Origin of the sequence: Xanthobacter luteus, assembly GCF_040049235.1 — a bacterium.
GTDB lineage: Bacteria > Pseudomonadota > Alphaproteobacteria > Rhizobiales > Xanthobacteraceae > Xanthobacter.
Genome location: NZ_JBDZDO010000002.1, coordinates 286,389 through 344,059, shown reverse-complemented (window position 1 = coordinate 344,059; position 57,671 = coordinate 286,389). Strand labels below are relative to the sequence as shown.

Annotated in this window: 44 protein-coding genes (2 of these 44 cut by a window edge); 21 read left to right on the top strand and 23 right to left on the bottom strand. The window is 69.4% G+C overall.

The annotated features are described in order from the left end of the window. On the bottom strand, nucleotides 1-476 hold the 5' portion of the coding sequence (locus ABLE88_RS10120; RefSeq protein ID WP_348831424.1) for a sulfatase-like hydrolase/transferase. 409 nt of this gene lie to the left of the window's left edge; only the first 476 of its 885 coding nucleotides appear in the window; it begins with the start codon at nucleotides 474-476; the stop codon falls past the left edge of the window. A gap of 638 nt (nucleotides 477-1,114) precedes the next feature. Between ABLE88_RS10120 and ABLE88_RS10115 the strand changes: the two genes are divergently transcribed. From ABLE88_RS10115 to ABLE88_RS10105, 3 genes are all read left to right on the top strand, one after another. Beyond that, a complete protein-coding gene (locus tag ABLE88_RS10115) occupies nucleotides 1,115-2,599 on the top strand; it encodes a replicative DNA helicase (protein WP_348831423.1) in 1,485 nt (494 codons plus the stop codon). After that, nucleotides 2,596-3,747, top strand: a complete 1,152-nt coding sequence (gene alr, locus ABLE88_RS10110; RefSeq protein WP_348831422.1) for an alanine racemase — start codon at nucleotides 2,596-2,598, stop codon at nucleotides 3,745-3,747. The genes ABLE88_RS10115 and alr overlap by 4 nt, the downstream gene beginning before the upstream one ends. Before the next feature lie 120 nt (nucleotides 3,748-3,867). Further along, nucleotides 3,868-4,200 carry a type II toxin-antitoxin system ParD family antitoxin gene (locus ABLE88_RS10105; protein WP_348831421.1) on the top strand — a complete coding sequence of 111 codons (333 nt, stop codon included), beginning with the start codon at nucleotides 3,868-3,870 and terminating at the stop codon, nucleotides 4,198-4,200. Between the two features lie 48 nt (nucleotides 4,201-4,248). Here the strand turns inward: ABLE88_RS10105 and ruvB are convergent, their stop codons facing one another. From ruvB to ABLE88_RS10090, 3 genes are all read right to left on the bottom strand, one after another. Beyond that, nucleotides 4,249-5,295, bottom strand: a complete 1,047-nt coding sequence (gene ruvB, locus ABLE88_RS10100) for a Holliday junction branch migration DNA helicase RuvB (protein ID WP_348831420.1) — start codon at nucleotides 5,293-5,295, stop codon at nucleotides 4,249-4,251. A gap of 234 nt (nucleotides 5,296-5,529) precedes the next feature. Continuing rightward, entirely contained in the window at nucleotides 5,530-7,716 is a 2,187-nt protein-coding gene (eutB, locus tag ABLE88_RS10095; protein ID WP_348831419.1) for an ethanolamine ammonia-lyase subunit EutB, read from the bottom strand. 31 nt (nucleotides 7,717-7,747) lie between these two features. Next, nucleotides 7,748-9,184, bottom strand: coding sequence for an ethanolamine ammonia-lyase reactivating factor EutA (locus ABLE88_RS10090; RefSeq protein ID WP_348831418.1), 1,437 nt, complete (start codon nucleotides 9,182-9,184; stop codon nucleotides 7,748-7,750). Between the two features lie 685 nt (nucleotides 9,185-9,869). Between ABLE88_RS10090 and ABLE88_RS10085 the strand changes: the two genes are divergently transcribed. Further along, on the top strand, nucleotides 9,870-10,313 hold the full coding sequence (locus ABLE88_RS10085) for a hypothetical protein (protein WP_348831417.1): 444 nt from the start codon (nucleotides 9,870-9,872) through the stop codon (nucleotides 10,311-10,313). 23 nt (nucleotides 10,314-10,336) lie between these two features. Here the strand turns inward: ABLE88_RS10085 and ABLE88_RS10080 are convergent, their stop codons facing one another. After that, entirely contained in the window at nucleotides 10,337-12,652 is a 2,316-nt protein-coding gene (locus ABLE88_RS10080) for a sensor histidine kinase (RefSeq protein ID WP_348831416.1), read from the bottom strand. 392 nt (nucleotides 12,653-13,044) lie between these two features. Here ABLE88_RS10080 and ABLE88_RS10075 point away from each other — a divergent pair, with 392 nt between their 5' ends. From ABLE88_RS10075 to ABLE88_RS10055, 5 genes are all read left to right on the top strand, one after another. Further along, on the top strand, nucleotides 13,045-14,196 hold the full coding sequence (locus ABLE88_RS10075; protein WP_348831415.1) for an alpha-hydroxy acid oxidase: 1,152 nt from the start codon (nucleotides 13,045-13,047) through the stop codon (nucleotides 14,194-14,196). Beyond that, a complete protein-coding gene (locus tag ABLE88_RS10070; RefSeq protein ID WP_348831414.1) occupies nucleotides 14,193-15,983 on the top strand; it encodes a thiamine pyrophosphate-binding protein in 1,791 nt (596 codons plus the stop codon). Before ABLE88_RS10075 ends, ABLE88_RS10070 begins: the two co-directional genes overlap by 4 nt. Nucleotides 15,984-16,041: 58 nt before the next feature. After that, nucleotides 16,042-17,487 (top strand): aldehyde dehydrogenase family protein, encoded by a 1,446-nt coding sequence (locus ABLE88_RS10065; protein ID WP_348831413.1) that lies wholly within the window; start codon nucleotides 16,042-16,044, stop codon nucleotides 17,485-17,487. Nucleotides 17,488-17,716: 229 nt separating this feature from the next. Continuing rightward, complete coding sequence (locus ABLE88_RS10060) at nucleotides 17,717-18,166, top strand: tripartite tricarboxylate transporter TctB family protein (protein WP_348831411.1); 450 nt, start codon at nucleotides 17,717-17,719, stop codon at nucleotides 18,164-18,166. 18 nt (nucleotides 18,167-18,184) lie between these two features. After that, nucleotides 18,185-19,684 (top strand): tripartite tricarboxylate transporter permease, encoded by a 1,500-nt coding sequence (locus tag ABLE88_RS10055; protein WP_348831409.1) that lies wholly within the window; start codon nucleotides 18,185-18,187, stop codon nucleotides 19,682-19,684. Between the two features lie 291 nt (nucleotides 19,685-19,975). On the opposite strand, the gene ABLE88_RS10050 is transcribed toward ABLE88_RS10055, so the two are convergent. Next, nucleotides 19,976-21,490, bottom strand: coding sequence for a 4-hydroxyphenylacetate 3-hydroxylase family protein (locus tag ABLE88_RS10050; RefSeq protein WP_348831408.1), 1,515 nt, complete (start codon nucleotides 21,488-21,490; stop codon nucleotides 19,976-19,978). A gap of 364 nt (nucleotides 21,491-21,854) precedes the next feature. Here ABLE88_RS10050 and ABLE88_RS10045 point away from each other — a divergent pair, with 364 nt between their 5' ends. Then, entirely contained in the window at nucleotides 21,855-22,481 is a 627-nt protein-coding gene (locus ABLE88_RS10045; protein ID WP_348831406.1) for a MarR family winged helix-turn-helix transcriptional regulator, read from the top strand. A gap of 190 nt (nucleotides 22,482-22,671) precedes the next feature. Here the strand turns inward: ABLE88_RS10045 and ABLE88_RS10040 are convergent, their stop codons facing one another. From ABLE88_RS10040 to ABLE88_RS10030, 3 genes are all read right to left on the bottom strand, one after another. Continuing rightward, nucleotides 22,672-23,532 (bottom strand): TorF family putative porin, encoded by an 861-nt coding sequence (locus tag ABLE88_RS10040; protein ID WP_348831405.1) that lies wholly within the window; start codon nucleotides 23,530-23,532, stop codon nucleotides 22,672-22,674. A 348-nt stretch (nucleotides 23,533-23,880) separates the two neighbouring features. Further along, nucleotides 23,881-24,660, bottom strand: coding sequence for a protease inhibitor Inh/omp19 family protein (locus ABLE88_RS10035; protein ID WP_348831404.1), 780 nt, complete (start codon nucleotides 24,658-24,660; stop codon nucleotides 23,881-23,883). Nucleotides 24,661-24,801: 141 nt separating this feature from the next. Then, a complete protein-coding gene (locus tag ABLE88_RS10030) occupies nucleotides 24,802-25,758 on the bottom strand; it encodes a 2-hydroxyacid dehydrogenase (RefSeq protein ID WP_348831403.1) in 957 nt (318 codons plus the stop codon). Between the two features lie 317 nt (nucleotides 25,759-26,075). On the opposite strand from ABLE88_RS10030, the gene ABLE88_RS10025 reads away from it, so the two are divergent. The 5 genes from ABLE88_RS10025 (at nucleotide 26,076) to ABLE88_RS10005 (ending at nucleotide 31,521) form a co-directional block, all read left to right on the top strand. Then, a complete protein-coding gene (locus ABLE88_RS10025) occupies nucleotides 26,076-27,167 on the top strand; it encodes an ABC transporter ATP-binding protein (RefSeq protein ID WP_348831402.1) in 1,092 nt (363 codons plus the stop codon). 76 nt (nucleotides 27,168-27,243) lie between these two features. Then, nucleotides 27,244-28,554: an ABC transporter substrate-binding protein gene (locus ABLE88_RS10020; RefSeq protein ID WP_348831401.1), complete on the top strand. Its 1,311-nt coding sequence runs from the start codon at nucleotides 27,244-27,246 to the stop codon at nucleotides 28,552-28,554. A 289-nt stretch (nucleotides 28,555-28,843) separates the two neighbouring features. Beyond that, nucleotides 28,844-29,794, top strand: a complete 951-nt coding sequence (locus ABLE88_RS10015) for a carbohydrate ABC transporter permease (RefSeq protein WP_348831400.1) — start codon at nucleotides 28,844-28,846, stop codon at nucleotides 29,792-29,794. A 109-nt stretch (nucleotides 29,795-29,903) separates the two neighbouring features. Next, on the top strand, nucleotides 29,904-30,794 hold the full coding sequence (locus ABLE88_RS10010) for a carbohydrate ABC transporter permease (protein ID WP_348831399.1): 891 nt from the start codon (nucleotides 29,904-29,906) through the stop codon (nucleotides 30,792-30,794). Between the two features lie 223 nt (nucleotides 30,795-31,017). Further along, the gene (locus ABLE88_RS10005) at nucleotides 31,018-31,521 is read left to right on the top strand and encodes a TIGR00645 family protein (RefSeq protein ID WP_348831398.1); all 504 of its coding nucleotides are present in this window, start codon (nucleotides 31,018-31,020) and stop codon (nucleotides 31,519-31,521) included. A 12-nt stretch (nucleotides 31,522-31,533) separates the two neighbouring features. Here ABLE88_RS10005 and ABLE88_RS10000 read toward each other — a convergent pair whose 3' ends face one another. Beyond that, nucleotides 31,534-32,394: an MBL fold metallo-hydrolase gene (locus ABLE88_RS10000; RefSeq protein WP_348831397.1), complete on the bottom strand. Its 861-nt coding sequence runs from the start codon at nucleotides 32,392-32,394 to the stop codon at nucleotides 31,534-31,536. A 274-nt stretch (nucleotides 32,395-32,668) separates the two neighbouring features. Here ABLE88_RS10000 and ABLE88_RS09995 point away from each other — a divergent pair, with 274 nt between their 5' ends. The 3 genes from ABLE88_RS09995 (at nucleotide 32,669) to ABLE88_RS09985 (ending at nucleotide 36,123) form a co-directional block, all read left to right on the top strand. Next, a complete protein-coding gene (locus ABLE88_RS09995; RefSeq protein WP_348831396.1) occupies nucleotides 32,669-32,806 on the top strand; it encodes a DUF3096 domain-containing protein in 138 nt (45 codons plus the stop codon). Between the two features lie 215 nt (nucleotides 32,807-33,021). Beyond that, on the top strand, nucleotides 33,022-35,679 hold the full coding sequence (ppdK, locus tag ABLE88_RS09990) for a pyruvate, phosphate dikinase (RefSeq protein WP_348831395.1): 2,658 nt from the start codon (nucleotides 33,022-33,024) through the stop codon (nucleotides 35,677-35,679). A 192-nt stretch (nucleotides 35,680-35,871) separates the two neighbouring features. Next, on the top strand, nucleotides 35,872-36,123 hold the full coding sequence (locus ABLE88_RS09985; protein ID WP_348831394.1) for a GlsB/YeaQ/YmgE family stress response membrane protein: 252 nt from the start codon (nucleotides 35,872-35,874) through the stop codon (nucleotides 36,121-36,123). A 24-nt stretch (nucleotides 36,124-36,147) separates the two neighbouring features. On the opposite strand, the gene ABLE88_RS09980 is transcribed toward ABLE88_RS09985, so the two are convergent. From ABLE88_RS09980 to ABLE88_RS09925, 12 genes are all read right to left on the bottom strand, one after another. Further along, nucleotides 36,148-36,921 (bottom strand): fumarylacetoacetate hydrolase family protein, encoded by a 774-nt coding sequence (locus ABLE88_RS09980; protein ID WP_348831392.1) that lies wholly within the window; start codon nucleotides 36,919-36,921, stop codon nucleotides 36,148-36,150. Between the two features lie 237 nt (nucleotides 36,922-37,158). Further along, nucleotides 37,159-38,043, bottom strand: a complete 885-nt coding sequence (gene sucD / locus ABLE88_RS09975) for a succinate--CoA ligase subunit alpha (protein WP_348831391.1) — start codon at nucleotides 38,041-38,043, stop codon at nucleotides 37,159-37,161. Further along, entirely contained in the window at nucleotides 38,043-39,245 is a 1,203-nt protein-coding gene (gene sucC / locus ABLE88_RS09970; RefSeq protein WP_348831390.1) for an ADP-forming succinate--CoA ligase subunit beta, read from the bottom strand. The genes sucD and sucC overlap by 1 nt, the downstream gene beginning before the upstream one ends. Nucleotides 39,246-39,706: 461 nt before the next feature. Beyond that, nucleotides 39,707-40,957 (bottom strand): formyl-CoA transferase, encoded by a 1,251-nt coding sequence (gene frc / locus ABLE88_RS09965; protein ID WP_348831389.1) that lies wholly within the window; start codon nucleotides 40,955-40,957, stop codon nucleotides 39,707-39,709. A 119-nt stretch (nucleotides 40,958-41,076) separates the two neighbouring features. Then, nucleotides 41,077-41,523, bottom strand: coding sequence for a PAS domain-containing protein (locus ABLE88_RS09960; RefSeq protein WP_348831388.1), 447 nt, complete (start codon nucleotides 41,521-41,523; stop codon nucleotides 41,077-41,079). Nucleotides 41,524-41,623: 100 nt separating this feature from the next. Beyond that, nucleotides 41,624-42,901, bottom strand: coding sequence for a formyl-CoA transferase (gene frc, locus ABLE88_RS09955; protein WP_348831386.1), 1,278 nt, complete (start codon nucleotides 42,899-42,901; stop codon nucleotides 41,624-41,626). A gap of 182 nt (nucleotides 42,902-43,083) precedes the next feature. After that, nucleotides 43,084-44,817 carry an oxalyl-CoA decarboxylase gene (gene oxc, locus ABLE88_RS09950; protein WP_348831384.1) on the bottom strand — a complete coding sequence of 578 codons (1,734 nt, stop codon included), beginning with the start codon at nucleotides 44,815-44,817 and terminating at the stop codon, nucleotides 43,084-43,086. A 162-nt stretch (nucleotides 44,818-44,979) separates the two neighbouring features. After that, nucleotides 44,980-45,615: a GntR family transcriptional regulator gene (locus tag ABLE88_RS09945; protein WP_348831652.1), complete on the bottom strand. Its 636-nt coding sequence runs from the start codon at nucleotides 45,613-45,615 to the stop codon at nucleotides 44,980-44,982. A 300-nt stretch (nucleotides 45,616-45,915) separates the two neighbouring features. Beyond that, the gene (locus ABLE88_RS09940; RefSeq protein ID WP_510182881.1) at nucleotides 45,916-47,382 is read right to left on the bottom strand and encodes a tripartite tricarboxylate transporter permease; all 1,467 of its coding nucleotides are present in this window, start codon (nucleotides 47,380-47,382) and stop codon (nucleotides 45,916-45,918) included. Nucleotides 47,383-47,613: 231 nt separating this feature from the next. Then, nucleotides 47,614-48,138, bottom strand: a complete 525-nt coding sequence (locus ABLE88_RS09935) for a tripartite tricarboxylate transporter TctB family protein (RefSeq protein ID WP_348831382.1) — start codon at nucleotides 48,136-48,138, stop codon at nucleotides 47,614-47,616. A 109-nt stretch (nucleotides 48,139-48,247) separates the two neighbouring features. Beyond that, complete coding sequence (locus tag ABLE88_RS09930; protein ID WP_510182880.1) at nucleotides 48,248-49,261, bottom strand: Bug family tripartite tricarboxylate transporter substrate binding protein; 1,014 nt, start codon at nucleotides 49,259-49,261, stop codon at nucleotides 48,248-48,250. 244 nt (nucleotides 49,262-49,505) lie between these two features. After that, the gene (locus tag ABLE88_RS09925; protein ID WP_348831381.1) at nucleotides 49,506-50,357 is read right to left on the bottom strand and encodes an IclR family transcriptional regulator; all 852 of its coding nucleotides are present in this window, start codon (nucleotides 50,355-50,357) and stop codon (nucleotides 49,506-49,508) included. 273 nt (nucleotides 50,358-50,630) lie between these two features. Here ABLE88_RS09925 and ABLE88_RS09920 point away from each other — a divergent pair, with 273 nt between their 5' ends. Both ABLE88_RS09920 and ABLE88_RS09915 read left to right on the top strand, forming a co-directional pair. Continuing rightward, nucleotides 50,631-51,662, top strand: a complete 1,032-nt coding sequence (locus ABLE88_RS09920; RefSeq protein WP_348831380.1) for a 2-dehydropantoate 2-reductase — start codon at nucleotides 50,631-50,633, stop codon at nucleotides 51,660-51,662. Nucleotides 51,663-52,357: 695 nt separating this feature from the next. Beyond that, a complete protein-coding gene (locus tag ABLE88_RS09915) occupies nucleotides 52,358-52,939 on the top strand; it encodes a YqaA family protein (protein WP_348831379.1) in 582 nt (193 codons plus the stop codon). 46 nt (nucleotides 52,940-52,985) lie between these two features. On the opposite strand, the gene ABLE88_RS09910 is transcribed toward ABLE88_RS09915, so the two are convergent. After that, complete coding sequence (locus tag ABLE88_RS09910; RefSeq protein WP_348831378.1) at nucleotides 52,986-53,876, bottom strand: hypothetical protein; 891 nt, start codon at nucleotides 53,874-53,876, stop codon at nucleotides 52,986-52,988. A 563-nt stretch (nucleotides 53,877-54,439) separates the two neighbouring features. On the opposite strand from ABLE88_RS09910, the gene gltB reads away from it, so the two are divergent. Next, nucleotides 54,440-57,671, top strand: partial view of a glutamate synthase large subunit gene (gene gltB, locus ABLE88_RS09905; RefSeq protein WP_510182879.1) — the 5' portion only. Its footprint extends 1,472 nt past the window's final position; 3,232 of the gene's 4,704 nt are visible here — the first part of the coding sequence; it begins with the start codon at nucleotides 54,440-54,442; the stop codon falls past the right edge of the window.

Below are 57,671 nucleotides of genomic sequence, written 5' to 3'. Positions count from 1 at the left end.
AGGGAGGTCTCGACGAATTCGAGCTGGTGGCGCACCCCCTTCTCGCCGGTGAAGCGGAAATGCTTGAAATTGCGCGTCAGTCGGGCTGAGACGAGGCTTGAGGAATCGAACCATCCCGCCGCCCCGGTCCCCACCGTGTGGTAGCCCGCTTTGCGAAAGCCGGCGATGATGTCGTCGCCCTCCACCAGGAAGCCCGGCGTGGCGCGCCCGGCATGGCCGGCCCGGCCGAGCCTGAACAGGCGTGCGAACTTGGGGTTCAGGAACGGCACCGCCAGTTCGGCGATGCCGGGCGTGAAGCCGGTGAACATGGCGGCATGGGAGGCATAGGTGAAATGCGAGGGCGCCTGCGCCTTGAACAGCGCGGAGACGGCGTCGATGGCCGGCGTGCGGGCGGCGGCATAGGTGTCGTAGCGGCAGGAATCTAGGGTGACGAACAGCACGCTGTCCGGTGTGATGCCACGCCGGGCGGAGAACATTTCCGATGGCCTCCCATCGCCAGTGCCGCCTGATCCTTTCCATCTGACTGACTATGCGGCATGCCGCAAGGACAAATGTGCGCCCTGAACTATTCCGCGACGGTATCCAAAGCGTCACAGGCTCGGATTCTGCCCGCCGTCCACCCGGATCATCGAGCCGGTGATGTAGGAGGCGCGCGCTGGCGAGGAAGCACACCGCGTCGCCCAAATCCTGTCGCCCGCCGGGGGCGAGGCCTTTCGCGGGCGGTCCGACACCCCCACCCCTGCCCCTCCCCACAAAAGGGAGGGGTGGCAAATCGGGCGGCGGCAGTTCAGAGCCAGCCGGCGGCGGCGGGCGACGGACGCGACCTATGACGCGAGGCGGCGCCCCTCCCCCTTGCGGAGAGGGGCGGGGGGCGGGGGGGCGCGCGGCTACCGGGCGTCGGCTCCGACTCACCCCTGCTCCGGACGAAGGGGAGACGCGCTCCGCCACCATCCGGGGGGGGCCAATCGTCGGCCCTGCCCGTTATCCCCGCTGTTCCCACCCAATCAGAAACAGGACCTGGGGAAAGCCACCCGGCGCGCCGGTGAACACCGCTTCGCTCTGGAGATCGCGTCCCACCATCTGCTACATCATGGGCTCAACAGCGGAGGGCCCCATGCTCGACCTTCCCGCCCGCCAAGGCGACATCGCACAGACCTACCGCCAGGCGCCCCACAACGTGGAGGCGGAACAGGCGCTGCTGGGCGCCGTCCTGGTGAACAACGAGGCCTTCTACCGGGTCTCCGATTTCCTCGAGCCGCGCCACTTCTACGAGCCGATCCACGCCAAGGTGTTCGAGCTCTCGGGGGCGCTGATCCGCGCCGGCAAGCTCGCCACCCCGGTGACGCTGAAGACCTTCCTGCCCGCCGACCTCGACGTCGCCGGCCTCACCGGACCGCAATACCTCGCCCGCCTCGCGGCGGAGGCGACCACCATCATCAATGCCGAGGATTACGGGCGCACCATCTACGACCTCTCGGTGCGGCGCGATCTGATCCGCATCGGCGAGGAGATCGTCAACGAGGCCTATGACGCCCCGGTCGACGCCACCCCCCAGCACCAGATCGAGGAGGCCGAGAAGCGGCTTTACGAGATCGCCGAGACCGGGCGCTACGACGGCGGCTTCCAGCGCTTCGGCGAGGCGCTGCGCGAGGCGGTGGACATGGCCTCCAAGGCGTTCCAGCGCGACGGGCACCTGTCCGGCATCGCCATGGGGCTCGACGACCTCGACCACCAGATGGGCGGGCTCCAGCCCTCCGACCTCGTGATCCTCGCCGGCCGCCCCGGCATGGGCAAGACCGCGCTCGCCACCAACATCGCCTTCAACATCGCCGCCGCCTATCGCGGCGAGACCCGGCCGGACGGCGCCACCGAGACGCTGTCGGGCGGCATCGTCGGCTTCTTCTCGCTGGAAATGAGCGCCGAGCAGCTCGCCACCCGCATCCTCGCCGAGCAGGCCGAGATCCCGTCCTACAAGATCCGCCGCGGCGACATCTCGGAGGCCGAGTTCTCCAAGCTCGCCGCCGCCGCCCAGACCATGCAGGTGATCCCGCTCTATATCGACGACACCGGCGGCATCTCCATCGCCCAATTGGTGGCCCGGGCGCGGCGGCTGAAGCGCCAGCGCGGGCTCGACTTCATGGTGGTGGACTATCTCCAGCTGCTCTCCGGCTCCTCCAAGAGCTCGTCCCAGGGCCGGGTGCAGGAGATCACCGAGATCACCACCGGCCTCAAGGCGCTGGCCAAGGAGCTGAACGTGCCGATCATGGCGCTGTCCCAGCTCTCGCGCCAGGTGGAGAGCCGGGACGACAAGAGGCCGCAGCTCTCCGACCTTCGTGAATCCGGCTCGATCGAGCAGGATGCGGACGTGGTCATGTTCGTGTTCCGCGAGGAGTATTACCTTAAGAACAAGGAACCGAAGCAGGGCTCCGAGGAGTGGTTCAAGTGGGAGATCGAGATGAAGGCGGCCGAAAACATGGCCGAGGTCATCATCGGCAAGCAGCGCCACGGCCCGACCGGGACCGTGAAGGTGCATTTCGAGCCCCAGTTCACCCGCTTCTCGAACCTGGCGCGGGAGGACCGCCTGCCGGAGCACCGGTGAGCGGGCCCGCCCCCACCCCGGAGGAGGCGGCCGCGCGCGCGGACGCGCTGCGCCGCGCCAGCGCGGTGCTGACGATCGACCTTGCCGCCATCGTCGAGAATTGGCGCACGCTGTCCGCCCTCGCCGCCCCGGCGGAATGCGCCGCGGTGGTGAAGGCCGACGCCTATGGCCTCGGCGTCGAGCGCGTCGCCCCGGCGCTGTGGCGCGCCGGCGCGCTCACCTTCTTCGTCGCCCATCTCAACGAGGGCACGCGCCTGCGCGCGCTGCTGCCGGACGCCGTCATCTACGTGCTCAACGGCCTGATGCCCGGCACCGCGCAAGCGCTCGCGGCCGACCGGCTGCGCCCGGTGCTCGGCTCGGTGCCGGAAATCTCCGACTGGAGCGACTTCTGCCGCGCCGAGGGCAAGCGCCATCCGGCGGCGATCCACGTGGACACCGGCATGGAGCGGCTCGGCCTCGCGCTGGAGGACGCGGTGCGGCTGTCGGACAACCGGCGCCTGCTGGGCTTCGAACCGAGCCTTCTGATGAGCCATCTCGCCTGCGCCGACACGCCGGGCCACCCGCTCACCGGCCGGCAGTTGAAGATCTTCACCGACGTGGCGCGCCGCTTCCCGGGCATCAAGGCCTCGCTCGCCAATTCCGCCGGCACGCTCTGCGGCCGCGACTTCCGCTTCGACCTCGTGCGGCCGGGCATCTTCCTTTATGGCGGCGTCGCGGTCTCCGGCGTACCGCCCTTGAAGAGCGTGGTGCGGCTCGATGCCCGCGTGCTCCAGGTGCGCGACGTGGAGCGCGGCGCCACTGTCGGCTACGGCGCGGCCGAGCGCGTGAAGCGCCGCAGCCGCATCGCCACCGTCGCCCTCGGCTATGCGGACGGCCTGTTCCGCGCCGCCGGCTCCACCGACGCCCGCAAGGGCGCGCAGGCCATCGTCGCCGGCACCCGCTGCCCGCTGGTGGGCCGCGTCTCCATGGACCTCGCCACGCTGGACGTCACCGATCTGCCCGCCGGCGCGGTCGAGCGCGGCGCCATGGCCACCTTCCTCGGCGAAGGCATCGGCATCGACGAGCTCGCCGCCAAGGCCGGGACCATCGGCTACGAGGTGCTGACCGCGCTCGGCGCGCGTCACCTGCGCCGCTACCTGGGCGAATGACCCTGCCGGAAGACGTCCACAGGAAATTAACCTCTCATTAACAGAAAGGATTCGATCTTCGAGTGCTTTCGGGGCAGTCACCCGCGACTTCCCGCTCGACCGTGGAATCCGGTCGTGTCTATGCTACCGGCGGATGCGGGGGAGGTCATGGTGATTCGATTCGCACTGTCCCAAGAACAATTGGCCTTGGTCGATCGCCTGATCGCATCGGGACGCTACGAGGCGCAGGAGAGCGTGATCGGCGCCGCCCTCACGCTGCTGGAAATGCGCGAACGCGAGCGGCTCGATCAGCTGACCGCATTGCACGATGCGCTGATCGCCGAGGACGACTGCGCCGCGGACGGTGACGGCGGCGCGGACGTGGCCGGCCCCTGCGACACCGATCTGCTCGACGAGATCGAGCGCCTGATCGCCGCCCATCCGCGCGCGGCCGCCCTCAAGCAAGCCTGCTGATCCCGGCGCGCCGATCCCGTCCGCCGATTCCCACCGGCCGGCACCGGCTCAGGCGTCGTCGCCCTGGTCGAACAGCGGCAGCGCCGCGCCATCGCGCGCCGGCGCCTCCGGTTCCGGCAAACCGAGATGGCGGAAGGCGAGCGCGGTGAGCATCCGCCCGCGCGGGGTGCGCTGGATGAACCCCTTCTGCACCAGAAACGGCTCGACGATCTCCTCGATGGCGTCGCGCGGCTCCGACAGCGCCGCCGCGAGCGTGTCCACGCCCACCGGGCCGCCGGCATAGAATTCGGCGATCACCGTCAGATAGCGCCGGTCCATGGCGTCGAGCCCGGCCGCGTCCACCTCCAGCGCCAGCAGCGCCCGGTCGGCGACGGCGCGGTCGATGGCCTCGGCCTCCGCCACCAGCGCGAAATCGCGCACCCGGCGCAGCAGCCGCCCGGCGATGCGCGGCGTGCCGCGGGCGCGGCGGGCGATCTCGGTGGCGCCCTCCGGCACGATGGGAATGCCCAGGACCCGCGCGCCGCGGGTGACGATGAATTCCAGCTCCTCCACGGTGTAGAAGCCGAGCCGCACGGGAATGCCGAAGCGGTCGCGCAGCGGCGTCGTGAGCAGGCCCGAGCGCGTGGTGGCGCCCACCAGGGTGAACTTGGGCAGCGCGATCTTCACCGAGCGCGCCGCCGGCCCCTCGCCGATGACGAGGTCGAGCTCGTAATCCTCCATGGCCGGATAGAGGATTTCCTCCACCGCGGGGGAGAGACGGTGGATCTCGTCGATGAAGAGCACGTCGCGCTCTTCCAGATTGGTGAGGATGGCGGCCAGATCCCCGGCCTTGGCGATCACCGGGCCGGAGGTGGAGCGGAAGCCCACCCCCATCTCGCGCGCCATGATCTGGGCGAGCGTGGTCTTGCCGAGGCCGGGCGGGCCGACGAACAGCACGTGGTCGAGCGCCTCGCCGCGCGCCCGCGCCGCCTTGATGAACACTTCCAGATTGGCGCGCGCCTGCGCCTGGCCGGTGAAGTCGGCGAGATATTGCGGGCGCAGCGTCGCGTCGGCGTCGTCGCCGCGCTTCTCGCCGGAGATGAGGCGGGTGGTCATCGGCGCTTTCTCATCCGCGCGTTCTCATCTGGGCTTTCATGGACGCTGTCTTCGTCGGGCCGGCCCCGGCCCTTCCCTTCGCGACTCGTCGGGCCGGATGCTAGCGCCTCGGTGGACGAAGGGCCAATGCGGGGACGGGGCGGGTTCCAGCGCTGGCCGCTTGTCCGAACCTCCCCTCCCCCTTGCGGGGAGGGGCGCCGCGTTGCGCCCTCGTCGGCCCCGGCTCTGCCCCCCTCAGGCGGCGCGCGCCGCCAGAAGGCGCTCCAGCCGATTGCCGGCGGCCTTGTGGGCGAGGATCTGCAGCGCCTTCTCGACGATCACGCTCGCCGCCTCCACCGGCGGCAGGCCGCCGTCATAGATGTTGGAGATCACCGAATACTCATAGCGGACGGCCGGGTTGCCGGAGAATGCCGCGGCCCGCGCCCGGGTCTCCTCGTCGGCGATGCGGAAGGCGAGATAGGCGGACATGGAGCGCGAGGCGCGCGCGTCGCCGCCCGGCCGCTCGCCGATCAGCGTCACCACAAGCTTGGCCCGGAGCGCGTCGCCGATGGGCTCGGCGACCTTCACGCGGCCGAACGGCACCAGTGCCGGCACGCCGAGACTGACGCCGGAACGCTCCAGCCCGTCCATGAGCACCGGCACGAGGTCCGGCACATTGTGGTGCACCGCTTCCGCCGAGAGGCCGTCCGAGACGACGATCTGGACGTCGCGGTCCTCGGGCGAGAGGTGGGCGAGGTCGGCGGCGTCGAGGTCGGCGCCGATGTCGGGGTGGCTGAGGTGCGCCGCCCGGTCGTGCGCCCGCGAGGCGATGCGGCGGAACGCCATGCCGCCGAGCCGGGCCGGGTCGAGGTCGGCGTGGATCGCCTCCCGGGCGATGGCGAGGTTCGCCTTCACCGCCCGCGAGACCTTGTCCGCCGGGCGCGGGCCGGCGCTCTCGAAGCCGTGGGCGCCGGGCACGGTGCGCGCCAGGCGCTCGAACTCCATCTGCGAGGCGCAGAACAGGCGCGGGTCGCCCCAGTTCGGGCCGCGCACCACCTCCCCCTCCTCCTCGGCGAAGATGCCGCGCGCCAGCGCCCAGGCGAGGAATTCCGGCGCCGGCGTGAGGCCGTGGATCTCGCGCAAGGTCTGGTCGTCGTGGCCCGATGTGTCGAAATAAGCCAGCATCCGGTCGGTGGACAGATACACGTCCATGAAGAAGTTGGCGCCCGCCGCGGCGAGCAGGCCGGTCGCCACCTGCTGGCCCTCCATGGTGATCTCGGAGTGCAGCGTGTAGCAGGGCGCCATGCCCATGGGCAGGCCCATGAGCTTGCCCATGAAGTGGTCCTGCAGGTTGGAGACGATCATCTCGAAATTGTCGCGGTGGGTCTCCGGGCCGATGAAGCCGGTGACGTTGTTCACCATGAATGGGTCGTAGCGCCGCGCGAGGCCGTAGCAGAGAGCCTCGCAGGTGGCCATGTCGATGCCCTCGTGCTTGCCGTAGGTGAGCTCGGAGCCCTGGCCGGTCTCGAAATACATGAACTGGCAGCCGGGCCCGAGCGGCCCCTTGGCGGCCATGGCCGCGCAGGCCGCGTCCAAGAGCGCGACGGTGACGTCGAATTCCTGCGTGAGCGTGCGCTCGGTGCCGGCGAGCGACTGGAACATGATCTCCACCGGCGCGCCGGCCTCGAGCGCCGCGAGCTGGGTCTTGATGTGGGAGAGCACGCAGATCTGGGTCGGCGCGCCGGTTTCGCGGCGCAGCCGGTCGAGATGGGTGAGGATGGCTGTGACGTTGTCGAGCGTGTCCACCGCCGGGTTGAGGCCGATCAGCGCGTCGCCGGCGCCCATGGACAGGCCGGCATAGACCAGCGCGGTGACGCAGGACAGATCGTCCGTGGGGTGGTTCGGCTGGAGGCGCGAGGAGAGCGTTCCGGGCGCGCCCACCCGCGTGCGGGCGGCGGCGGCGCGCTTGGCCTTCTTCGCCACCAGCACCAGTTCGTGCACGTCCATGAGCTTGGCGAGCGCCGCCGCCATGACGCCGGTGAGGCCGAGCCCCAGGCGGCGCACCTGCGCGGGCCGCGCCTTCAGCAGCAGGTCCTTGAGCGCGCCGAGGGTGAGCGGCGCGATCTCGGCGAAGGCGGCGGCGTCGATCTGGTAGTTGACCCGCATCACCGCGTCGACGCGCCCGTCGGCGTCGGTCAGCGGGCGGTCGAACAGGTGCTGGAGCGTCAGCGAGGCCAAGAGCGTGCGCGCCGCCTCGCGCTCCACCTCGTCGCGCGCGGCGAGCCCGGCGAGGCGGTCGCCGGCCTTGGGATGGTCGGCGGCGCCGAGCAGCGCCTTCAGGCCGGTGAAGGAGAACCGCCGGTCGAGCAGCGTGACGGCGTAGGTCTCGTCCGGGCGCGGGGCGGGAACCTCGATCTCGGACAGCGGCGTGAGAGGGCGCATGATCAGGCTCCCGGGGCGTATTCGGCCGGCGTCAGTTGAGGCCGTAGAAGGAGATCGGCACCATGCCGCCGCGCGCTTTGCCGATGCGGGCGAACTGGGCCGGGCGCTCGGGGATCTCGTCGATCACCAAGAGCGGGGCCGGGGCGCGGCCGAAATCGGTGGCGTAGCCGCCGACCGCCTTGGCGGCGTTGTCGGCGAGCAGCAGCACCAGCGGGCGCGCCACATCGAGCGGTGCTGCGGCGAGCGCCTCGGCCACGCGCCCGCCGAGCGCCTTCACGGCGGCGGAGCGGGCAAGGCCCCCCGCCCCGCTCACCCTTATGCAGCCGCCGGCGCGGGTGCGCGCCACCAGCGCCAGCGCCGCGCTGAGCCGCGCGAGGTCCGCGTCGGCCGGCAGGCTGGCGACGATGGGCAGATCGCGCAGCGGCAGCGGCACGGCATCGCAGAGGTGCAGCGTGGCGCCCGACACCTCGGTGGAATGCAGCGTCAGCCCGCACACGGTGGCGCGCCCGCCATGCTCGGGCACGAGGCTAAGGTCGCGGGTGAGCCGCGCGCTGGCGAGGATCGCGCGGGCAAGGTCGATGCCGAGGTCGCCGAAGGCGGTGGTGGGCGGCAGGCCGGCGCCCGCGGCCGCGGCATAGATCAGCTCGCCCACCCCGCCGGAGAAGGTGACGGCGGCGTCCCGGCCGGGCGGCAGCGCCAGCGGCACGTCCACCAGCAGCGCCGCCGGCTCCGCGCGGAAGAAGGCCGCCTCCCCGTCCGCCAGCGCCTCCAAAGCGCGCACCAGGAAGCCGGTGACCGCCGCGACCTCGGCGGGCGCGAGCGCGTCCCCCACCCCGGCGGTGATGCCGAGATGGTCGAGCACCGCCTGGCCGCGCCGCGCGGCGAAGGCGAGCCGGTAGCCGCCCGGCTCGAAGCGCAGGTGCCGCGCGCCGATGAAGTGGCAGCCGGCGGCGATCACCTCGCCGGCCTGGCCGAGCGCGGCATTGGTGGTGCCGCCGCCGATGTCGAGATTGAGGATCGCCCGCTCGGGACAGGCGCGCGAGAGGCCGCCGCACGCGCCCATGAAGGCGAGCCAGGATTCGAGCGCCGGGTCGCGCGCGGTGGCGATGATCGCCGCGCCGAGCCGCGCCTCCACGAGGCTCGCCAGCGCCTGCGCGTTCGCGCCCTCGCTGGCGAGGCCGGTGACGATGGCGCCGCCGGAGAAGATCGCCTCCGGGTCGATGCCGCCTTCCGCCAGCCAGCGCTCCATGTGCAGTTCCAGGGCGCCGATGTCGATGTCGCCGCCGGCGCGGAACGGGGTGAACACCGGCGCCGAGCGGTAGACCACGCGCGGGCGGGCGAATTCCTGCCGCCCGGTTGCGCAGTTGAGCGCGATGCGGGCACGCGCGGCCATGGCGGAGGAGGTGGTGGAGCCGAAGTCGAAGCCCACCAGCATCACCTCCTCGCCTGCCGTGCCCGCATGAGCCACGCCGCCTCCCACGCCTCCGCTCCCCCTTCGGCCCGGCTAAGATTGCGCCGGACTCCAGAATGAGGATCGACCCCAGTATTCCCTCAGAGAAAATTAATTGCCATCAAATTTGCCGCCCGAGCGCAGCTTGCGGCGGCCGGGACGCTTCCTCGCAAGCGCCAGATGCCCCGCGGCAGCCTGTCGACGATCGAGATCGCACCTTTAATTCTGCTCCCATTGATTGTAGGATAGATTTCCTATATATTCGTCGCCGATCGTCAATCCAGGCGGAGCGCATCAGGTGTCGTACGAACGGGATCTCATCCGGCTGAGGGCGGACCATGCAGCGCTGGCGCTGGACGTCAGCATCCTGAAGCTCAGGCGGGCAATCAAGTATAATCCGGATCAGCCCCGCCTGCCCGCAGGAACTTCAGGCGGCGGCCGGTGGGCCGGGGTGCGAGGCGGAGCTTCGAAGCCCGGCGCAAGGCGGGTACCCGAAGGTATGCGCATTCGGGTCACGCAGGTCGAGATGGGGTCCTTGGTCACGCAGCTGGGCTGGGGTCGCGATATCCGGTGCGTATATAGGTTTGGTCACGGCGACGTGGTGGTACAGGGACCGATCCTCGGCGGGTGCCCGGCAATCGCGCCCTCTGCAGCCGTGGTTCACGGCCAGAAGCTCAACGACAACCGCAGAAGGTGAGTGGCGATGCCCGATCCGACCGACCTGACCGACCTGCCCATCCCCTCCATCAACTTCACGCTCACCGCGAACGCCCTGCGGGGATTTGAGGAGTATCGCGCTCTATTTGCCGAGTCGTTCCCGGACAACCCGCCCGAATTTCCTTCGATCGGCTGGGGCATCTACACCATGGATAACGGCATCGTCTTCGAAAATGTGATGGTCACTTTCTATCAGCAGGCCCAGGCCGACGAGGTTCGTCCCTACCTCAGGCGCGTTCAGGGCGTGGATCTGATCTATCTCATCTCGCCCGACTATCACCACAAGCTCGAAGGGGCGATCATCGACTACAGGACGGGCGAGGGCTTTTTCCTGCGCGACCCCGCAACCGGGGCGGAAAACCGGCTGCCGCAGGACGTGATCGACGACATTCGCGCCTTGCGCGCGGGGAGCGCTTCCGCCGAGGATTGATGTCCGATGTCGCTGCCGGCCCCTCACACCACGGCGGCGAGGCGCGGGCTCTCGTTGGAATTCGCCGCCCGCCCGTCCACCGGCAGGCGCACGATCACCGAGGTGCCGACCCCTTCGGTCGAGCGGATGCGCATGGCGCCGCCATGCAGCTCCACCAGGGATTTCGCGATCGCGAGGCCAAGGCCCGATCCCTTGTGGGTCTTGGTGAACTGGCTTTCCACCTGCTCGAACGGGCGGCCGATGCGGGCGATGGCGTCGCGGGCGATGCCGATGCCGGTGTCCTCGATGGCGATCACCGCGGCATTGCCGTTGATGCGCGCCTTCACCGCCACGCGCCCGCCCTCGGGGGTGAACTTCACCGCGTTGGAGAGCAGGTTCAGCAGCACCTGCTTCAGCGCCCGCCGGTCGCCGAGGATGGCGAGGCCCTCGCTCGCCTCCACCGTCATGGCGATGCCCTTCTCGTCGCCGTTCACCGCCGTGACGCGCATGGCGTCGGCGATGATCTCGTCGAGCCGCACCTCCTCGGCCTCGAGCTGCATGCGGCCGGCCTCGATCTTCGACATGTCGAGGATGTCGTTGATGACGTCCAGCAGATAGGTGCCGGAGCCTTTGATGTCGGAGCAGTATTCGGCGTACTTCTCCGAGCCCAGCGGCCCGAACATGCCGCTCTCCATGATCTCGGAGAAGCCGATGATGGCGTTGAGCGGGGTGCGCAATTCGTGCGACATGTTGGCGAGGAACTCGCTCTTGGCGCGGTTCGCGTCCTCCGCCTTGTTGCGCTCCTCGGAATATTTCTCGGCGAGTTCCGCGAGCTGCTGGGCCTGGTGCTCCAGCGTCTGCTGCGACTTCCTCAGGTCCGCCACCAGCGCCATCAGGCGCTTCTCGTTGTCCATGAGGCGCTCCTCGTGGCGCTTCATGGTGGTGATGTCGGTGCCCACCGAGACGTAGCCGCCATCCTTGGTGCGGCGCTCGGCGATCTTCAGCCAGCGGCCGTTGGAGAGCTGCGCCTCGAAGGCGCGCGAGCCTTCCTCGGGCTTGTCCTCGGGCTTCAGCGGGGTGCGGGTGACCGGGTGGCGCCCCACCGAGGCGATCACGTCGAACGGGGTGCCCGAGACGATGGTGTCGTCCGGCAGCTCGTGCAGGGTCTGGAACTTGGAATTGCACAGCACCAGCCGGTTCTGGCTGTCCCACAGCACGAACGCCTCCGAGATGCTCTCGATGGCGTCGCGCAGGCGCATGTCGGCGGTCACCGTGCGCTCGGCCATGCGCTGGGCCTCGGTCACGTCCATGGCGATGCCGATGAGGTGGGGGCCGTCCTCGCCGGGCTGCTGCACCACCTCGGCGCGCATCCGGAGCCACACGAAGTCGCCCTTGGCGGTGCGCATGCGGAACACACGGTCCACCGAGGCGCCGGGCCGGTCGGCCAGCTCCTGGGCCAGCTCGTAGAGGTCGCCGTCCTCGGGATGCACCAGGCGGGCGATCTCGCCGAACGAGATCAGCTCGTCCTTGCGCTCCAGGCCGAGGATCTCGAACATGGTGTCGGACCAGTACATGCGCCCGCGCGCCATGTCCCAGTCCCACATGCCGCAGCGCCCGCGGTTCAGCGCGGTGTCGATGCGCCGGCGCACGGTGTCGTAGATCAGGTCCGCCTCGCGCGCCCGCGTCGCCTGCCAGTGGAACGAGAAGCCGAGGATGAGCAGCACCATTCCCGTGGTGGCGAACAGCGTCACGGTGAGCGTGGTCGAATCCGACCAGACGGCGAGCGCCGCGTCGAGCGGCTGCACATAGATCACCTGCCCCAGCGGGGCCGGCAGGTTGCGCACGGTGGCGAGCGCGGTGCCGCCCTGGAACGGCACCTCCAGCACGCCGGCGCGCTCGGCGAACACCACCAGCGGCTGGGCGGGATCGAGCAATTGGGCAAGGTCGGCCGGCGGCGCCTCGATGCGCGGCGCAGCGGCGAGGATGCGCCCCTGCGGATCGGTGACGATGACGCGCCGTCCGGCGTCGGTGGCGCGCGGCGGCAGGCTCTCGGCCAGCGCGGCGGGCACCCGGGCGGGGGCGTTGCCGGCGCGGGCGGCGACGCCGTCGGCGGTGGCGAGGGCGAGCAAAGCGAGGTCGTCCTTGGCGCCGTCGATCACCGCCAGGCGATGGCTGTGCACCTGGACCACGGCGCCGATGCCGATGACCATGAGAAAGGTGATGATGAGGGCAGGCACGATCCGGCGCAGGACCGGCTCGGCATCGAGCAGGCGCTGGTAGGCTGGGCGCGCGATCGACCGTGCCAGGCCTCGGATGGCATGGTCGCGCGCGCCTACGCTCGCAGCGTTGGCGCGTGCCATCGCCGGTTCTCCTCCGGATTCCATTGGGGTTGCGGGGCGGCCTAAAGCCCCAGCGCCCCCTGCGTCCTCGATCTGGAGGGACGTGCCGCATCTCTCCGAATCGGACCCATTGGAATCGAATCGGGGGGCCTTTGTCCAGAGTCCGCGGGAGTCAAGGGTGAAAAAAGGCCGGGCGCCGCGGGCTTGCCCCGCCGCCCGCTGGACCCGGCGCCCGCCGGCCCTCGCGCGCCGGCCCCCCTCGCACTGGCGCGCGATGCGCCGCGCCCAAAAAACGGGCCGTCGCGCCGTTGACAGTTTTGTCTGACAATCTTAACGTCAATACATTCAACCTGTAGCCTCTTTCGGGGCTTCCGCTCCCGGTTTTCGCCGCGCTTCTCCCACAAGGGTTCCCCATGGCATCGCCGGACCGCCCCCGCACCGTCGCCGAGCTGTTCCAGCGCGCCCAGGCCGCGCTCGACGCGCCGGTGTGGGACTATCTGACCGGCGGCGCGGAATCCGAGACCAGCCTGTGCCGCAACCGCCTGGCGCTCGACGGCCATGCCTTCGTGCCGCGCGTGCTGCGCGACGTTTCGCGGATCGATGCCGGCGCCGATTTCCTCGGCGCGCCCATCGCGCTGCCGGCCTTCCTCGCGCCGGTGGGCTCGCTGCGCCTGTTCGATCCCGCCGCCGCCACCGCCTGCGCCCGCGCCGCGGCGGCGGCCCGCGTGCCGATGGTCATGAGCATCATGGCCCAGCCGACGCTGGAGGAGGTGCGCGCCGGCGCGCCGGACGCGATCCTCGTGCTCCAGCTCTACATGCGCGGCGGGCGCGACTGGCTCGCGGCGACCGTCGCCCGCGCCGAGGCGGCGCGCTGCGCCGCGCTCTGCCTCACCGTGGACGCCGCGGTCTATGGCCGGCGCGAGCGCGACCTCATCAACCGCTATTCCTCGGCCGCGGCGGTCGACCGCGCCAATCTCGGCGACCGCAAGGACGAGCAGATCGCCGCCGAGCAGGCGCAGCTCTCCTGGGACACGATCGCCTGGTTGAAGGCGCGCACGCGCCTGCCGCTGATCGTCAAGGGCGTGCTCAGCGCCGAGGATGCGCGGCTGTGCGTCGAGCACGGCGTCGACGTGGTCTATGCCTCCAACCATGGCGGGCGGCAGCTCGACCACGCGGTGGCCGCGCTCGACCAGCTCGGCGAGATCGCCGCCGCAATCGCGGGCCGCGCCCGCCTGTTCGTCGATGGCGGCGTCCTGCGCGGCACCGACATCGCCAAGGCGCGGGCGCTGGGCGCCGACCTCGTCGGCCTCGGCAAGGCCCAGGGCGCGGCGCTGGCGGCCGGCGGCGAGGCCGGCGTGGTGCGCCTGATCGAGATCCTCGGCGAGGAGCTGCGCACCGCGCTCGCGCTGCTCGGCTGCACCGGCCTCGGCCAGCTCGGGCCGCATCTGCTGCGCCAGGTGACCCCCGTCGGCCCGCCGACCGCTCTGTCCACCCTGCGCCTGGCCCCCGCGCCGGCCTGGCCCACCCCTTGCACCCCGGAAGAATCGAGAAAGACGCCCGCATGAAGGATATCGAACGCCCGAAGGTCACGCCCGCCAATGCCGCGGAATGGGGCAGCGACGTCGCCGCCCGCATGCTGCGCGAGCTGGACATCCCCTATATCTCGCTCAATCCGGGCGCGAGCTATCGCGGCTTCCACGACAGCCTCGTCAACCATCTCGGCAACGAGGCGCCACAGATGCTGCTGTGCCTCAACGAGGACCATGTGGTCTCCATCGCCCACGGCTACGCCAAGGTGACCGGCAAGGCGATGGCCTGCGTGCTGCACTCGAACGTCGGCCTGCTGCACGGCGCCATGGGCATCTTCAACGCCTGGTGCGACCGCGCGCCCATGATCGTGGTGGGCGCCACCGGCCCGGTCGCCCCGGAGAAGCGCCGGCCCTGGATCGACTGGATCCACACCGCCAAGGACCAGGGCGCGCTGCTGCGCGACTACATCAAGTGGGATGACGAGCCGCGCTCGCCCGAGGGCATCGTCGAGGCGTTCCTGCGCGGCAACCAGTTGACCAACTCCCAGCCCACCGCGCCGGTCTATATCTGCCTCGACGCCGGGCTCCAGGAGCAGAAGCTCGAGGCGCCCATGAGCGTGCCCTCGACCGCGCGCTACCAGCCGGCGGCGGCCCCGCGCGCCAATCCGGCGGACATCGAGACGGTGGCGCAGATGCTCGCCGCCGCCAAGAACCCGCTGATCCTGTTCGGCCGCGCCGGCCGCGACCAGGCCGCCTGGGATCGCCGGGTGCGCCTTGCCGAACTGTCCGGCGCCTCGGTGATGACCTCGATCCGCGAGCGCGCCGTGTTCCCCACCGACCACGGCCTCCACGTGGTGCCGCCCTTCTACTGGCTGAGCCCCACCGCCAAGGAGATCGTGCGCCAGGCGGACGTGATCGTCTCGTTCGACTGGGTGGACCTCAACGGCTTCCTGCTGCAGATGACCCGCGCGACCGAGAGCTATCCGGCGAAGATCGCCCACGTGACGCTCGACGCGGCGCTGCACCGGGGCTGGAGCATGGACTATTTCGCGCTGCCGCCGGTGGACGTGCCGATCGCCGCCGGACCCGACACGGTGGTCGAGGACGTGCTGGCGCTGCTGGAGCAGAAGCTCGCCGGCAAGGCCAAGTGGGACGGGACGAGCCGCAACACCTATCCGGCGCCCGCCTTCAGCGCCAACGCGCAGGCCGAGCTCGCCCCGCGCGACATCGAGGTCGCCCTCGCCAAGCTGCGCGAGACCGAGGCGGACGGGGCGGAGCGCTTCACCCTCGCCCACGTCACCATCGGCTGGGCCGGCGATGCCTACCACTTCCGTGACCCCGCCGACTTCATGGGCCATGACGGCGGCGCGGGCCTTGCCGCCGGCCCCGGCCTCACGGTGGGCGTCGCGCTGGCGCTGAAGGATGCCGGCCGCCCGGTGATCTCGGTGCTGGGCGACGGCGACTTCCTCCAGGGCGTCACCGCGCTGTGGACCGCCGCCCATTACGGCATCCCGGCGCTGTTCATCGTCTCCAACAACCGCTCCAACTTCAACGACGAGATCCACCAGGAGGCGGTCGCCAAGGCGCGCGCCCGCCCGGTGGAGAACCGCTGGATCGGCCAGCGCATGGACGAGCCGGTGGTGGACCTCGCCGGCATGGCGCGCTGCCAGGGCGTGGAGGCGGAAGGGCCGATCAAGACCCTCGCCGCGCTCGAGGCGGCGCTGAAGCGCGGTCTCGCCGCCGTGCGCGCCGGCAAGCCCTACCTGCTCGATGTCCATGTCACGCCGGGCTATGCCAACCCGCCGCTCTCGCGCGGCGCCTGACGATCCCTCCCCTTCCCCCGGCTGGTGCCGGGGGCCTCCCCCGAGGAGCAGGACTGCGATGAGCCACAGCACCAAGTTCTACATCGACGGCGAATGGGTCGACCCGGTCGCGCCCCGGCGGTTCGACGTCATCAACCCGGCCACCGAGGAGCCCGCCGGCCAGATCAGCATGGGCGGGGCCGAAGACGTCGACCGGGCGGTGAAGGCCGCGCGCGCGGCGTTCGCGCCCTTCTCGAGGACCACCAAGGCGGAGCGCCTCGCCCTTCTCCACCGCATCATCGCGGTGTTCGAGAGCCGCATGGACGACCTCGCTTGCGCCATCACCGCCGAGATGGGCTCGCCGCTCCGGTTCGCCATGCAGGTGCAGACCAACACCACGCTGGAGCACTTCAAGGAGGCCGCCAAGGTTCTGAAGGACTACGATTTCGGCCACATGCTGGGCGGCACCACGCGGATCGTGCGCGAGCCGATCGGCGTGTGCGGCTTCATCACGCCCTGGAACTGGCCCATCAACCAGGTGGCCTCCAAGTTCGCGCCCGCGCTCGCCGCCGGCTGCACCTGCGTGGTCAAGCCCTCGGAGATGGCGCCGCTGAGCACCATCATCCTCACCGAGATCCTCCACGAGGCCGGCGTGCCGAAGGGCGTGTTCAACCTCGTCAACGGCGACGGGCCCACCGTGGGCGAGGCGATCTCGCGCCATCCCGACATCGACATGGTGTCGTTCACCGGCTCGACCCGCGCCGGCATCCTGGTGGCGAAGGCGGCGGCCGACACGGTGAAGCGCGTGCACCAGGAATTGGGCGGCAAGTCCGCCAACATCATCCTGCCGGGCGCCGACCTCGAGACCGCGGTCAGCGCCGGCACGCTGCGCGCCTTCACCAATACCGGCCAGTCGTGCCAGGCGCCGACCCGCATGCTGATCCACCAGGACCAGCTCGCCGAGGCGACCGCCATCGCGCGGCGCACCGCGGAAGCCGTGGTGGTGGGCGACCCGCTCGCCGCGGGCACGCGCCTCGGCCCGCTGGTGAGCGAAGCCCAGTTCGACCGGGTGCAGAACCTGATCCGCATCGGCATCGAGGAAGGCGCGACGCTCGCCGCCGGCGGCCTCGGCCGTCCCGCCGGGCTCAACCGCGGCTATTACGTGAAGCCCACCGTGTTCTCCGACGTGACCCCGGCCATGACCATCGCCCAGCAGGAGATCTTCGGCCCGGTGCTGTCGATCCTGCCGTACAAGGACAAGGCCGACGCGGTGGAGATCGCCAACGGCACCATCTACGGCCTCGCCGGCTATGTGTGGGCGGGCTCGCTGGAGGAGGCGCGCGAGATCGGCATGGAGCTGCGCGCCGGCCGCATCTATCTCAACGGCGCCCCGCACGGGAAGCTGCAGGACGTGGAGGCCCCGTTCGGCGGCTACAAGCAGTCCGGCAACGGCCGCGAGGCCGGCATCTACGGCCTCGAGGACTTCCTCGAGATCAAGGCGATCCTCGGCTACGAGATCGCCTGACGACACCCCGCCCGCCGTCCTGCGGCGGGCGGACACTTGTGCGGACCGGCCGAAGAGCCGGCCGCGCCCCGGCCTTCCGATCCAGAAACATGCTGAAGGGGATCGCCGCGCGACCGGCGCGGCGACCCCGCAGGACCGCTCCCGTCCGGGGGCCGCCGCGCCGTCCGATCGCCCCGCCAGAGGCGGCCACGGCACCCGGGCCCGTCGGCGCGGAGAGATGAGGGGAACCATGCGCATCGCATCCACGAAGGACTTCCTCGCCGGAATCCTGTTCGCCGCCTTCGGCGTCACCTTCGCGGCGGTGGCCGCCACGAGCTACGCCCAGGGCACGCCGGCGCGCATGGGGGCCGGCTTCTTCCCTTTGGTGCTGGGCCTGCTCCTGACCGGGGTCGGGCTTGCGGTGATGGCGCGCGGCCTCATCGTCGCCGGCGACGGGCTGCCGCGCGTGCGCCTGCGCCCGCTCTTGTCGCTGCTCGCGGCCATGGTGCTGTTCGCGGTCCTGCTGCGGCCGCTCGGCCTGCTGGTCTCGGCCGCGGTCCTGGTGCTGGCGGGCAGCCTGTCGAGCCCCGAATTCCGGCTCCGGGACGCCCTGCTGCTCGCGGCGGCGCTATCGGTGGGCGCGGTGCTGCTGTTCGTCATGCTTCTCGGGCTGCCGCTGCCCGTCTGGCCGTCCTTCTAGCGGGCGCGGGAGACTGACGTGGAAACCCTCGCCAATCTGGAACTCGGCTTCTCGGTCGCGCTCACCCTCGCCAACATCGCCTATTGCTTCATCGGCGTGCTGCTCGGCACGCTGGTGGGCGTGCTGCCCGGCCTCGGCCCGGTGGCGAGCGTGGCGATGCTTTTGCCCATCACCTTCACTTTGCCGCCGGACTCGGCGCTGATCATGCTCGCCGGCATCTATTACGGCGCCCAGTATGGCGGCTCCACCACGGCGATCCTGGTCAACATCCCCGGCGAATCCTCCTCCGTCGTCACCGCCATCGACGGCTATCGCATGGCGCGCGCCGGCCGCGCCGGCCCGGCGCTGGGCATCGCCGCCATCGGCTCGTTCTTCGCCGGCACGATCTCCACCATCGCCATCGCCTGTTTCGCCCCGGTGCTCTCCGACCTGGCGCTGGAGTTCGGGCCGGCGGAATACTTTTCGCTCATGGTGTTCGGCCTCATCGCCGCGGTGGTGCTGGCGCGCGGCTCGCTCCTCAAGGCGATCGGCATGGTGGTGCTGGGCCTGCTGCTGGGGCTGGTGGGCACCGACGTGAATTCCGGCACCGCGCGCTACGCTTTGGGCTTTCCCGAGCTGCGCGACGGCATCGGCTTCATCGCGCTCAGCATGGCGCTGTTCGGCATCGCCGAGGTGGCCTGCAACCTGGAGGCCGGGCAGGACCGCAACGTCACCGCCCAGCGCATCGGCCGGGTGCTGCCCAGCCTCAACGATCTGAGGATCTCCGCCCCCTCGATCCTGCGCGGCACCACGCTCGGCGCCGTCCTCGGCGTGCTGCCGGGCGGCGGGGCGCTGCTCGCCTCGTTCGCCTCCTACATGCTGGAGAAGAAGGTGGCGCGGCCGCCGCGCACTTTCGGCCATGGCGACATCCGCGGCGTGGCGGGGCCGGAATCGGCCAACAATGCCGGCGCCCAGACCTCCTTCATCCCCATGATCACGCTCGGCATTCCCTCCAACCCCACCATGGCGCTGATGATCGGCGCCATGATGATCCAGGGCATCGCCCCGGGACCGACGGTGATGAGCGAGCGGCCGGGCCTGTTCTGGGGGCTGATCGCCTCCATGTGGGTGGGCAATCTGATGCTGCTGGTGCTCAACCTGCCGCTGGTGGGGCTGTGGATCCGCCTGCTGAAGGTGCCCTACCGGCTGCTGTTCCCGGCGATCCTGCTGTTCTGCGTGATCGGCGCCTATTCCAGCAGCAACTCGGTGTTCGACATCTACCTGATGGGCGCGCTGGCCGTGCTCGGCTACGTGTTCGTGAAGCTCGACTGCGAGCCGGCGCCGCTGATCCTCGGCTTCATCCTCGGGCCGATGATGGAGGAGAATCTGCGCCGGGCGCTTCTCATCTCGCGCGGCCATGCGGAGACCTTCGTGACCCAGCCCATCAGCCTCGGCTTCCTGATCGCCTCGGTGGCGCTGCTGGCGGTGCTGGTCGTGCCCGCCATCCGCAGCACGCGGGAGGAGGCGCTGCAGGAGTGAGCGGGGCGGGCGGCGGAGGATGGGCCCGCGCGCCCTGCCGGGAACGGCGCCCCTCCCCCTTGCGGGGAGGGGCGAGGGGGTGGGGGTGGAGCGCCCTCGGGCATGCGCCGCCCCCGCGCCGAGGCGGTCCGACATCCCCTCCCCTTCCCCTCCCCACAAGGGGGAGGGGGCTCCCGCTCACCGGATGACGGTTCCTGGGAGAGAGGCGCTCCCCCTTCCCAGTGGAGCACCATCGCGCGGGCGTGCGGGGCCGGGGCACCACGGCCCCGACCGGCCCCCTTCCCGCGCCGCTCAGTCGAGGCCGACCGGCGGCAATGAGAGCGCCCGGTCCACCAGGGCGCCGGCACGGTTGAAGTCGTAGGTGCGGAACATGTTGGTCTTCACGATGAAGGACGCGCCGCCGTAGAACTTCTCATACTGCTGGTGGCGGTTGCCGAACTCGGTGCCGATGAAGTCCCAGGCGAGCCGCATCAGCGCCACGCGCTGGCGCGCGTCGAGGTTCGCGGAGCGGTAGAAGCGCTCCACGTCCGGCGCGGTCAGCGGGCTCGCGAAGTCCTTCACCGAGGAGGGCAGCGTGATCATGGCCGCCCCGGTGATCTCGCGCACGATGTCGATCATGCGCGGATTGATCTCGGACTGCAGCGCCATCACCGCATAGAGCATGGCCTTGGCGGGCCACACCACGCCTTCCTCGTCGATGGTCGCCATGGCCTCCTGCGCCAGCAGCATGCCCTCGACGATGGAGGCGAGCGCGGCGAGCTCGCCCATGGCCACCTGCACCGCCGGCACCGCCTCGTTGCCGGTGGCCTCGTTCATGCGCTTGGCGAGGCCCATGAGGAAGCGCAGCTTGGTGGCGTAGCGCGTCTGCGCCTGGTGGTTGCCATAGGTGTGGGACGGCGTCAGCCACCACTGGTCGCGGCTCAGCTCCACATTGCGATAGATGAAGACGTGCTCCCAGGGCACGAACACCTCGTCCAGCACCACGAAGCAGTCCGCCTCGTCGAAGCGGGTGGAGAGCGGATAGTCGAAGGAATTGTCCGCCGCCTTGGCGAACGGGCGGCGCGAATAGAGCTTGAGGCCCTCGGCGTCCATGGGGATGGCGACGTTGATGGCGTGGGCCTCGTCCCCCGGCTGCAGCGGGTGGATGCAAGCGAGGTGCAGATAGTCCGCATAGACGCCGCCGGTGGCGAGCTGCTGGCCGCCGGAGACGATGATGCCGCCCTCCACCTCGCGCACCACGCCGGCATAAAGGTGGGGATCCGCCTGCTTGTGGGCGGGCTTGGAGCGGTCGATCTGCGGCGGCACGATCGCGTAGGCGATGTAGAGATGGTTGTCGCGGGCATATTCGTAGAATCTGACCACGTTGTCGGCCCACCTTTGGCCGTGCCGCGCGAACACCGAGGGCTTGGCCGCATAGCCCGCGAAGAAGTTCGCCACATGGTCGGGCGAGCGGCCCATGAGGCCGAAGGTCTGCTCGGCCCAGGCCTCGGAGGCGAGGCGCTTCAGGCGCAGATCGTCCACCGTCTTCGGGATCTGGTAGCAGCGCAGCGCCCGCGCCCCGGTCTCGCGCACCTCATAGGTCATGAGCTCGCGGTTCTGCGGCGCGGCGGCGAGATCGAACAGGTTCGCCACCTGCCGCGCGCCTTCCCGGAACGCCGGATGGACGGTGGGATCACCCACCTTCTCGCCGTCGAGGAAGACGGCGCGGCGCGAGGCGCGAAGCTGGGCCAGGAAGTCGGCGCCGGTGCGCAGGCCCGGGGCCGGGGCTGCGGCGGAGGCGGCGGCGGTCTGCGGAGTGGCGGTCATTCTCGGGTCCTCTGGAATGCGCCCGCCCGGTGGTCCGGGTTTCGGGGGTCGGGGGTCGGGAGTCGGGGGCCTGGGGACCGGCCGCGTGAGGGCGCCGGCGAACCCAGGAACGGCGAACCTTGATCACATGCCGCGGCGGCGCGGCCGGGCACCGGGGGCCGCGCCCTTCACCGCGGCGGCGGTCTCAAGCGCGGGTTTGGGACGTGTCCGGATGTCGGACAATAAGTACAAATTAGATATAATTTTGTACCTGTCAACGCGATCGCGCAGGCCGTCCTCATTCGGCTATGGACGGCGGGCCGCATGGTTTCTAAAGGAGGAAAGGCCGCCGGAGCAGCGGAGCAGAGCGGAGAGACGTTTGGTTATGTCGCCTCAAGCACGCGCGAAATCCCGCGCCGCGTTCCGGCCTCCGCTCACGGTGTCGCGGACGGAATTCCTGCACGGCGAGAGCGACCGCGCCTTCCGCGAATCCATCTACGCCATGGTGCTGGCGCTGGAGGGCCTTCTGAAGTGCCGCGCCCTGTTCGGCAAGGTGCTGGGCCTGACCCCGAGCCAGTTCGCGGTCCTCATGGGCACCGCCTACCGGCAGGGAACCGAGGGCGTCGCCATCCGCGATCTCGCCGACCACATCCGCCTCGCCGCACCCCACGTGACCACCGAGGTGGGGCGCATGATCGAGCGGGGGCTGCTCGCCAAGCGCCAGGACGAGAGCGACCGCCGCAGCGTCCGCGTCTCGCTCTCGCCCGAGGGCGAGGCGGCGGTGGTGCGGGTCGCGCCGGTGGTGCGGCGGGTCAACGACATGCTGTTCGAGGAGATATCCGCAGCCGAGCTCGAGGTGGTGGAGGCCTTCACGCGCAAGCTCGCCATCAGCGCCGAGCGCGTGTTCGCGCACGCCAAATGGGGCGACATCCTCGGCGCCGCGGAGGCGCCGCCCGCGGCGGCCGCCGCGCGGCCCAGGCGGCGGCCGAAGGGCAAGGCCGAGGCCGGCTGAGCGGGCCGCGCCCGACGGCGCAGCGCCGGGAGCCGCGGCGGGCACAGGCCGGCGCCGCCAGGGGCCGGCGAAGCCGCTGCCGCGGCGTCGCAAAGGCGCGCTTCAAATGACGAGGCGCCGCAAAGAAGAAGGGCGCCGCACCGAAGTGCGACGCCCTTTGTCTCAAGACGGACGCGTCAGGTGATCGGGATCACTTGAGGGCGTTGAACGAGGTGGCGAAGGAGAGGCTCGCCAGGAACTTGTCGCCGCAGGCATTGTTCTTGCCGATCAGCGTCGCGCACTCGAACTCGTTCAGGTCCGAGCCGGAGTAGCGCAGGTCGAGGGTCGCGGCCTTGTAGGTCACGCCGACGCCGATGTTCCACCAGTTGTAGCCGGAGATGCCGACCGCGAACACGCCGAACGGCGGGGTGTAGGTGAAGAAGGTGTCGTCGAGCCACTGATGGCCGAACTCACCCGACACGTAGGCGCCGAAATCGCTGCCGCCCAGCGACGCGGCGGTCGCCTTGAAGTTGGCCGCGAGCGCCGTGCCGTCGGTGCTGGAGGCGTACATGTCGCTCGTCCAGTTCAAGGCGAGGCCGACGGACAGCCAGTCGGTCAGAGCATAGCTGGGCTTGGCGTAGATTTCCCAGTAGTTGAAGTCGTCGGGGCTGAGGCCGAAGATGTCGGCATTGCCGGGGAAGGCGTAGTAGATGGCGCCGGCGTCGAGGGTGAAGGCGCCCCAGGTGTGGCGCAGGCCGCCGGAGAAGTCGACTTCGAGCGAGCTGCTGCCGCCGGCGCCGAGGAAGTTGTCCGCCCAGTTCTGGTTGGACGCCCAGACGTTGAAATAGAACCAGTTGAAGAGCTGCAGCTCGGCGTAGCCCTGGAGGGCCGCGTTGTTGTTGGTCTGGCTGATGCCGCGGAACACGTAGTCCGAGGTCAGGGTGACACCGAACGCAACGTCCCAGGCGGGCGGCGGGGGCGGGGCCACGGCCTTCACGGGCACGGACAAGTCGGCCGCAGCGGCCGCGCCGGCGAAGAGCATGGAAGAGGCGATGACAGCAAGCTTTTTCATAACAATACCCCCGCAGAGATCTGGAACGATACAAACCAGTTCCCCCTGTCGAGTCCAACGCGAAAAATAAGGCAGCATTTGCCGCCTTTCTAGGCAAACCCGCATGAACGCTTGATTCCTGTGTTGCGTTTTCGCAACGCGCGCCCCAAAACGCGTGAACGCCCGGCACAACCCCTGCGATGGGGATGGCGCGCCGGCAATGGACTCGGCCGGAGCGGGCTACGCCGCCGCGGATCCGCCGCGCGGTTCCGCGGAGCCGGCGAATCTCCGGCTAACTTGCTGAGCACAAGGGGATTCACCGCCCGCATGAAGGCCCTCGAGGGGCCGCGATTTGGGCCGGCTCGGCCCCTAGGGGCGACTCAGAAGCAGCGGCCGGCCGCGCTCGGGAACCCGCGCCCAGCTGCCGTCCTCCTGCCGCGCGAACCGAATCGCGGGGCCGCCCGACGCGCCCGAGACCAGGATGTTGCCGCCGTCGAGCCGCCAGACGGCGGCGCCGAGGCGCGCCACCGCGGGGGCGCAGCCGGGCGCCACCTGGAGGGCGAAACCGCCTTTGGGCGCCGGGGTCTGCGTGAGGCTCCAGCGGCACAGGGGCGTCCCGGGGCTGGTGGCGAGGTCCCAGTCGCCCACGACCTCGGCCTGGGTGACCTCCGGGACGTCGACGATGCTGGGATTGATCAGGAAATAGACCCCGTCGCCCTCCCGGAGCGCCTCGTAGCTGCCGCCCGTCGCCTCGGTGAACTCGGCCACCGTGCGCCCTTGGGCGGTGAGAAGGCGCAGGGCGCCGGAGGCGTCCGGCAGCCAGCCGGAGATCTGGACCGAGAAGCCGATCGTGGCCGCGCAGGCGGCCTTGTCGAACTGCACCGCGAGGCCGGCGCCGGCCGCCTCCGCCTTCAGCGTGATCGGGCATTTGCGATCGCCGTCGGCGCTGGAGAGCACATAGGCGCCCGCCTTCTGCTCCGCCGCATCGCGCAAAGCGGGGTCGAGGCGCGCCGCCGGCTGTTGCTTCTGCGCCACAGGTCCTGGCGCCTCGGGCGCGCCGAGCGCGGGCGCGAGCGGCAGGACACAGGCGAGCCCGGCGGCGGCCAGCCGGGCGCCGAGGCGAACGGGCGGTGACGGGAGACGGCGCATGGCGGACCCTCGGTGCGGATCAAAGGCAGAGGCTAGCACAGCCGCGCCGCCGGGCTCACCTGCGGCCCGCAGGCGCCCCCGCCCCGGTGGCGATGCCGGACGGTCCGCCCGGCGGCTCGCGCCCTCTTGCCCCGGCGCGCGCTAGCCGCGCGGCCAGGGGGTCTCCGCCACCGGGGTGACGGGTCCCTTGCCGTCGAACCAGGAGACGAGATTGTCCACCACCAGCTGGCCCATGGCGCCGCGGGTGTGGTGGGTGGCCGAGCCCACGTGCGGCAGCAGCACCACATTGTCGAGGGCGAAGAAGCCCTCCGGCACGTGCGGCTCGTTCTGGAACACGTCGAGCCCGGCGGACAGGATGGTGCGGTTCTGGAGCGCCGCGAGCAGCGCCTCCTCGTCCACCACCGAGCCGCGCGCCACGTTGATGAGAATGCCGTCCGGCCCCAGCGCCTCCAGCACCGCGGCGTTCACCATGTGACGGGTCGCCGGCCCGCCCGGCACGATGACGATGATCACGTCCACGTCCCGCGCCATGGCGATCAGGTCGCCATAGTGCGTGTAGGGCACGCTCGGCTGCGCCCGCCGGGCGTGGTAGACCACCGGCACCGCGAAGGCGTCGAGCCGCTTGGCGATGGCCTGGCCGATGCGGCCCATGCCGATCAGCCCCACGGTGCGCTCGCGCAAAGTGGGGCCGAGCGGGAACACGCCGCTCTTCCAGCCGCCGGCGCGCACGAAGCGGTCGGCCTGCGGGATCTCGCGCACGGTGGCGAGCAGCAGGCCGAGGGTGAGGTCGGCCACCTCCTCGTTGAGCACGTCGGGCGTGTTGGTGACGACGACCCCGCGCGCCGCGGCAGCGGCCGCGTCCACGGTGTCGTAGCCGACGCCGAAATTGGCGACGATCTCCACCTTCGGCAGGCGCGCGAGCAGCGCCTCGTCCACCTTCACCTTGCCCTTGGTGGCGATGCCGCGGATCGCCGCGGCGCGCGCGCCATCGAGCTGCTCCAGGGGGACGAGGTCGAAGCGCGCGGCGAGCTGGCGCTCGACCACATTCTCCATGACGGGACCGGTGAGAAGAAGCGCGGGGCGCGCGGCGTCGCTCATGGGAAATCTCGCAGGAAAGGGGGTGGCCGAATGGGACTAGACTTTAGGGGAAGAGACCCGGTGGCGGGGCGGATTGCAACGTCCGCCGAACGGAGCACCGGTGAGGCTTAAGCGCCCCACGGCCCCGATTCAACCGGGTTCAAACGTTTTAATTTGCTCTTGATCCGGACTTCTCCTCGCACCATGATCGCGCCGCGCCCGAAAGAGGCGCGAGGTCACACGCCGTTCATCCCGATGCGGTGGAACAGGCGGGGCCAACCAGGATCGCGCGCCGCCGCAGGGCGAGCGCGTCGCGTTCAGAAGGGAGAGGACGCACGATGGCGACCGTCGACATTCGCGGTGTCAAGAAGGCCTATGGCTCGACGCAGGTGATCCACGGCGTCGATGTCGACATCCGCGACGGCGAGTTCGTGGTGCTGGTCGGCCCCTCGGGCTGCGGCAAGTCCACCTTGCTGCGCATGATCGCGGGCCTCGAGAACATCACGGCGGGCGAGATCCTGATCGGCAACCGCGTCATCAATGACGTGCCGCCGAAGGAGCGGGACATCGCCATGGTGTTCCAGAACTATGCGCTCTACCCGCACATGACCGTGGCCGACAACATGGGCTTCTCGCTGAAGCTGCGGAAGGCGCCCAAGGCGGAGATCACGGCGCGGGTGGACCGGGCAGCGCAGATCCTCGGCCTGTCCAAGCTGCTCGACCGCTATCCGCGCCAGCTGTCCGGCGGCCAGCGCCAGCGCGTCGCCATGGGCCGCGCCATCGTGCGCGACCCGCAGGTGTTCCTGTTCGACGAGCCGCTGTCCAATCTCGACGCCAAGCTCAGGGTGCAGATGCGCACCGAGATCAAGGAGCTGCACCAGCGGCTCGGCACCACCACGGTCTATGTCACCCACGATCAGATCGAGGCCATGACCATGGCCGACAAGATCGTCGTCATGCACGACGGCATCGTCGAGCAGATGGGCGCCCCGCTCGACCTCTACGACCGGCCGGAGAACCAGTTCGTGGCCGGCTTCATCGGCTCGCCCGCCATGAACTTCGTCAAGGGCAAGGTGCGCCTCGGCGCCGACCCCCGCCTGGTGACCGACAGCGGCGTCGAGGTGCCGCTGCCGGACGCCGCCGGCCTCACCGACGGCCAGGGCGTGATCTACGGGCTGCGGCCCGAGCACATCCGGCTCGATCCCGCCGGGGTGCCGGCGCGGGTGGTGGTGACCGAGCCCACCGGCTCGGAGATCCTGGTGGTGGCGCGCCTCGGCGGCGGCGACGGCCCGGTGCCGGAGATCGGCGCCCAGGAGATCAACTGCCTGTTCCGCGAGCGCCTCGCCTTCACCCCGGGCGAGACCATCCGCATCGCGCCCCAGGACGGCCTGACGCACCTCTTCGACGAGGCCACCGGCCGACGGCTTTAAGCGTACCCCGGTGAAAAGACCACCCGCGCCAAACGGGGGCCCACCGGACCATCGAACGATCACGGGAGGAAACGAGATGACCATTTCGAGACGCGATGTCCTTCTGGGCGGCGCCGGCCTGGCCGCCGGCTCGCTCGCCTCGCCCTTCCTGGGCTCGGTGCCGGCGTTCGCGCAGGTGCCGAAGTTCCAGCCCGAGCCCGGCGCCTCCCTGCGCCTTTTGCGCTGGGCGCCGTTCGTGAAGGGCGAGGAAGACGCCTGGATCGCCAACACCAAGAAGTTCACCGAGGCCACCGGCATCGAGGTGCGCATCGACAAGGAGAGCTGGGAGGACATCCGCCCGAAGGCGGCGGTGGCCGCCAATGTCGGCTCCGGCCCGGACATGGTCTGGGTGTGGTTCGACGACGCCCAGCAATATCCCGACAAGCTGCTCGACGTGACCGACCTCGCCACAGGCCTCGCCAAGACCTATGGCGGCTTCTATCCCGGCAACGAGGTCTACGCCAAGGTGAAGGACCGCTTCGTCGGTGTGCCGCTCGCCACCATCGGCAACGCCGTGGTCTATCGCGACAGCTGGGTGAAGGACGCCGGCTTCTCCGAGTTCCCGAAGGACACCAAGGGCCTGCTGGAGCTGGGCAAGGCGCTGAAGGCCAAGGGCCATCCCATGGGCTTCACCCTCGGCCACGGCGTCGGCGACGGCAACAACTTCACCCATTGGGTGCTGTGGAGCCACGGCGGCAAGATGGTGAGCGAGGAGGGCAAGGTCGTCATCAACTCGCCCGAGACCGTGGCGGCGCTGCGCTACGTGGCCGAGCTCTACAAGACCTTCATCCCGGGCACCGAGAGCTGGCTCGACGTGAACAACAACCGCGCCTTCATCGCCGGCGACCTCTCGGTCACGGCCAACGGCGTGTCGGTCTACTACGCCGCGGCGAACGACCCCAAGCTCGCCGACATGGCGGCGGACATGCGGTCCACCAACTTCCCGATCGGCCCGGTGGGCAAGTCGGTGGAGCTCCACCAGACCACCACCGCCGGCATCTTCAAGTACACCAAGTATCCGAAGGCGGCGCAGGCCTATCTCGCCTTCATGTTCGACGCGCCGCAGTACAATGCCTGGCTGCAGGGCGCGAGCGCCTATTGCTGCCAGACGCTGAAGGCGTTCGCCAACAATCCGGTATGGACCTCCAAGCCGATCCATGCCGCCTACGCCAAGGCGTCCGAGACCCTGCAGCCGAACGGCTATGCCGGCCCGCTCGGGCCCCAGTCGGCCGCCGCCATGGCGGACTGGATCGTGGTGGACATGGTGGCGGAAGCCGCCACCGGCCAGCGCACCCCGGAAGAAGCCGCCAAGCGCGCCCAGGCCCGCGCCGAGCGCATCTACCGCTGAGGCCCAACGGGCGGCGCGGGGCGCTGAAGGCCCCTCCCCGCTTGCGTGATGGCACCCCTCTCCCCGGCGGGCAGAGGTGGCACCGAACGGCCAGCGGCGGACCCCCGCGCCGCTCTCCCGCGAGCGACGCGGTCCCTCTCCCCGGCGGGGAGAGGGTTCGGGTGAGGGGGATTCGCCGGCAGGTCCCCTGCCCGGCCCACCCGGCACCGGGCGCAAAGGACACAGCCGCCCCCAGCGGGCGTTCAAGAGGCGGAGCCAATCCGCCCGACCGTTTCAAGAGAGGAAGCGCATGGCCACCGTCACCGCCGCAGAGACCCGCGCCCCGTCCCGCGCCCGCGCCTTCTGGAGCGGCATCGGCCAGGGCCGGCACGTGCTCGGCCTCATGTTCATGCTGCCGGCGGCGGCGTTCCTTCTGTTCTTCCTCACCTATCCGCTCGGCCTCGGGGTGTGGCTCGGCTTCACCGACACCCGCATCGGCCGCTCGGGCGTGTTCATCGGCCTCGAGAACTACCAGTCGCTCTGGGAAGACAGCCTGTTCTGGCTGGTGGTGTTCAACACGCTGCTCTACACCATCGGCGCCTCGATCCTGAAGTTCGGCCTCGGTTTGTGGCTGGCGCTGCTGCTGAACCAGCATCTGCCCTTCAAGGCCTTCTTCCGCGCCGTGGTGCTGCTGCCCTGGGTGGTGCCCACCGTGCTCTCGGCCATCGCCTTCTGGTGGATCTTCGACAGCCAGTATTCCATCATCTCCTGGGCGCTGATCCGCATGGGGCTGATCGATGCGCCGATCAACTTCCTCGGCGACGTGTGGAACGCGCGCGCCTCGGTGATGGCGGCCAATGTCTGGCGCGGCATCCCCTTCGTCGCCATCTCGCTGCTGGCCGGGCTGCAGACCATCCCGCCCTCGCTACACGAGGCGGCGACGCTCGACGGCGCCTCGAACTGGCAGCGATTCCGCTTCATCACCCTGCCCATGCTCTCGCCGATCATCGCCGTGGTGATGACCTTCTCGGTGCTGTTCACCTTCACCGACTTCCAATTGATCTACGTGCTCACCCGCGGCGGGCCGCTCAACTCCACCCATCTGATGGCGACCCTCTCGTTCCAGCGCGCCATCCCCGGCGGATCGCTGGGCGAGGGCGCGGCGATCGCGGTGGCGATGATCCCGTTCCTGCTGTCGGCGATCCTGTTCAGCTATTTCGGCCTGCAGCGCCGCAAGTGGCAGCAGGGCGGGGCCGACTGATGGGCCAGCCAAAGCCTGTTCTTCCCGACGTTCAGGGCCGGGCGCGACATGCCCCCTTCATCGCCGGCGCCCCGCGCCGAGGCTCTGCTTTTCTGCCGAGGATCCCCCGATGAGCCAGTCGACCACCGACCACCTCACCGACAATTCCACCGGCATGAGCTATCTGGACAGCTTGCCCCGGCGGGTGGTCACGGTGTTCCTGCCGCTGCTGATCTTCGTGTTCGTGCTGCTGTTCCCGTTCTACTGGATGGCGATCACGGCCATAAAGCCGAACTTCCAGCTCACCGACTACAACAACTACTCCCCGCTCTGGGTGGTGGAGCCGACGCTCGACCACATCAAGTATCTGCTGTTCGAGACCTCCTATCCCGCCTGGCTGTGGAACACGATCTTCATCTCGGTCGCGGCGACCTTCATCTCGCTCGTCACCTCGGTGTTCGCCGCCTATGCCATCGAGCGGCTGCGCTTCCACGGCTCGCGCTGGGTCGGGCTCGGCATCTTCCTCGCTTATCTCGTGCCGCCGTCGATCCTGTTCATCCCGCTCGCCATCATGGTGTTCGGGATCGGCATCTACGACACCAAGCTGGCGCTGATCCTCACCTATCCCACCTTCCTGGTGCCGTTCTCCACCTGGCTGCTGATGGGCTATTTCCGCTCGATCCCGTTCGAGCTCGAGGAATGCGCGCTGGTGGATGGCGCCTCGCGCTGGCAGATCCTGATCAAGGTGCTGCTGCCCTTGTCGGTGCCGGGGCTGATCTCGGCCGGCATCTTCTCCTTCACCCTGTCGTGGAACGAGTTCATCTACGCCCTCACCTTCATCCAGTCGTCCGAGAACAAGACCGTGCCGGTGGGCGTGCTCACCGAGCTGGTGCGCTCGGACGTCTATGAATGGGGCTCGCTCATGGCCGGCGCGCTCATCGGCTCGCTGCCGGTGGTGATCCTGTATTCCTTCTTCGTGGACTATTACGTGTCCTCCATGACCGGCGCGGTGAAGGAGTAGGGCGAACGCTCCCCGGCCCGGCGACGGCTGCTAGAGCCCCGCGCCGGGGCGTGCGGGCCGATGGAGCCTCCCGCCCCTTCAGCGCCCCTTCAGCGCCCTGGACGCCCCTTGGACGCCCGTTTGCCGCACTCTTGCCGCTTGCCGTCCGGCGCGCGCCATGGCACCCCTTCGGCTGACGGGCGCGGCGCGTCATGCGCCGCGGTGACGGCACGGGGTCGGGAAGATGGTCGAGCGCACGATCGAATCGGTGCTGTTCCGCAGCCGCTGGATCATGGCGCCGTTCTATCTGGGCCTCGTGATCGCGCTCCTGGTGCTGCTGTTCAAGTTCGGCCACGAGCTGCTGCATTTCGTGACGCACGCGGTCGCCGCCACCGAGAGCGACATCATCCTCGGCATCCTCGCGCTCGTCGACCTGACGCTGACCGGAAACCTGGTGCTGATCGTCATCTTCTCGGGCTACGAGAATTTCGTCTCCAAGATCGACCCGGCCGGCCATCCCGACTGGCCGGAATGGATGACGCGGGTCGACTTCACCGGCCTCAAGCAGAAGCTGCTCGCCTCCATCGTGGCGATCTCGGCGATCCAGCTGCTGAAGGCCTTCATGAACCTCGACAAGGGCCACATGAGCGAAAACACGCTCATGTGGCTCGTCATCATCCACGCGGTGTTCGTGGGATCGAGCCTGGTGCTCGCCTGGTCCGACAAGCTCTCGGGCAGCAAGCACTGAGAGCGGGCGCCCTCACCGCCCGGGCAGCACCAGCACGGTCGGCGCCTTGGGCAGGCTCTCGCGGGACACCAGCACCGTGGGCTCGGCCGAGCGCTCGATCCGGTAGCCCTGGCCGAGCCGCGTGAGGAAGCGCTCCAGCCCCCAGCTGCTGAAATAGTGCATGGGGATGACGAGCGGCGCGCCGATCTCCTTCAGCACCTCCACCATGCCCTCCAGATCGAGCGTGTAGGAGCCGTCCACCGGCGCCAGCACCACGTCGATGCGCCCGAGCGCCTCGATGTGCTCGGGGGTCAGCAGATGGTGCAGGTGGCCGAGATGGGCGATGCACACGCCCGCCACCTCGAACACGAACATGGAATTGCCGTCATAGAGCGTGCCGGAGCCGCGCCGGATGTTGGTCGGCACGTTGCGGATCCACACGTCCTCGAGCGTCAGCTCGTGATGGGCCGCCCCGCCCTCCGGGTTCCAGCCGCGCAGCACATGGGCGATGCCGGGATCGGGGTGGTCGGTGTAGTGGGTGTCGTGCGCCCGGTTCATGGTGGCGACCATGGGCACGACCGCCGGGCGCACATAGTCGTTGTAGTCGGTGGCGATGGTCACGCCCGCCGGGCTCTCGATCAGGAAGGTGGCGTGGCCGACGAAGGACAGCCGCACGCTCCCCGAGGCCGCCGCGGCCCGCAGCACAGGCGGCCTTGCGCCCCGCTCCGGCGCGAGGGCGGCAAAGCGCAGCGGCGTCGTGCCCGCCACCATGCGCGGGCACTTCTCCGGCTGCGCCCCGGCCCCGGTCGACCCGAAGGCGAGCGCGGCCGCGGCGAGGCCGAGCGCGAGAAGCGGGGCGGCCAGCGGCCGGCTGGGGGGGCTGATGGGGCGCATGGGCGGCGGGCGTCCTGTGCGGCGGCAAGGGCGGAAGGTGCAAGACTGTGGCGCTCTTGCCAGCCGCGCAACGCCGGCGCCGTCACACCAGCGTGAAGCAACCGGCCCGGCGGCGGGCGCGCCGATGGCTGGGGACGGCCGCCCCGGCCGGCGGCTGCCATGTTGCGGGCGCGGCGCGGCTGTGACTTGCTGGGCGGGTGCGGCGCGCCGGCGGGCCACCAGCCGCTCCGGGAGGCGGGCGAAAGCCGTCCCCGAACCACGGAAAGAGCACGTCATGTCCATCAATCTGGTGTTGGTTCAGCCTTGGGTGGCGCTGGGGGCGGGAATCCTGATCCTGCTCTTTCCGCGCCTGCTCAACATCATCGTCGCGGTCTACCTGATCGTGGTGGGGCTCTCGGGCCTCATCCACTGAGCGAACCGTTTGCCGGCTGCGGGGCAGACCGCGGCGGCCGGCGGACGGGACATTCCCCAACGTCCGGTGCTGAAATCGGCCGCGCAAGGCCCGGCGCGCCGCAATGGCGCGCGTCTGGCGCGAAAGAGATGTCTTCGTCCAGTTGATGACTTGTGCGGTGCGGGGTAAACCATCGGCCCATCGCGACCTGCCCCACCCTTCAAAGGGACCAGCACATGACAAAATGGGTCTACACCTTCGGCGATGGCAAGGCCGAGGGCAAAGCCGACATGAAGAACCTCCTCGGCGGCAAGGGCGCGAACCTCGCCGAGATGTCCAATCTCGGTTTGCCCGTGCCCCCCGGCTTCACCATCACCACAGAGGTGTGCACCTATTATTATGCCCATGGGGAAACCTATCCGGCGGAGCTGAAGGGCGACGTGGAGAAGGCCCTCGCCCAGGTCGGCCAGCTCACCGGCAAGTCGTTCGGCGACGCGGCGAACCCGCTTCTGGTCTCGGTGCGTTCCGGCGCCCGCGCCTCCATGCCCGGCATGATGGACACCGTGCTCAATCTCGGCCTCAACGACGAGACCGTGGAGGCGGTGGCCAAGCTCGCCGACCGGCGTTTCGCCTATGACAGCTACCGGCGCTTCATCACCATGTATTCGGACGTGGTGCTGGGCGTGGAGCATCACCATTTCGAGGAGATCCTGGAGCACTACAAGCTCCAGCACGGCCATATCCTCGACACCGACCTTTCTGCCGACGACTGGGCGGCCCTGGTGGTGGAATACAAGAAGAAGGTGCAGGCCGAGCTGGGCAAGCCGTTCCCGCAGGAGCCCCACGAGCAGCTCTGGGGCGCCATCGGCGCCGTGTTCGGCTCCTGGATGAATAACCGGGCCATCACCTATCGCCGGCTGCACGCCATCCCCGAAAGCTGGGGCACGGCGGTGAACGTGCAGTCCATGGTGTTCGGCAACATGGGCGAGACCTCGGCCACCGGTGTCGCCTTCACCCGCAACCCCTCCACCGGCGAGAAGGCGCTCTATGGCGAGTTCCTGGTGAACGCCCAGGGCGAGGACGTGGTGGCGGGCATCCGCACGCCGCAGGACCTCACCGAGAAGGCGCGCAAGCACGCCGGCTCGGACAAGCCCTCCATGGAGCTGGCGCTGCCGGAGGCGTTCAAGGAGTTCGAGCGCATCTCGCACGCGCTCGAGACCCACTACCGCGACATGCAGGACCTCGAGTTCACGGTCGAGAAGGGCAAGCTCTGGATGCTGCAGACGCGCTCGGGCAAGCGCACCGCCAAGGCGGCGCTGCGCATCGCCGTGGAGCTCGCCGCCGAGGGCCTGATCACCGAGCGGGAGGCGATCGGCCGGGTCGATCCCTCGGCCCTCGACCAGCTGCTGCACCCCGCCATCGACCCCAAGGCCGAGCGCAAGGTGATCGCCACCGGCCTGCCCGCCTCGCCCGGCGCGGCGGCGGGCGCGATCGTGTTCTCGGCAGACGAGGCCGAGGCCATGAAGGAGAAGGGCCTCAAGGTGATCCTGGTGCGCGTCGAGACGAGCCCCGAGGACATCCACGGCATGCACGCCGCCCAGGGCATCCTCACCTCGCGCGGCGGCATGACCTCCCACGCCGCGGTGGTGGCGCGCGGCATGGGCAAGCCCTGCGTCTCCGGCGCCGGCTCGCTGCGCATCGACTACAAGGCGCAGACGCTGACGGTGAACGGCGAGGTGTTCCGCAAGGGCGATCACATCACCATCGACGGCGGCACCGGCCAGGTGCTCAAGGGCGAGGTGGCGATGCTCCAGCCGGAGCTGTCCGGCGAGTTCGCGACCCTGATGGGCTGGGCCGACCAGGTGCGCAAGCTCAAGGTCCGCGCCAATGCCGAGACCCCGGCGGACGCGCGCATGGCGCGCTCGTTCGGCGCCGAGGGCATCGGCCTGTCGCGCACCGAGCACATGTTCTTCGATGCGGGGCGCATCCTCGCGGTGCGCGAGATGATCCTTGCCGACGACGAGGCGGGCCGCCGCGCGGCGCTGGCCAAGCTCCTGCCCATGCAGCGCGACGACTTCGTCGAGCTGTTCGAGATCATGAAGGGCCTGCCGGTCACCATCCGCCTGCTCGACCCGCCGCTGCACGAATTCCTGCCGCACACGCCGGAGGAGACCGCGGAGGTGGCCAAAAGCCTCGGCGTCGACGTGGAGCGCATCGAGCGGCGCAACAAGGAGCTGCACGAGGTGAACCCGATGCTCGGCTTCCGCGGCTGCCGCATCGCCATCGCCTTCCCGGAGATCGCCGAGATGCAGGCCCGCGCCATCTTCGAGGCGGCGGTGATCGCCGCCAAGAAGACCGGCGAGATGGTGGTGCCCGAGGTGATGGTGCCGCTGATCGCCACCAAGGCCGAGTTCGACATCGTCGACAAGGTGATCCGCGACACCGCCAAGGCGGTGGAAAAGGAGACCGGCGCCACCTTGACCTTCCAGGTGGGCACCATGATCGAGCTGCCCCGCGCCGCGCTGCGGGCCGAGGAGATCGCCCGGGGCGCCGAATTCTTCTCCTTCGGCACCAACGACCTCACCCAGACCTGCTTCGGCGTCTCGCGCGACGATGCCGGCACCTTCCTCGGCCCCTATGTCCAGAAGGGCATCCTGGAGGTGGACCCGTTCGTCTCCATCGACGTGGACGGCGTGGGCGAATTGGTGAAGATCGGCGTCGAGCGCGGCCGCAAGTCGCGCCCCGACATCAAGCTCGGCATCTGCGGCGAGCATGGCGGCGACCCGGCCTCGGTCGCCTTCTGCCACGAGGTGGGGCTCGATTATGTCTCCTGCTCGCCCTTCCGCGTGCCGATCGCCCGCCTCGCGGCGGCGCAGGCGGCGCTGAAGAACTGAGGTCCGGCGGCCTTCGGGCCGCCGCGCGCCGCACTGCGAGCAAGGCCATCGGGGCGCGCCCCGATGGCCTTTTTTTTCCGACCCGTCCCGCCGCCGCATCGCCCCACGCCAAGCTGAGGCGGAACCAGACTGCCGCCCGGCCGTTCTTCCTTGGTCCCTCCGCAGGGGCTGGAGAAAGGGTGAGGCAGGAAAATGGAAAATTCGGAAATCGGCTGGATCGCCGCCATCATCATCGGCGGCTTTGCCGGGTGGTTCGCCTCGATGATCATGAAGAGCGACACCGGCCTGTTCATGAACATCCTGCTGGGCATCATCGGCGCCGCGGTGGCGAGCTTCCTGTTCAGCCTTGTGGGCGTGGGCTTCGGCGGCTGGCTCGGCTATCTGGTGGCGGGCTTCGTCGGCGCCTGCATCCTGATCTGGGGCGCGCGGGCGGTCAGGTCCTGACCGTCTTTCCCCTCGCCGTCCCCCTCACTGCACGAACGTGTTGGTGAGGCGGCCGATGCCGTCGATCTCGACCGCGATGGTGTTGGTGGGCTCCTTCATGGCGCCCACCCCCACCGAGGTGCCGCAGGCGATGAGGTCGCCGGGGTTGAGCGTCATTTCCTGCGACAGCAGCGCCACCAGGCGGGCCGGCGGGAAGATCATGTCGGCGAGCGGGTAGTTCTGCCGCTCCTGCCCGTTGAGGATGGTGCGAACCCGCGCCGCCGCCGGATCGAAGCCGGTGACGATCCACGGGCCGAACGGGCCGTAGCCGTCGACGCCCTTGGCCCGCGCCCACTGGGGAAAGGTGGGGTCGCGGTTGAGGATGTCGGCGGCGGTGATGTCGTTGACCACCGTGTAGCCGAAGATGCCGGCTGCCGCCGCATCCTCCGAAGCATGGGCGAGCGTGCGGCCGACGACGATGCCGAGCTCGCCCTCATAGACCGTCTTGCCCTGATAGCTCGCCGGCTTGCGCACGATGGCGCCGGGCGCCGCCACCGACGTGGTCGCCTTCAGCAGATAGAGCGGCTCGGCCGGCTCGGCCACGTTCAGCTTCGCCGCCAGTTCGTGGAAGTTGTTCCAGAGCGCGATGATCTTGGTGGGGGCGCAGGGCGCATCCAGCGTCACGTCGGCGAGCTTGAGGGTGAAGCCGGTGGGCGTCGCGCCGTTGAACATCGAGCCCTCGTGGACGGCGATGGTCTCGCCGTCGAGCGTGCCGAAGCCGGTCTTTCCGTCGGCGGCAAAGCGCAGCCAGGTGGTCATGGGTGTTTCCTCTTGGTGATCGTTGGGGTCGTTCGCGCTTGCGGCGGGGATCGACCGCCCTCGTGCCTCGGCCGACTGGAACGCAGTGGAAGGAGAGCCGTGGCCCAGCGCAAGACGTCGCCGAAGGCGGCTTTATTTCGCGCCGTTGAAGGATTCTGCCGGCTTCGCCGACTTGTCCCCTGGGCCCCGGATCGGCGCTCCGGCTCTCGCCGTCGCTGGTCCGGGGCACTGCGGGGATCACCCCTTCAGCACCTCGACCAGGGTCTTGCCGAGGCGGGCCGGGGAGGGCGACACGCGGATGCCCGCCGCCTCCATGGCGGCGATCTTGTCCTCGGCGCCGCCTTTGCCGCCGGAGATGATGGCGCCCGCATGGCCCATGCGCCGGCCGGGCGGGGCCGTGCGGCCGGCGATGAAGCCCACCATCGGCTTCTTGCGGCCTTGTCGAGCTTCGTCGGCGAGGAACTGCGCCGCCTCCTCCTCCGCCGAGCCGCCGATCTCGCCGATCATCACGATCGCCTTGGTCTCGGGATCGGCCAGGAACATCTCCAGCACGTCGATGAACTCGGTGCCCTTCACCGGGTCGCCGCCGATGCCCACCGCCGAGGTCTGGCCGAGGCCCTCCTGGGAGGTCTGGAACACCGCCTCATAGGTCAGCGTGCCCGAGCGCGAGACGATGCCCACCGCGCCCTTCTTGAAGATGTTGGCCGGCATGATGCCGATCTTCGATTCCCCGGCGGTGACGATGCCGGGGCAGTTGGGGCCGATCAGGCGGGATTTCGAGCCGGAGAGCGCGCGCTTGACCTTCACCATGTCCATCACCGGGATGCCCTCGGTGATGCAGACGATGAGCGGGATCTCGGCGTCGATGGCCTCCAGGATGGCGTCGGCGGCGCCGGGCGGGGGAACATAGATCACCGAGGCGTCGGCGCCGGTCTTCTCCTTGGCCTCGATCACGGTGTCGAACACCGGCAGGCCCAGATGGGTGGAGCCGCCCTTGCCGGGCGAGGTGCCGCCGACCATCTTGGTGCCGTAGATGATGGCCTGCTCGGCGTGGAACGTGCCGTTCTTGCCGGTGAAGCCCTGGGTGATGACCTTGGTGTCCTTGTTGATGAGCACGGACATCACGCAGCTTCCTTCTTCACCGCGGCCACGATCTTCTGTGCCGCATCGTCCAGATCGTCGGCCGGGATCACGTTGAGACCGCTCTCGCGGATGATCTTCTTGCCTTCTTCCACGTTGGTGCCGGCGAGCCGGACGACGAGCGGAACGCTCAGTCCCACCTGCCGCACGGCGGCGATGACCCCTTCGGCGATCACGTCGCAGCGCATGATGCCGCCGAAGATGTTCACCAGGATGCCCTCGACATTGGGATCGGCGGTGATGATCTTGAACGCCGCCGTCACCTTCTCCTTGGTGGCGCCGCCGCCCACGTCGAGGAAATTGGCGGGCGCGCGGCCGTAGAGCTTGATGATGTCCATGGTGGCCATGGCGAGCCCCGCCCCGTTCACCATGCAGCCGATGGTGCCGTCGAGCGCGATGTAAGAGAGATCATGGCGCGAGGCCTCGATCTCTTTTTCGTCCTCCTCGCTCTCGTCGCGCAGCTGCGCCACCTCCGGATGGCGGAACAGAGCGTTGGAATCGAAGGAGACCTTGGCGTCGAGGCAGATGAGGCGGCCGTCCTTCGTCGCCACCAGCGGGTTGATCTCCAAAAGGCTCATGTCGGTCTTGGTGAAGGCGGCATAAAGGCTCTCGACCAGCGCCACCGCCTGCTTTGCGCACGCGCCCGAAAGGCCCAAAGCCTGCGCCACCTTGCGGCCGTGAAACGGCTCGATGCCGACCGCCGGGTCGACCGAGAAGGTGTGGATCTTCTCCGGCGCCGAATGGGCCACCGCCTCGATGTCCATGCCGCCTTCGGTGGAGACCACGAAGGCGACGCGCACGGTGGCGCGGTCCACCAGCATGGAGAGGTAGAATTCTTTCTCGATGGCGGCGCCCTCCTCCACATAGAGGCGGTTCACCTGCTTGCCGGCCGGCCCGGTCTGGACGGTGACGAGCGTGTGGCCGAGCATCTCGGCGGCGCTCGCCTTCACCTCGGCGGGGGTCTTCGCCACCCGCACGCCGCCCTTGGCGCCGGCGGGCAGCTCCTTGAAGGTGCCCTTGCCGCGCCCGCCGGCATGAATCTGCGCCTTCGCCACGAAGGCGATGCCGCCGAGCTTTCCGGCGGCGGCCTCGGCCTCTTCGGGGGTGAAGGCGGCGATGCCGCGCGCCACCGGGGCGCCGAACTCCCTGAGGATGGCTTTCGCCTGGTATTCGTGGATGTTCATGGGGGTCCTCCCGCGTCGAGGGCCGCGCGCGCACGGCTCCAGCGCGCCTTGGCTGGGCGCAGTCTGCGACGAAAGTCGTAGGATGCACGCAATCTCGGGCGCGCACCATTGCGACCTGGCGCCGGATGAGCCGGAGGCATGACGCTCTCGGCGGATGGGATGGAACGGGCCGGCCCCTCAGGGGCGGCAGGAAAGCCCGTGGCCGGGCACCCGACCGACCGAAGCGTCAGCGCAGGGCGAGCCGGGGTCCAGCGCAAGGCTGGGCCGAAGGCGGCATTGCTTCACCGCATAGGCGTCCGCTCACGCGCGACGCACGAAAGAAAGCCTGCTGCGCAGGAGTCTTGCGCTGGATCCCGGATCGGCGCTCAAGCTGCGCTTTCGCTTGTCCGGGACACGGCACGGGGGAAATCCCCTCCCCCGCGTGCGGGAGAGGGCGGTTCGTCGCCCAGGCGATGGGTCGATCAGACCACGCGGCCCTCGTGCATGGCCTTGATCTGCTCGGCCGAATAGCCGAGCTCGGCCAGCACCTCGTCGGTGTGCTCGCCGAGCAGCGGCGAGCCGGTGACCTCGACGCTCATGTCCGAGAACTTGATCGGGCTGCCCACGGTCAGATACTTGCCGCGCTCCTTGTGATCCACCTCGACGATGGTGCCGCTCTTGCGCAACGACTCGTCCTCGGCGATCTCCTTCATGGTGAGCACCGGGGCGCAGGGGATGTCGAACTTGCGCAGGATGTCCACCGCCTCGAACTTGGTCTTGTCGGCGAGCCACGCCTCGATCACCGCGAAGATGTCGAAGATCTTGTCCTGGCGCGCGCGGGCGGTGCTGTAGGCCGGATCGTCCTTCCATTCCGGCTTGCCGATGGCTTCCGCCACCTTGGCCCAGGCCTGCTCCTGCACGGTGAAGTAGATGTAGGCGTTGGGATCGGTCTCCCACCCCTTGCACTTCAGCACCCAGCCGGGCTGGCCGCCGCCGCCCGCATTGCCGCCGCGCGGCACCACGTCGGAGAACGTGCCATGCGGGTACTGGGGATATTCCTCCAGATAGCCCACGCGGTCGAGGCGCTGCTGGTCGCGCAGCTTCACGCGGCACAGGTTGATGACCGCATCCTGCATGGACACGGCCACCTTCTGGCCCTTGCCGGTCTTGTTGCGGGCGTGCAGCGCGGTGAGGATGCCGATGGCGAGGTGCATGCCGGTGTTGGAATCGCCGAGGGCGGCGGCCGACACGGTGGGCGGGCCGTCCCAGAAGCCGGTGGTGGAGGCCGCGCCGCCCGCGCACTGGGCGACGTTCTCGTACACCTTCAGGTCCTCATAATGGTGCCCGTCGGAGAAGCCCTTCACCGAGGCGACGATCATGCCCGGATTGAGCTCCTTGATGTGCTCCCAGGAGAAGCCCATGCGGTCGAGCGCGCCGGGGCCGAAATTCTCCACCAGGACGTCGCTCTCCTTGATCAGCTTGGTGAGCACTTCCTTGCCCTCGGGGGTCTTGGTGTCGAGGGTGAGGGAGCGCTTGTTGGAGTTCAGCATGGTGAAATACAGCGCGTCGGCGTTCGAGATGTCGCGCAGCTGGTTGCGCGTCACGTCGCCGGAGCCGGGACGCTCCACCTTGATCACGTCGGCGCCGAACCAGGCCAAAAGCTGGGTGCAGGCGGGTCCCGCCTGGACGTGGGTGAAGTCGATGATCTTGATGCCTTCCAATGGCTTCGACATGTTCGGTTCCCTTTCGAGCGTTGCTTGAACCCTGCGCGGATGGCGGCTTTCTCCTGTCCCGCGCAAAACCTGATGACCGTCGGAACGCGCCGCCGGCCGCGACCTGCCGGTGCTCCCGGCTATTGTGACTGCGTCGTCTGGCCGACCTTCGCCTCCAGTTCCGCGACCCGGCGTAGGAGCGCGCGCTCCTCTTTCCACCGCTCCGTCTCGTCCCGGATCATCGAGGCGATGGCGGCCGGCTTGCCGTCGGCGTCGAGCAGCAAAGCGACCGTGAAGGCGATGGAAAGGGCATGCCCGTCCTTGTGCAGGGCCGGGACGCGCAGGAGCGCGCTGCCGTAGCGCGTCACGCCGGTGCGCATGGTCTCGTTGTAGCCGTCCCAGTGCCGCTTGCGCTGGCGCTCGGGAATGATGATGTCGAGCGAGGCGCCGAGCGCCTCCTGTTTGGCGAAGCCGAACATGCGCTCGGCGGCGCCGTTCCAGAACGTGATCGCGCCGGCCCCATCGCAGACGACGATGGCGTCGCCCAAGGCGTCCAGCAGCTGAGCATGGTCCAGAGCCGAGGTCATGGTTTCACGTCTTCCCGTTCTTGGCCGTCTCCCGCCCGGCGCCGCGGCGCCGAGCGGGCGGCGAAGGCGCCTCAGGCGCCATTCGCCGAGGCGTGGCGCTTTACTCCGCGGCCTCGCGCAGCAGCGCGCCGAGCGCGCCCGTCTGCTTGATCACCGCGATGGCTTCATCGTCGAGGCCCAGCACGTCGCTGAGCACCTCATAAGTGTGCTCGCCGAGCAGCGGCGCCCGTTCCACGGGCACGTCGTTGTCGGAGAGCTTGATCGGGTTGCCCACGGTCACGTAGCTGCCGCGGCCGGGATGCTCCACCTCCACCAGCGTGCCGGTGGCGTAGAGCGAGCGGTCCTCGGCGATCTCCTTCATGGAGAGGATCGGGCCGCAGGGGATGTCGTATTTGTTGAGGATCTCCATGGCCTCGAACTTGGTGTGGGCCATGGTCCACGCCTCGATGCGGGTGAAGATCTCGTTGAGGTGCGGCAGCCGCGCGGCGGGCGTCGCATAGCCGGGGTCGGTCTTCCACTCGGGCTCGTGGATGACGTCGCAGATCTTCTCCCAGACCGGGGCTTGCGTGATGAAATAGATGTAGGCGTTGGGGTCGTTCTCCCAGCCCTTGCAGCGCAGGATGCGGCCCGGCTGGCCGCCGCCGGAATCGTTGCCCGCGCGCGGCACGCTGTCGCCGAACGGAACGCCCTCGCCGAACTGGCTGTATTCGCGCAGCGGGCCGTTGGCGAGGCGCTGCTGGTCGCGCAGCTTCACCCGGCACAGGTTGAGCACCGCATCCTGCATGGCGCACATGACCTTCTGGCCGCGCCCGGTGTGCTCGCGCTGGTAGAGCGCGGTGACGATGCCGAGCGCCAAATGCAGGCCGGTGCCCGAATCGCCGATCTGCGCCGCGCTGACCATGGGCAGGCCGTCGCGGAAGCCGGTGGTGGAGGCTGCCCCGCCCGCGCACTGGGCGACGTTCTCATAGACCTTGCAGTCCTCGAACGGGCCGGGGCCGAAGCCCTTCACCGAGGCGAGGATGAGCCGCGGATTGATCTCGCTGAGCCGCTTCCAGCCGAGGCCCATGCGCTCCAGCGCGCCGGGGGCGAAATTCTCCACCAGCACGTCGCATTTCTTCACCAGCTCCTCGAGCACCGCCTTGCCCTGCGGATTCTTGGTGTCGAGCGTGATGGAGCGCTTGTTGGCGTTGAGCATGGTGAAATACAGGCTGTCCGCGCCGGCCACGTCGCGCAGCTGGCCGCGCGTGACGTCGCCTTCGCCGGGGCGCTCGACCTTGATGACGTCCGCGCCGAACCAGGCGAGCAGCTGGGTGCAGCTCGGTCCCGACTGAACGTGGGTGAAGTCCAGGATGCGGACCCCCTCCAATGCCTTACCCATCGCGTTGTCTCACTTCACGTCTGGCTGGTTCGCTCACCCGCTCCTGAGGATGTCGGCCTTGGGCTTGTGCCGGGCGCCGGGCGGGATGGCCCGCCCGGCGCCTTGCTCGTCGATCGCGGCGCCGCACCCTGCGGCGCCCGCGCGGACCGTTCCCGGCGGCGCGCGCGGCGCGCCGGCCGGGCTCACTTCTTGCGCTTCACCACGCTCTGCGGGTTGAGGCTGCCGATATTGCCGCTCTCGCTGCCGGCGGCAGGGTCGATCACGGCGTTGATGAGGGTGGGCTTGCCGCTGTCCATCGCCGCGTTCACGGCGCGGGAGAGCTCGTCCGGGGTCGTGACGTGCACGCCGACCCCGCCGAACGCCTCCATCATCTTGTCGTAGCGGGCGTCTTTCACGAACACCGTGGTGCCGGGATCGCGCCCGTTCGGGTCGGTGTCGGTGCCGCGATAGATGCCGTTATTGTTGAAGATCACGATGCAGACCGGCAGGCCATAGCGGCAGATGGTCTCCACCTCCATGCCGGAGAAGCCGAAGGCGCTGTCGCCCTCGATCGCCAGCACCGGCTTGCCGGTCTCCACCGCCGCGCCGATGGCAAAGCCCATGCCGATGCCCATGACGCCCCAGGTGCCGACGTCGAGGCGCTTGCGCGGCTGGTACATGTCGATGATGCCGCGGGCGAGGTCGAGCGTGTTGGCGCCCTCGTTCACCAAGATGGCGTCGGGCCGCTCCTTGATGATGGTGCGCAGCGCGCCGAGCGCCGAGTGGAAGTCCATGGGCGCCGAGTTCTTCATGAGGCGCGGCGCCATCTTGGCGATGTTGGCGTCCTTCTTCTCGGCGACCGTCGCCATCCACTCGCGCGGCGCGCCGGCCCAGCCGCCCACCTTGGCGTTGAGCGCCGCCATGGCGGAGCCGATGTCGGCGACGATCGGCGCGGCGATCTCGATGTTCGAGTCCATTTCCCTGGGCTCGATGTCGATCTGGATGAACTTCTGGGTGCCGGGGGCGCCCCAGGTCTTGCCCTTGCCGTGGGACAGCAGCCAGTTGAGCCGCGCGCCCACCAGCATCACCACGTCCGCCTCCTTCAGCACCAGCGAGCGCGCGGCGCCGGCGGACTGGGCATGGGTGTCGGGCAGGATGCCCTTGGCCATGCTCATGGGCAGGAAGGGGATGCCGGTGGTCTCGACGAAGGCGCGGATGGCCGCGTCCGCCTGGGCATAAGCGGCGCCCTTGCCGAGGATGACGAGCGGCTTCTTGGCGCCCTTCAGCAGCTCCACCGCACGCTCCACCGCCTCGGGGGCGGGGATCTGCGCCGGGGCGGCATCGATCACCTTGACGAGCGAGCGCGCCCCCTCGGCCGCGTCCATCACCTGGCCGAACAGCTTGGCCGGCAGATCGAGATAGACGCCGCCGGGGCGCCCGGACACCGCGGCGCGGATGGCGCGGGCGACGCCGATGCCGATGTCGGCCGCGTGCAGCACGCGGAAGGCGGCCTTGCAGAGCGGCTTGGCGATGGCGAGCTGGTCCATCTCCTCATAGTCGCCCTGCTGCAGGTCGACGATCTCGCGCTCGGACGAGCCGGAGATGAGGATCATGGGAAAGCAGTTGGTGGTGGCGTTGGCGAGCGCGGTCAGGCCGTTGAGGAAGCCAGGCGCCGACACGGTGAGGCACACGCCCGGCTTCTTGGTGAGGAAGCCGGCGATGGCCGCCGCATTGCCGGCATTCTGCTCGTGCCGGAAGGAGACGACGCGGATGCCCTCGCTCTGGGCGAAGCGCCCGAGATCGGTGATCGGGATGCCCGGCACGCCGTAGATGGTCTCGATGCCGTTGAGCTTCAGCGCGTCGATGACGAGATGAAAGCCGTCGGTGAGCTCCTGCTCGGGGGCTTCGGCTTCGATGGTCTTTGCGATGGCGGACATTCCGCTGTCTCCCGGAAATTCTTGTCGGTGCGGTTCGGCTTCAGGGTTCGGTTGGCCGGGGTCCCGGCGCGTGCGTCTGCCCTTGCGGGCGTCGTGTTCCCAATGCGCGCCAGTGTCGTCTGGCGTCTCCTTCACATCCCTTCGTTCGCCCGGGCGCCGGCGTCAGTCCGGAAACATCCCGTGCTTGTCCACATGGGCGGCGAGGCCCATGGCGTGCTCGCGCACCAGCCGCTCGGCGCGCTCCGCGTCGCGCGCCTCGAGGGCGTCGATGATCGCCGTGTGCTCGCGCTGGGAGATCTCGAGCCGGTTCTCCTGGCGGATCGAGACCGCGCGGATCGCCCGCATGTGCAGGAACAGGTTGCCGGTCATGGCGACGATCAGCCGGCAGCCGCCCATGCGCAGGATCGCCTGGTGGAAGGCGATGTTGGCCTGGGAGTATTCGTTCATCTGCTCGGCCGCGGTCTCCTCGCGGAACGCGTTGAAGAGGCGGCGCAGCCCCTTGATGTCGTCGGCGGAGGCCGAGACCGCGGCAAGCCGCGCCGCCATGCTCTCGAGCGCCGCCCACACCACGATCAGGTCGAAGATTTCGCGCTTGGTCTTGCGCACCACGAAGATGCCGCGCCGCGGCACCGAGCGCACGAAACCCTCCTGCTCCAGCACCGTCATCGCCTCGCGGATCGGCGTGCGGCTCACCCCGAGGTCCTCGGAGAGCTGGCGCTCGTCGAGCCGGAACTCCTTGGTGGTGCCGTAGATGTCCATCTCCGTGATGGCGCGCTTGAGCGCCTCGTAGGCGAGCATCCGCAGACTCGTGGCCGCCTCGAGGGGCTCCACGTTCAGCTTCGGTGGCTCAGCGACCTGATGCACGGCCTTCGGTTCCTCCTCCTGGGCGCCGCCTCTTCCGGGCGGGCGCCGTCGGTGAAATACTGTGTACTGTATTCAAATTGCGGACGCAATGGCGGCCAGCCGGGAAAAGGTGCCGCACCGCAGCAACCCGCTGCCCCCGGCGTTCCGCCGCCTGCTCTCCGCCGGCAGGCGCCGGGCGGGGAGCGGCGAGCCGCCGCGGGACCCGGCCGGCGGCGGCCCGCCGGGCCCGTCGCCTCACTCGGCGGCGGCCGGCTTCTCGCCGCCCGGACGCAGGCGCTGGAGCACGATGCCGATGAGTGGCCACAGCAGCATCACCAGGGCCAGGGTGACGATGGAGCCCACCAGCGGGTTCGACCAGAAGATCGACAGGTTGCCCTGGGACACCAGCATGGCCTGGCGGAACGAGCTCTCCGCCATGTCGCCCAGAACCAGCGCCAGCACCAGGGGCGCCAGCGGATAGTTCAGCTTTTTGAACAGGTAGCCGATCACGCCGAAGATCAGCATCACGGCGATGTCGAGCCCGGCATTGTGCACCGTGTAGGCACCCACCGCGCAGATCACCAGGATGATGGGCGCGATGACCGAGAACGGGATGCGCAGGATGGCGGCGAAGATCGGCACCGTCGTCAGCACCACGATCAGCCCAGCGATGTTGCCGAGATAGATCGAGGCGATGAGGCCCCACACGAAGTCCTTCTGCTCCACGAACAGCAGCGGGCCGGGCTGGAGGCCCCAGATCAGCAGGCCGCCCAGCAGCACCGCCGCGGTGGGCGAGCCGGGAATGCCGAGGGTGAGCATGGGCAGCAGCGCCGAGGTGCCGGCGGCGTGCGCCGCCACTTCCGGCATCACCACGCCTTCCAGCTCGCCCTTGCCGAAGTTGCGCCCGTTCTTGGAGAACTTCTTGGCCAGTCCGTAGCTCATGAAGGAGGCGGGCGTCGCGCCGCCGGGGGTCACGCCCATCCAGCAGCCGACGATCGCCGAGCGCAGGCAGCCGACCCAGTATTTGGGCAGCTTGGCCCAGGTCTGGAACACCACCCGGGCATTGATGGCGGCGCTCTTGCCCTTGAAGGCGAGGCCCTCTTCCATGGTCAGCAGGATTTCACCCACCCCGAACAGGCCGATGACCGCCACCAGGAAGTCGAAGCCGCGCAAGAGCTCCACCGAGCCGAAGGTCATGCGCAGCTGGCCGGTCACCGTGTCGATGCCCACCGCCGCGAGGGCGAAGCCGAGCATCATGGCGGCGATCACCTTGAAGGGTGGTTCCTTGCCCATGCCCACGAAGGAACAGAAGGTGAGCAGATAGACCGCGAAGAATTCGGCCGGGCCGAACTGCAGCGCGAACTTGGCGATCACCGGGGCGAGGAAGGTGATCAGCAGCACCGCGAAGAAGGCGCCGATGAAGGAGCCGGTGAAGGCGCCGGTGAGCGCCTCGCCCGCTCTCCCCTTCTGGGCCATGGGATGGCCGTCGAAGGTGGTGGCCACGCTCCATGGCTCGCCTGGAATGTTGAACAGGATCGAGGTGATGGCGCCGCCGAACAGGGCTCCCCAATAGATCGAGGAGAGCATGATGATGGCCGACACCGGCGTCATCGAGAAGGTCAGCGGCAGGAGGATGGCGACCCCGTTGGCGCCGCCGAGGCCGGGCAGCACGCCGATGAGCACACCGAGCGTGATGCCGACGAACATGTAGACGATGTTCATGGGGTCAGCGAGAACGCTGAATCCCCCGATGAGTGACGAGAGCGCTTCCACGGGCTTCCTCCCAAACGCTTCGGCGCTTTCCTGCGCCTTCGGCGTGCGCGTGATCTGTCCAGGTTTTGATGCCACCTCGTCGGCGCCGGGCTGAGCCCGGTCGGCGCGGGTGGATTGAAGTCTTGGGGCCTCCGCGGAGGCCCGCGGCGCGCCCGGCGCAGGCCGGGCGACGGCGTCGGATCAGTAGCCGAGCGCGGCCTCGATGGGCCCCTTGGGGAGCGGCACGAGGAACCAGATCTCGAACATCACGAACAGCGCGAGCGGCACGCCGATGGCCACCGGCACGATCTTCGCGATCGGATACTTGCCGAGCCACCACATGAAGAAGGCGATGAACAGCATCGAGGCGAGGTAGATGCCCAGGACGAAGATGAGCGCCACGTAGATCGAGGTGGGCACCAGAACCTGCATCACCGACTTCAATTGGCTGCGGTCGACGAAGTTGGCCAGGTCGGGGTGCTTGGTGAACACCGCGCGGGCAAGCGTGCCGGCGCTGGCGATGAACATCATCAGCCCCACATAGAAGGGAAAATAGCCGGCCTCCGGGCCGTCGCCCGCCCAGCGGGCGCCGATGCGCCAGCTGTCGGACATCACGAGCGCCGCGACGCCCATGAACATCAGGGCCACCACCACGTCCATGGTGCGGTTGGTGACGGTCTTCTCGTTGGCATCTGCGGCGTGATCGCCGTGGGCATGATCGGTCATGGGGGCGCGTCCTTCCCTTGCGCGCCCGGCGCGCGGCCGGGCATTTCCGAAGGGCCTGCCGCGTGGCTGCGACGGGGGCTCCGCGGCGCGGGCCGCGGAGCCGGAACCGTCACTTGGCCACGAAGCCGGCGTTCTCCATCAGGGTCTTGTGGGTGGCCGCGGCCTTGCCGAGCCAGGCCGCGTACTCCGGACCCGTGAGGGCGGTGGTGTTGAACGCGCCCTTCTGCATGAACTCCTGCCACTCGGGAGTCTCGCGCACCTTCTTGAACAGGGTGACGAAATAGTCGACCTGCTCCTTGGTCGCCTTGGGCGGCATGAAGATGCCGCGCAGCATCAGGTATTCGATGTCGAGGCCGGATTCCTTGCAGGTCGGGATGTCGGCCCAGGACTTGCCGTTGGCGATCGGCTCCTTGTAGTTGAGCCGCTTCTCGTCGAACACGCACAGCGGCTTCAGCTCGCCGGCGCGCCACTGCGACACCGCCTCGATGGGGTTGTTGACCGAGGAGGTGATATGGCCGCCCACCAGCTGGGCCGCCACGTCGCCGCCGCCCTTGTACGGCACGTAGATGAACTTCTTGCCGGTCTTCTGCTCGATGGCGGCGGTGATGATCTGGTCTTCCTGCTTGGAGCCGGTGCCGCCCATCTTGAACGGACCGTCGGACGGCGCGGCCGCCATGGCGGCGAGGAAGCCCTTCGCGTCGTCATAGGGCGCCTTGGCGTTCACCCACAGGACGAACTCGTCGAGCGCCAGCATGGCGACGGGGGTCATGTCGTCCCACTTGAACGGCACGCCGGTGGCGAGCGGCGTGGTGAACAGGTTCGACAGCGAGATGATGATCTTGTGCGGGTTGTTGGCGGACCCCTTCACGTCGAGGAAGCCCTCGGCGCCGGCACCGCCGGACTTGTTGATGACCACCAGGGACTGGCCCATCAGATTGTGCTTCTGAACGATGCCCTGGATCATGCGGGCCATCTGGTCGGCGCCGCCGCCCGTGCCCGCGGGCACGATGAACTCGACGGTCTTGGTGGGTTCCCAGGCCAGGGCGCCGAGCGGCGCCATCACGGCCGCGACGACCGCTGCCGCCGCGCTTTTCCTGATGGTCGAGGCGAGTGACAAATTCATTTTCGTCTTTCCTCCCGGATCGTCCGCGATGTCAAAGCTCGCAGATCAAAAACGTAACTTATTATGATCGTTACATTTTTTGGCAGACCTTAAGGTCCAGCCTGGAAAGAGTATATTGTATGTCACTGCTGTCAATTGGAATTTGCAATTCCGGATTTGGTCGTCCTAATACAGTCTTTAAAATATAAAATAATGTATACCAACATGGCGCCCCTGTCCCGCCGGTGGTTTCGGCGCCTTCGGGTCAGCGGTAGGCGGCGAATTCCGGCGGCACCGCCTCGTCCGCGCCCGAATAAAGGCGGGTCATCTGGTCGGCGGCGGCGATCACCCGGCGGCCGATGCGGGCGATGCGGTCCTCGCTCATGCGCACCGCCGGCGCCGCCACCGAGAGGGCGCCGAAGGGCTCGCGCCATTCGTTGAGAATCGGCGCCGCCACCGCCTTCATGCCGAGCGCGTGCTCCTCGTCGTCCACGGCGTAGCCGCGCTCGGCGATGCGGGCGATGTCGTCCATCAGGTCGCGCTCGGAGCGGTGGGTGCGCACGGTGAAGGGCTCGTAGCGCATCTGCGCCAGGCAGGCGCCGCGAAAGCCGGGGCTCGCCGCCGCCAGCACGCATTTGCCGGCCGCCGTGGCGTGCAGCGGCAGGCGCACGCCGAGGCGGAAGAAGGCGCGCACCGGCGCATGGGCCTCCGCCTGGGCCACCACCACCAGCTCCAGGCCGTCGAACATGGAAAGGTTCACCGTCTCCTCGAGCTCGTGCAGCAGCTTGCGGATCACCGGCCGGCCGATGTCCGGCAGCTTGCGGATGCGCAGATAGGCCGCCCCGACCCGGAACAGGCCGAGCCCCACGGTCCACAGCCCGGTCGACAGATCGTGGCTCACCAACTGGCGCCGCTCCAGGGTCGCCAGCAGACGGTGGACGGTGGAGATCGGCAGGTCGGCGGCGCGCGCGATGTCGGCCAGCGTCATGCCGTCCTGGTCGGCGATGACGCGCAAGAGCGTGATGGCGCGGTCCAGCGACTGGACTTCGGTCCCGCCCTCCCCGCCGGCCGAAGCGGGCCGCCCGCGGCGCCGGGGCGCAACGTCACTGTCGGGCATTCGACCTCCCTCGCTCGGCGCCTGCCGCACGCCCGAAAATGGCATAGGGCGGCGCCTTGTTGGCGCCGGCACCGGCGGGATTGCCCGCGGCGCCCGCCGTGACGCTCCCTCTACGTTAGGGCCAAAGGCCCGGATGCGCAGCCTGTGACAAATTTCCACGTTACGGGATTAATTTCCATTGTTATGGTGCGGGCGAAGCCGTCTGGGCACGGGTCTGCGCCCAATTCTGGCATACAAAATACCCCATGCGGGAAACCAGAGGAGGAACGGGCGATGAAGGTGTGCATCTACGGCGCCGGCGCCATTGGCGGCTATCTCGGCGTGGAGCTCGCCCGGGCCGGCGCGGAGGTGAGCCTGGTCGCCCGCGGCGGCCACCTCGAGGCCATGCAGACCAACGGCGTGAAGCTGCTGATCAACGGCGAGGAGCGCGTCGCCCGGGTGCGCGCCACCGACGATCCGGGCGAACTCGGCCCGCAGGACTATGTCATCATCGCGCTCAAGGCCCATTCCGTGCCCGGCGTGGTGGAGAAGATGCGCCCGCTGCTCGGCAACGATACCTCGGTCGTCACCGCGGTGAACGGCGTGCCCTACTGGTATTTCTACAAGCATGGCGGCGCGCTCGAGAACCGCACCCTGGAGACCATCGATCCGAGCGGCCGCCAGTGGGAGGTGCTGCGGCCCGAGCGGGCGCTGGGCTGCATCGTCTATCCCGCCACCGAGGTGGTGGCGCCGGGCGTGATCCAGCACATTTACGGCGACAAGTTTCCGCTCGGCGAGCCGTCCGGCGAGATCACCCCGCGGGTGAAGGCGCTCGCCGCGCTGATGGAGAGCGCCGGCCTGCGCGCGCCGGTGATGCCCAACATCCGCGACGAGCTGTGGCTGAAGCTGTGGGGCAATCTGTGCTTCAACCCCATCAGCGCGCTCACCCACGCCACCCTCGACGTGATCGCCGCCGATCCCGGCACCCGCGCCGTGGCGAAGACCATGATGCTGGAGGCCCAGGCCATCGCCGAGCGGATCGGCGTCACCTTCCGCGTCGACGTGGAGCGGCGCCTCAACGGCGCCGGCGCGGTGGGCGCCCACAAGACCTCCATGCTCCAGGACCTGGAGCGCGACCGGCCCATGGAGATCGATCCGCTGGTGAGCGTGGTGCAGGAGATGGGGCGCATGCTCGACATGCCCACCCCCACCCTGGACGTGGTGCTGGCGCTGGTGCGTCAGCGCGCGGCGGTGTCCGGGCTCGGCGCGCATCTGGCGCGCCCGCCGCTGACCGCCGCCGATCTGGCCGCCGGCAAGCCGCACTGACCGGCCTCCCGCCGTGGCCCCTCGGCGGGGTCGCGGCGGCCGCGCCGATCCCTTTGCGCCGCCCCGGGGCGCGCGCGCGCGTGCGCGCTTCGCGGCGCCGGGCGGCGTGAAGGAGAGGGAAATTTCCGGGAATGATTAAGGGAGCATTGCGGCCGCCCCCCGGCGGCCGCCAAGATCGCGGTCGGCGCCGGCCGCCGCGGATCGGATCAGTCGGCGACCGCCTCGGCGGTCATCGGAACGCGGCCCGCCTGGCCGGCATTGAGCGCCATCCCGGTGAGCACGTAGCCCATCACGAGCACTGCAAACACAACAATTCGCTTGATCATCTCAGACCCCTGGCCTCGTCCCTCGGACCGCTCCGGACCGACCCCGCTTGGCGAGCGCAGCATGCTGCCCAAGCCCAGGTTCTAATCCCGTTAAGCCCCACGGACGCTGAACGGGCGTGTCGGCTCCCGTTCATCCCCGCGCATCCGCCACGCCGGCCACCAAGCCCCACCCGCATCGCGCGCGCGTTTCCAAACGCACGCGAATCGGAGACCGCAGCAGCCACGTTGGGCGCTCTCTTACCGCGCGCCCCGCCGCTTGTCTGTGACCGGCCGGACACATCTTGCAAGGATTGCTGCGGCACCTTTACTCGCAAGAAGGGAGGGCCTAAGCGGAAGGCCGATTGTTGCAACGCACAGCAAGGCGCCGGCATGCTCCGCAAGCTCTACGACTGGGTGATCGCCTATTCGGCCAAGCCTTCGGCGCCCTGGGCGCTGGCCGTGGTCTCGTTCGCGGAGAGCTCGGTCTTCCCCGTGCCGCCGGACGTGCTGCAGGTGCCCATGACGCTGGCCCGGCCGGAGATGGCGTGGCGCTATGCCGCCATCGCCACCATCTCCTCGGTGCTCGGCGGCCTCGTCGGCTACGCCATCGGCGCGCTGCTCTACGAAAGCGTCGGCAAGTTCCTCATCGACCTCTACGGCTACGGCGCCAAGGTCGACCAGTTCCGCGAGGCCTATGCCCATTACGGCCACTGGGTGATCCTGCTGAAGGGCCTCACGCCGATCCCCTACAAGCTTGTCACCATCACCTCGGGGTTCGCCGAGTACAGCCTGTTCTGGTTCGTCGTGCTCTCGCTCATCACCCGCGGCGCGCGCTTCTTCATCCTCGCGGCGCTGCTGCACCATTTCGGGCCGCGCGCGCGGGAGTTCATCGAGAAGCGGCTCGGCCTCGTCACCCTGGGCCTGCTGGCGGTGGTGGTGCTGGGCCTCGCGGCCGCGGTCTACCTGGTCTGAGCGCCTGATCCCAGCGCCGGCCGAGCTGGGCGCGGCCGGCGCGCCGCTATTGCCCCGTGCCGGCGGGGCGCGAGAGCACGGAAGCGGACCCCGCTCCGGCGGCGCCGGGCGTCGCCGTGCCGGCGCCGACCCCCGCGGCGGGCAGCGGCGGCGGGCCGGCGGGAGGCGCGGAGGGGCCGGCGGCGGCGTTCTGGGCCGGCGCCGCTGATGTGCTGGCCACGGCCTGGGCGGGCGCCGGCGCAGCCTTGGCAGGCGCTGCCGGGGCGGGCGGAGACGGGACGGGCGCAGCCTCGGCGCCGGGCGCCGCGGGCGAGGGCTTTCCGCCCGCGCTACCGGGGGTCTCCCGGGGCCCGGGCGCGGCCGGCGCGGAGGCGACCGCCGCTTCGGACGGTGCAGGTGCGGACGCGGCCGCCGCCGGCGGCGCTGTCGGCGCGGCTGCAGGCGGGGGCGCGGCGGGGGCGGCGGACGCTTCCATCAGTTCGGGCGGCTTGGGCGGCGGAAGCGGCGCGGATGCCGGCGGCCGGGCGGCGACCCGGGGCGGCTTCGGCGCGGCGGGCGGCGCAGTGACATGCGGCGCGACCATGGGCGGCGGCACGGCGACCACCGGCGGCGGTCCGCCGACGAGGTTGCCCGCCGCCACCACGCGGCCGGTGAAGCCGTCGATGCGCAGCACCACGGGGCCTTCCTCGTCCACGGCCGTGACGGTGTAGAGGCGGCCGGAGAGCTGGGGCGGCGAGATGCGCCGATAGCCCATGCCGCGCACGATGTTGCGCACCTCCCAGGGAGGCAGAATCACGTAGCCCGGCCGCGGCGGCACGCCATAGGGCGCCGGCGCTGGGCCGGGATAGTAATATTGCGCGCCCGCCGGCGCTGCGGCCAGCAGCGGCACGGCGAGCGCGAATGCGAGGGCGGCGGGGCGGATCGGAGCCTTCGGCATGGGCGACCTTCGCTGAGCGGGACCGGTTCGGACCGATGCGGGATCCGGGCCCCGCGGATTCGGGCAATAGCAGGCACCGCGAAAGGCATTGCGCGCCGCGCCACCTTTTCCCGCGCCCGGGGCGGGACTACAGCGGCTCAATGCGGCATCGATAGGACGGCAATCGGGCCGCAAGCCGCCACCTTGTAACGCCGCCCGTGGCCGGCGCTACGATCGGCGCCCCCGCGGCGGTGAAACGGCATTGCGCGCGGCCCGGCTGGTGCCGTACCGTTGTTTCGTCCGGCGCGCCTTACGCGCAACAAATGATCAGTTCGATCGTCAGGGCGCCCGTCCGGCGCTTGTGAGCGCGCCGATTTTCTGTCATGGTCCACTGGATAGGGAAGTCGTACTGCCCTATCCCCCGTGCCGCAGCCGGACCACAAAGCGCACGCCCGAGCGGGCGGGTGCTTTTCCGCGCGGGTGGCGTGGAAGTTGCAATGCGGCGTGGGAGGGGGCATCTCGACCATCGTCCGCGCGAGACGCGCGGGGCGGGAGCCCTGCGCCGGTGATGAGAGGGATGGAAGATGGCATCGATGCATCGCGATCTGGGCCGGAACGGAAGCGTGGCTCAGGGCACCGCCGCCGTCAAAGGCACGGCGATGATCGGCCGACCGGCCCCCTTCGGCCTGTTCGACCCGGCGCAGGAGCGTGACGCCTGCGGCGTCGGCTTCATCGCCGACATCAAGGGCCGCAAGTCGCACCGCATCGTCGAGGACGGCATCAAGATCCTGCTCAACCTGGAGCATCGCGGCGCGGTGGGCGCGGACCCGCGCGCCGGCGACGGCGCCGGCATGCTGGTGCAGATCCCGCACAAGTTCTTCATGAAGGAGGCAGAGCGCCTCGGCTTCACCCTGCCCGAGCCCGGCAAGTATGCGGTGGGCCACATCTTCATGCCGCGCGATCCGGCCGGACGCGAGATCGTGCGCGCCACCTTCGAGCGGGTGCTGGCGGAAGAGGGCCTGTCTTTGATCGGCTGGCGCGACGTGCCGACCGACAATTCCTCCCTCGGCGTGAGCGTGCTGCCCACCGAGCCCGAGCACGCGCAGGTGTTCGTGGGCCAGGGCGACCTCGCCCTCGACGAGGACGCCTTCGAGCGTCGCCTGTTCGTCACCCGCAAGGTGATCTCCAACGCGGTCTACGGCGCCGGCGATCCGGCCACCGCGGGCTACTACCCGGTGTCGCTGTCGTGCCGCACGCTGGTCTACAAGGGCATGTTCCTCGCCGACCAGCTGGGCGCCTATTATCCGGACCTCTCGGACCCGGACTTCGAGAGCGCCCTTGCCCTCGTGCACCAGCGCTTTTCCACCAACACCTTCCCGGCCTGGCCGCTGGCCCATCCCTACCGCATGGTGGCGCACAACGGCGAGATCAACACCCTGCGCGGCAACGTCAACTGGATGGCGGCGCGCCAGGCCTCGGTGGATTCGGAGCTGTTCGGCTCCGACATCTCCAAGCTCTGGCCGATCTCCTATGAGGGCCAGTCGGACACCGCCTGCTTCGACAATGCGCTCGAATTCCTGGTGCAGGGCGGCTACGCGCTGCCCCACGCGGCCATGATGCTGGTGCCCGAGGCCTGGGCCGGCAACCCGCTCATGGACGAGGAGCGGCGCGCCTTCTACGAATACCACGCCTCGCTCATGGAGCCGTGGGACGGCCCCGCCGCCATCGTCGCCACCGACGGCCGGCAGATCGTCGCCACGCTCGACCGCAATGGTCTGCGCCCCGCGCGCTACATGGTGACGAGCGACGACACCATCGTGCTCGCCTCGGAGATGGGCGTGCTGACGCTGCCCGAGGAGAAGATCGTCACCAAGTGGCGCCTCCAGCCGGGCAAGATGCTGCTGGTCGACCTGGAAGAGGGCCGCCTCGTCCCCGACGAGGAGATCAAGACCACGCTCGCCCGCGCCCATCCCTACAAGGACTGGCTGAAGCACACCCAGCTGGTGCTGGAGGACCTGCGCCCGGTGGAAGCGCGCGAGGTGCGCACCGACGTGTCGCTGCTCGATCGCCAGCAGGCCTTCGGCTACACCCAGGAAGACCTCAAGCTGCTGATGGCGCCCATGGCCATCACCGGCCAGGAGGCGGTGGGCTCCATGGGCACCGACACGCCGATCTCGGTGCTCTCGGACAAGTCGAAGCTGCTCTACACCTATTTCAAGCAGAACTTCGCCCAGGTGACGAACCCGCCCATCGACCCGATCCGCGAGGAGCTGGTGATGAGCCTCGTCTCGTTCATCGGGCCGCGGCCGAACATCTTCGACCTGGAGGGCACCGCCAAGCGCAAGCGCCTGGAAGTGCGCCAGCCCATCCTCACCAACGAGGACCTGGAGAAGATCCGCTCCATCGGCTTCATGGAGGAGCGGTTCGACACCCGCACCCTCGACATCACCTACGGCGCCGAGAAGGGTGCCGCCGGCATGGCGAGCGCGCTCGAGCATCTGTGCGAGCGCGCGGAAGCGGCGGTGCACGGCGGCTACAACATCATCATCCTGTCCGACCGCATGACCGGGCCGGACCGCATCCCCATGCCGGCCCTGCTCGCCACGGCGGCGGTGCACCACCATCTGATCCGCAAGGGCCTCCGGACCTCGGTCGGCCTCGTGGTGGAGACCGGCGAGGCGCGCGAGATCCATCATTTCGCGTGCCTTGCGGGCTACGGCGCCGAGGCGATCAATCCCTATCTCGCCTTCGAGACCCTGGTCGACATGCGCGACGAGATCCCCGAAGAGGTGGACGACAAGGAGATCGTCAAGCGCTTCATCAAGTCGGTGGACAAGGGCCTGCTCAAGGTGATGTCCAAGATGGGCATCTCCACCTACCAGTCCTATTGCGGCGCGCAGATCTTCGACGCGGTGGGCCTGTCCTCGGAGCTGGTGGGCAAGTATTTCTTTGGCACCGCCACCACCATCGAGGGCGTCGGCCTTGCCGAGATCGCCGAGGAGACCGTGCGGCGGCACCAGCTCGCCTTCTCCGACGCGCCGGTCTACCGGCTCGCGCTCGATGTGGGCGGCGAATATGCCTACCGCATGCGCGGCGAGGACCATGCCTGGTCGCCGGAGGCGGTGGCCTCGCTCCAGCACGCGGTGCGCGGCGACGCCAAGGACAAGTACCGCGCCTTCGCCGAGATGATGAACGCGCAGGACCGCCGGCTGCTGACCGTGCGCTCCTTGTTCCGCATCCGCGACGCGCAGGAGATCGGCAACGCGCCCGTCGGCCTCGCCGAGGTGGAGCCGGCCTCCGAGATCGTGAAGCGCTTCGTCACCGGCGCCATGTCGTTCGGCTCGATCTCGCGCGAGGCGCACACCACGCTCGCCATCGCCATGAACCGGATCGGCGGCAAGTCGAACACCGGCGAAGGCGGTGAGGAGGCGGAGCGCTTCGTGCCGCTGCCCAACGGCGACAGCATGCGCTCGGCCATCAAGCAGGTGGCCTCGGGCCGCTTCGGCGTGAGCGCGGAATATCTCGTCAATTCCGACGTGATGCAGATCAAGGTGGCGCAGGGCGCCAAGCCCGGCGAGGGCGGCCAGTTGCCCGGCCACAAGGTGGACGCGGTGATCGCCAAGGTGCGCCACTCCACCCCCGGCGTCGGCCTCATCTCGCCGCCGCCGCACCACGACATCTATTCCATCGAGGACCTGGCGCAGCTCATCTACGACCTGAAGAACGTCAATCCCGACGCCGACGTGTCGGTGAAGCTGGTGTCCGAGGTGGGCGTGGGCACGGTGGCGGCCGGCGTCGCCAAGGCGCGCGCCGACC

Coding starts and splice junctions, on each gene's coding strand:
- ABLE88_RS10115 (WP_348831423.1), top strand. CDS start 1,115: ATGCTCGACCTTCCCGCCCGCCAAGGCGACATCGCACAGACCTACCGC.
- ABLE88_RS10105 (WP_348831421.1), top strand. CDS start 3,868: ATGCTACCGGCGGATGCGGGGGAGGTCATGGTGATTCGATTCGCACTG.
- ruvB (WP_348831420.1), bottom strand. CDS start 5,295: ATGACCACCCGCCTCATCTCCGGCGAGAAGCGCGGCGACGACGCCGAC.
- eutB (WP_348831419.1), bottom strand. CDS start 7,716: ATGCGCCCTCTCACGCCGCTGTCCGAGATCGAGGTTCCCGCCCCGCGC.
- ABLE88_RS10085 (WP_348831417.1), top strand. CDS start 9,870: ATGCCCGATCCGACCGACCTGACCGACCTGCCCATCCCCTCCATCAAC.
- ABLE88_RS10080 (WP_348831416.1), bottom strand. CDS start 12,652: ATGGCACGCGCCAACGCTGCGAGCGTAGGCGCGCGCGACCATGCCATC.
- ABLE88_RS10075 (WP_348831415.1), top strand. CDS start 13,045: ATGGCATCGCCGGACCGCCCCCGCACCGTCGCCGAGCTGTTCCAGCGC.
- ABLE88_RS10070 (WP_348831414.1), top strand. CDS start 14,193: ATGAAGGATATCGAACGCCCGAAGGTCACGCCCGCCAATGCCGCGGAA.
- ABLE88_RS10065 (WP_348831413.1), top strand. CDS start 16,042: ATGAGCCACAGCACCAAGTTCTACATCGACGGCGAATGGGTCGACCCG.
- ABLE88_RS10060 (WP_348831411.1), top strand. CDS start 17,717: ATGCGCATCGCATCCACGAAGGACTTCCTCGCCGGAATCCTGTTCGCC.
- ABLE88_RS10050 (WP_348831408.1), bottom strand. CDS start 21,490: ATGACCGCCACTCCGCAGACCGCCGCCGCCTCCGCCGCAGCCCCGGCC.
- ABLE88_RS10045 (WP_348831406.1), top strand. CDS start 21,855: ATGTCGCCTCAAGCACGCGCGAAATCCCGCGCCGCGTTCCGGCCTCCG.
- ABLE88_RS10040 (WP_348831405.1), bottom strand. CDS start 23,532: ATGAAAAAGCTTGCTGTCATCGCCTCTTCCATGCTCTTCGCCGGCGCG.
- ABLE88_RS10035 (WP_348831404.1), bottom strand. CDS start 24,660: ATGCGCCGTCTCCCGTCACCGCCCGTTCGCCTCGGCGCCCGGCTGGCC.
- ABLE88_RS10030 (WP_348831403.1), bottom strand. CDS start 25,758: ATGAGCGACGCCGCGCGCCCCGCGCTTCTTCTCACCGGTCCCGTCATG.
- ABLE88_RS10025 (WP_348831402.1), top strand. CDS start 26,076: ATGGCGACCGTCGACATTCGCGGTGTCAAGAAGGCCTATGGCTCGACG.
- ABLE88_RS10020 (WP_348831401.1), top strand. CDS start 27,244: ATGACCATTTCGAGACGCGATGTCCTTCTGGGCGGCGCCGGCCTGGCC.
- ABLE88_RS10015 (WP_348831400.1), top strand. CDS start 28,844: ATGGCCACCGTCACCGCCGCAGAGACCCGCGCCCCGTCCCGCGCCCGC.
- ABLE88_RS10010 (WP_348831399.1), top strand. CDS start 29,904: ATGAGCCAGTCGACCACCGACCACCTCACCGACAATTCCACCGGCATG.
- ABLE88_RS10005 (WP_348831398.1), top strand. CDS start 31,018: ATGGTCGAGCGCACGATCGAATCGGTGCTGTTCCGCAGCCGCTGGATC.
- ABLE88_RS10000 (WP_348831397.1), bottom strand. CDS start 32,394: ATGCGCCCCATCAGCCCCCCCAGCCGGCCGCTGGCCGCCCCGCTTCTC.
- ABLE88_RS09995 (WP_348831396.1), top strand. CDS start 32,669: ATGTCCATCAATCTGGTGTTGGTTCAGCCTTGGGTGGCGCTGGGGGCG.
- ppdK (WP_348831395.1), top strand. CDS start 33,022: ATGACAAAATGGGTCTACACCTTCGGCGATGGCAAGGCCGAGGGCAAA.
- ABLE88_RS09985 (WP_348831394.1), top strand. CDS start 35,872: ATGGAAAATTCGGAAATCGGCTGGATCGCCGCCATCATCATCGGCGGC.
- ABLE88_RS09980 (WP_348831392.1), bottom strand. CDS start 36,921: ATGACCACCTGGCTGCGCTTTGCCGCCGACGGAAAGACCGGCTTCGGC.
- sucD (WP_348831391.1), bottom strand. CDS start 38,043: ATGTCCGTGCTCATCAACAAGGACACCAAGGTCATCACCCAGGGCTTC.
- sucC (WP_348831390.1), bottom strand. CDS start 39,245: ATGAACATCCACGAATACCAGGCGAAAGCCATCCTCAGGGAGTTCGGC.
- frc (WP_348831389.1), bottom strand. CDS start 40,957: ATGTCGAAGCCATTGGAAGGCATCAAGATCATCGACTTCACCCACGTC.
- ABLE88_RS09960 (WP_348831388.1), bottom strand. CDS start 41,523: ATGACCTCGGCTCTGGACCATGCTCAGCTGCTGGACGCCTTGGGCGAC.
- frc (WP_348831386.1), bottom strand. CDS start 42,901: ATGGGTAAGGCATTGGAGGGGGTCCGCATCCTGGACTTCACCCACGTT.
- oxc (WP_348831384.1), bottom strand. CDS start 44,817: ATGTCCGCCATCGCAAAGACCATCGAAGCCGAAGCCCCCGAGCAGGAG.
- ABLE88_RS09945 (WP_348831652.1), bottom strand. CDS start 45,615: ATGCTCGCCTACGAGGCGCTCAAGCGCGCCATCACGGAGATGGACATC.
- ABLE88_RS09940 (WP_510182881.1), bottom strand. CDS start 47,382: ATGAACATCGTCTACATGTTCGTCGGCATCACGCTCGGTGTGCTCATC.
- ABLE88_RS09935 (WP_348831382.1), bottom strand. CDS start 48,138: ATGACCGATCATGCCCACGGCGATCACGCCGCAGATGCCAACGAGAAG.
- ABLE88_RS09930 (WP_510182880.1), bottom strand. CDS start 49,261: ATGAATTTGTCACTCGCCTCGACCATCAGGAAAAGCGCGGCGGCAGCG.
- ABLE88_RS09925 (WP_348831381.1), bottom strand. CDS start 50,357: ATGCCCGACAGTGACGTTGCGCCCCGGCGCCGCGGGCGGCCCGCTTCG.
- ABLE88_RS09920 (WP_348831380.1), top strand. CDS start 50,631: ATGAAGGTGTGCATCTACGGCGCCGGCGCCATTGGCGGCTATCTCGGC.
- ABLE88_RS09915 (WP_348831379.1), top strand. CDS start 52,358: ATGCTCCGCAAGCTCTACGACTGGGTGATCGCCTATTCGGCCAAGCCT.
- ABLE88_RS09910 (WP_348831378.1), bottom strand. CDS start 53,876: ATGCCGAAGGCTCCGATCCGCCCCGCCGCCCTCGCATTCGCGCTCGCC.